Origin of the sequence: Microbacterium sp. 11MF, from assembly GCF_000383475.1 — a bacterium.
GTDB lineage: Bacteria > Actinomycetota > Actinomycetes > Actinomycetales > Microbacteriaceae > Microbacterium > Microbacterium aquilitoris.
Genome location: NZ_KB911459.1, coordinates 1105805 through 1161731 on the forward strand (window position 1 = coordinate 1105805; position 55927 = coordinate 1161731).

The 55927-nt window shown below is 68.7% G+C and carries 56 protein-coding genes, 5 tRNA genes and 1 other RNA gene (2 of these 62 cut by a window edge); 18 read left to right on the forward strand and 44 right to left on the reverse strand.

Features of this window, described 5'->3' with window-relative positions:
* The 14 genes from H286_RS14685 to H286_RS0105535 form a co-directional block, all read right to left on the reverse strand.
* On the reverse strand, window positions 1-174 hold the 5' end (the start) of the coding sequence (locus tag H286_RS14685) for a DUF4145 domain-containing protein (RefSeq protein ID WP_081630835.1). 489 nt of this gene lie to the left of the window's left edge; 174 of the gene's 663 nt are visible here — the first part of the coding sequence; it begins with the start codon at window positions 172-174; its stop codon lies beyond the left edge, outside the window.
* A gap of 20 nt (window positions 175-194) precedes the next feature.
* A tRNA-OTHER gene (locus H286_RS0105460) sits at window positions 195-253 on the reverse strand.
* Window positions 254-464: 211 nt separating this feature from the next.
* Window positions 465-1250, reverse strand: a complete 786-nt coding sequence (locus H286_RS0105465) for a hypothetical protein (RefSeq protein WP_020097400.1) — start codon at window positions 1248-1250, stop codon at window positions 465-467.
* Complete coding sequence (locus H286_RS14785; RefSeq protein ID WP_081630836.1) at window positions 1247-2338, reverse strand: tyrosine-type recombinase/integrase; 1092 nt, start codon at window positions 2336-2338, stop codon at window positions 1247-1249. The genes H286_RS0105465 and H286_RS14785 overlap by 4 nt, the downstream gene beginning before the upstream one ends.
* Window positions 2339-2378: 40 nt before the next feature.
* Entirely contained in the window at window positions 2379-2675 is a 297-nt protein-coding gene (locus H286_RS0105470; protein ID WP_020097401.1) for a hypothetical protein, read from the reverse strand.
* 27 nt (window positions 2676-2702) lie between these two features.
* Window positions 2703-3941, reverse strand: coding sequence for a replicative DNA helicase (locus H286_RS14690; protein ID WP_020097402.1), 1239 nt, complete (start codon window positions 3939-3941; stop codon window positions 2703-2705).
* Window positions 3938-4651, reverse strand: coding sequence for a hypothetical protein (locus H286_RS14915; RefSeq protein WP_155900301.1), 714 nt, complete (start codon window positions 4649-4651; stop codon window positions 3938-3940). The genes H286_RS14690 and H286_RS14915 overlap by 4 nt, the downstream gene beginning before the upstream one ends.
* Window positions 4652-4948: 297 nt before the next feature.
* Window positions 4949-5024, reverse strand: a tRNA-Arg gene (locus tag H286_RS0105500).
* Between the two features lie 113 nt (window positions 5025-5137).
* Window positions 5138-5428: a hypothetical protein gene (locus H286_RS0105505; RefSeq protein ID WP_020097406.1), complete on the reverse strand. Its 291-nt coding sequence runs from the start codon at window positions 5426-5428 to the stop codon at window positions 5138-5140.
* A 59-nt stretch (window positions 5429-5487) separates the two neighbouring features.
* Entirely contained in the window at window positions 5488-5985 is a 498-nt protein-coding gene (locus H286_RS0105510; RefSeq protein WP_020097407.1) for a hypothetical protein, read from the reverse strand.
* A complete protein-coding gene (locus H286_RS0105515) occupies window positions 5982-6584 on the reverse strand; it encodes a hypothetical protein (RefSeq protein WP_020097408.1) in 603 nt (200 codons plus the stop codon). The genes H286_RS0105510 and H286_RS0105515 overlap by 4 nt, the downstream gene beginning before the upstream one ends.
* A gap of 229 nt (window positions 6585-6813) precedes the next feature.
* Complete coding sequence (locus H286_RS14920; protein ID WP_155900303.1) at window positions 6814-7113, reverse strand: DUF3039 domain-containing protein; 300 nt, start codon at window positions 7111-7113, stop codon at window positions 6814-6816.
* Entirely contained in the window at window positions 7110-7454 is a 345-nt protein-coding gene (locus H286_RS0105530; protein WP_155900305.1) for a hypothetical protein, read from the reverse strand. Before H286_RS0105530 ends, H286_RS14920 begins: the two co-directional genes overlap by 4 nt.
* A 149-nt stretch (window positions 7455-7603) precedes the next feature.
* Entirely contained in the window at window positions 7604-7801 is a 198-nt protein-coding gene (locus H286_RS0105535; RefSeq protein ID WP_081630838.1) for a helix-turn-helix domain-containing protein, read from the reverse strand.
* Between the two features lie 98 nt (window positions 7802-7899).
* Between H286_RS0105535 and H286_RS0105540 the strand changes: the two genes are divergently transcribed.
* Window positions 7900-8460, forward strand: coding sequence for a helix-turn-helix domain-containing protein (locus H286_RS0105540; protein ID WP_020097413.1), 561 nt, complete (start codon window positions 7900-7902; stop codon window positions 8458-8460).
* A 39-nt stretch (window positions 8461-8499) separates the two neighbouring features.
* Window positions 8500-9690 carry a tyrosine-type recombinase/integrase gene (locus tag H286_RS14470; protein WP_231370895.1) on the forward strand — a complete coding sequence of 397 codons (1191 nt, stop codon included), beginning with the start codon at window positions 8500-8502 and terminating at the stop codon, window positions 9688-9690.
* Between the two features lie 27 nt (window positions 9691-9717).
* On the opposite strand, the gene rnpB is transcribed toward H286_RS14470, so the two are convergent.
* The 3 genes from rnpB to H286_RS0105555 form a co-directional block, all read right to left on the reverse strand.
* Window positions 9718-10078: RNase P RNA component class A (rnpB, locus tag H286_RS14700), an RNA gene on the reverse strand.
* 31 nt (window positions 10079-10109) lie between these two features.
* Entirely contained in the window at window positions 10110-11873 is a 1764-nt protein-coding gene (locus H286_RS0105550; RefSeq protein WP_020097415.1) for a bifunctional 3'-5' exonuclease/DNA polymerase, read from the reverse strand.
* Window positions 11831-12562, reverse strand: a complete 732-nt coding sequence (locus tag H286_RS0105555) for a zinc ribbon domain-containing protein (protein WP_020097416.1) — start codon at window positions 12560-12562, stop codon at window positions 11831-11833. Before H286_RS0105555 ends, H286_RS0105550 begins: the two co-directional genes overlap by 43 nt.
* 107 nt (window positions 12563-12669) lie before the next feature.
* On the opposite strand from H286_RS0105555, the gene H286_RS0105560 reads away from it, so the two are divergent.
* Window positions 12670-14169 (forward strand): amino acid permease, encoded by a 1500-nt coding sequence (locus H286_RS0105560; protein ID WP_018186655.1) that lies wholly within the window; start codon window positions 12670-12672, stop codon window positions 14167-14169.
* A gap of 20 nt (window positions 14170-14189) precedes the next feature.
* On the opposite strand, the gene H286_RS0105565 is transcribed toward H286_RS0105560, so the two are convergent.
* Window positions 14190-14265: transfer RNA gene (locus H286_RS0105565), tRNA-Val, on the reverse strand.
* 149 nt (window positions 14266-14414) lie between these two features.
* On the opposite strand from H286_RS0105565, the gene aceE reads away from it, so the two are divergent.
* From aceE to H286_RS0105595, 6 genes are all read left to right on the forward strand, one after another.
* Window positions 14415-17141 (forward strand): pyruvate dehydrogenase (acetyl-transferring), homodimeric type, encoded by a 2727-nt coding sequence (gene aceE / locus H286_RS0105570; RefSeq protein WP_018186654.1) that lies wholly within the window; start codon window positions 14415-14417, stop codon window positions 17139-17141.
* An 8-nt stretch (window positions 17142-17149) separates the two neighbouring features.
* Window positions 17150-18352 (forward strand): PucR family transcriptional regulator, encoded by a 1203-nt coding sequence (locus H286_RS0105575; RefSeq protein ID WP_018186653.1) that lies wholly within the window; start codon window positions 17150-17152, stop codon window positions 18350-18352.
* A gap of 86 nt (window positions 18353-18438) precedes the next feature.
* Window positions 18439-19356, forward strand: a complete 918-nt coding sequence (locus H286_RS0105580) for an ACP S-malonyltransferase (RefSeq protein WP_020097417.1) — start codon at window positions 18439-18441, stop codon at window positions 19354-19356.
* Window positions 19353-20354: a beta-ketoacyl-ACP synthase III gene (locus H286_RS0105585; protein ID WP_018186651.1), complete on the forward strand. Its 1002-nt coding sequence runs from the start codon at window positions 19353-19355 to the stop codon at window positions 20352-20354. The genes H286_RS0105580 and H286_RS0105585 overlap by 4 nt, the downstream gene beginning before the upstream one ends.
* 69 nt (window positions 20355-20423) lie before the next feature.
* Window positions 20424-20672, forward strand: a complete 249-nt coding sequence (locus H286_RS0105590) for an acyl carrier protein (RefSeq protein ID WP_018186650.1) — start codon at window positions 20424-20426, stop codon at window positions 20670-20672.
* A 50-nt stretch (window positions 20673-20722) separates the two neighbouring features.
* Window positions 20723-21961 (forward strand): beta-ketoacyl-[acyl-carrier-protein] synthase family protein, encoded by a 1239-nt coding sequence (locus tag H286_RS0105595; protein ID WP_020097418.1) that lies wholly within the window; start codon window positions 20723-20725, stop codon window positions 21959-21961.
* A 170-nt stretch (window positions 21962-22131) separates the two neighbouring features.
* On the opposite strand, the gene H286_RS0105600 is transcribed toward H286_RS0105595, so the two are convergent.
* Window positions 22132-22635, reverse strand: a complete 504-nt coding sequence (locus H286_RS0105600; RefSeq protein WP_026302847.1) for a DUF3145 domain-containing protein — start codon at window positions 22633-22635, stop codon at window positions 22132-22134.
* Between the two features lie 200 nt (window positions 22636-22835).
* Here H286_RS0105600 and H286_RS15030 point away from each other — a divergent pair, with 200 nt between their 5' ends.
* On the forward strand, window positions 22836-22982 hold the full coding sequence (locus H286_RS15030) for a hypothetical protein (protein WP_020097419.1): 147 nt from the start codon (window positions 22836-22838) through the stop codon (window positions 22980-22982).
* A 328-nt stretch (window positions 22983-23310) separates the two neighbouring features.
* Here the strand turns inward: H286_RS15030 and H286_RS0105615 are convergent.
* Window positions 23311-23384 (reverse strand) — tRNA-Ile (locus H286_RS0105615).
* Window positions 23385-23398: 14 nt separating this feature from the next.
* On the reverse strand, window positions 23399-24478 hold the full coding sequence (locus H286_RS0105620) for a DMT family transporter (protein WP_020097421.1): 1080 nt from the start codon (window positions 24476-24478) through the stop codon (window positions 23399-23401).
* Between the two features lie 41 nt (window positions 24479-24519).
* Here H286_RS0105620 and def point away from each other — a divergent pair, with 41 nt between their 5' ends.
* Both def and H286_RS0105630 read left to right on the forward strand, forming a co-directional pair.
* Window positions 24520-25086: a peptide deformylase gene (gene def / locus H286_RS0105625; RefSeq protein ID WP_020097422.1), complete on the forward strand. Its 567-nt coding sequence runs from the start codon at window positions 24520-24522 to the stop codon at window positions 25084-25086.
* A 10-nt stretch (window positions 25087-25096) separates the two neighbouring features.
* Window positions 25097-25486: an ester cyclase gene (locus H286_RS0105630; RefSeq protein WP_018186643.1), complete on the forward strand. Its 390-nt coding sequence runs from the start codon at window positions 25097-25099 to the stop codon at window positions 25484-25486.
* Window positions 25487-25489: 3 nt separating this feature from the next.
* On the opposite strand, the gene H286_RS0105635 is transcribed toward H286_RS0105630, so the two are convergent.
* The 7 genes from H286_RS0105635 to dusB all read right to left on the reverse strand — a co-directional run bounded on the left by H286_RS0105635 (window position 25490) and on the right by dusB (window position 32072).
* Window positions 25490-26275, reverse strand: coding sequence for a DUF4328 domain-containing protein (locus H286_RS0105635; RefSeq protein WP_020097423.1), 786 nt, complete (start codon window positions 26273-26275; stop codon window positions 25490-25492).
* A gap of 83 nt (window positions 26276-26358) precedes the next feature.
* On the reverse strand, window positions 26359-26613 hold the full coding sequence (locus H286_RS0105640; protein ID WP_020097424.1) for a hypothetical protein: 255 nt from the start codon (window positions 26611-26613) through the stop codon (window positions 26359-26361).
* A gap of 103 nt (window positions 26614-26716) precedes the next feature.
* Window positions 26717-26792 (reverse strand) — tRNA-Asn (locus tag H286_RS0105645).
* 61 nt (window positions 26793-26853) lie between these two features.
* Entirely contained in the window at window positions 26854-27621 is a 768-nt protein-coding gene (locus H286_RS0105650; protein WP_028497404.1) for an ATP-binding cassette domain-containing protein, read from the reverse strand.
* A gap of 71 nt (window positions 27622-27692) precedes the next feature.
* Entirely contained in the window at window positions 27693-29543 is a 1851-nt protein-coding gene (dnaG, locus tag H286_RS0105655) for a DNA primase (RefSeq protein WP_020097426.1), read from the reverse strand.
* Window positions 29543-30940 carry a deoxyguanosinetriphosphate triphosphohydrolase gene (locus tag H286_RS0105660; RefSeq protein WP_231370896.1) on the reverse strand — a complete coding sequence of 466 codons (1398 nt, stop codon included), beginning with the start codon at window positions 30938-30940 and terminating at the stop codon, window positions 29543-29545. The genes dnaG and H286_RS0105660 overlap by 1 nt, the downstream gene beginning before the upstream one ends.
* Window positions 30912-32072 carry a tRNA dihydrouridine synthase DusB gene (gene dusB / locus H286_RS0105665; protein ID WP_028497405.1) on the reverse strand — a complete coding sequence of 387 codons (1161 nt, stop codon included), beginning with the start codon at window positions 32070-32072 and terminating at the stop codon, window positions 30912-30914. Before dusB ends, H286_RS0105660 begins: the two co-directional genes overlap by 29 nt.
* 63 nt (window positions 32073-32135) lie before the next feature.
* On the opposite strand from dusB, the gene H286_RS0105670 reads away from it, so the two are divergent.
* Window positions 32136-32630, forward strand: coding sequence for a glutathione peroxidase (locus H286_RS0105670; protein WP_018186636.1), 495 nt, complete (start codon window positions 32136-32138; stop codon window positions 32628-32630).
* Between the two features lie 67 nt (window positions 32631-32697).
* Here H286_RS0105670 and H286_RS0105675 read toward each other — a convergent pair whose 3' ends face one another.
* Window positions 32698-33375: a DsbA family oxidoreductase gene (locus H286_RS0105675; protein ID WP_020097428.1), complete on the reverse strand. Its 678-nt coding sequence runs from the start codon at window positions 33373-33375 to the stop codon at window positions 32698-32700.
* 60 nt (window positions 33376-33435) lie between these two features.
* On the opposite strand from H286_RS0105675, the gene H286_RS0105680 reads away from it, so the two are divergent.
* Window positions 33436-33999: a hypothetical protein gene (locus H286_RS0105680; RefSeq protein ID WP_020097429.1), complete on the forward strand. Its 564-nt coding sequence runs from the start codon at window positions 33436-33438 to the stop codon at window positions 33997-33999.
* Window positions 34000-34002: 3 nt separating this feature from the next.
* Here H286_RS0105680 and H286_RS0105685 read toward each other — a convergent pair whose 3' ends face one another.
* Window positions 34003-34809, reverse strand: a complete 807-nt coding sequence (locus H286_RS0105685; protein WP_018186633.1) for an isoprenyl transferase — start codon at window positions 34807-34809, stop codon at window positions 34003-34005.
* Window positions 34806-35534: a DNA repair protein RecO gene (recO, locus tag H286_RS0105690; RefSeq protein WP_018186632.1), complete on the reverse strand. Its 729-nt coding sequence runs from the start codon at window positions 35532-35534 to the stop codon at window positions 34806-34808. Before recO ends, H286_RS0105685 begins: the two co-directional genes overlap by 4 nt.
* Window positions 35535-35569: 35 nt before the next feature.
* On the opposite strand from recO, the gene H286_RS0105695 reads away from it, so the two are divergent.
* On the forward strand, window positions 35570-36256 hold the full coding sequence (locus H286_RS0105695) for a trimeric intracellular cation channel family protein (protein WP_018186631.1): 687 nt from the start codon (window positions 35570-35572) through the stop codon (window positions 36254-36256).
* Between the two features lie 34 nt (window positions 36257-36290).
* On the opposite strand, the gene leuA is transcribed toward H286_RS0105695, so the two are convergent.
* The gene (leuA, locus tag H286_RS0105700) at window positions 36291-38051 is read right to left on the reverse strand and encodes a 2-isopropylmalate synthase (RefSeq protein ID WP_020097430.1); all 1761 of its coding nucleotides are present in this window, start codon (window positions 38049-38051) and stop codon (window positions 36291-36293) included.
* Window positions 38052-38236: 185 nt separating this feature from the next.
* Between leuA and H286_RS0105705 the strand changes: the two genes are divergently transcribed.
* Window positions 38237-38863, forward strand: coding sequence for a hypothetical protein (locus H286_RS0105705; RefSeq protein ID WP_018186629.1), 627 nt, complete (start codon window positions 38237-38239; stop codon window positions 38861-38863).
* Between the two features lie 12 nt (window positions 38864-38875).
* Here H286_RS0105705 and H286_RS0105710 read toward each other — a convergent pair whose 3' ends face one another.
* The 12 genes from H286_RS0105710 to lepA form a co-directional block, all read right to left on the reverse strand.
* Complete coding sequence (locus H286_RS0105710; RefSeq protein ID WP_020097431.1) at window positions 38876-39805, reverse strand: quinone oxidoreductase family protein; 930 nt, start codon at window positions 39803-39805, stop codon at window positions 38876-38878.
* A 35-nt stretch (window positions 39806-39840) separates the two neighbouring features.
* A complete protein-coding gene (gene era / locus H286_RS0105715; RefSeq protein ID WP_018186627.1) occupies window positions 39841-40737 on the reverse strand; it encodes a GTPase Era in 897 nt (298 codons plus the stop codon).
* Window positions 40734-42050 (reverse strand): hemolysin family protein, encoded by a 1317-nt coding sequence (locus tag H286_RS0105720; RefSeq protein ID WP_018186626.1) that lies wholly within the window; start codon window positions 42048-42050, stop codon window positions 40734-40736. Before H286_RS0105720 ends, era begins: the two co-directional genes overlap by 4 nt.
* Window positions 42047-42514, reverse strand: coding sequence for an rRNA maturation RNase YbeY (ybeY, locus tag H286_RS0105725; protein WP_018186625.1), 468 nt, complete (start codon window positions 42512-42514; stop codon window positions 42047-42049). Before ybeY ends, H286_RS0105720 begins: the two co-directional genes overlap by 4 nt.
* Window positions 42511-43635: a PhoH family protein gene (locus tag H286_RS0105730; RefSeq protein ID WP_442852493.1), complete on the reverse strand. Its 1125-nt coding sequence runs from the start codon at window positions 43633-43635 to the stop codon at window positions 42511-42513. The genes ybeY and H286_RS0105730 overlap by 4 nt, the downstream gene beginning before the upstream one ends.
* Window positions 43586-43933: a histidine triad nucleotide-binding protein gene (locus H286_RS0105735; protein ID WP_028497406.1), complete on the reverse strand. Its 348-nt coding sequence runs from the start codon at window positions 43931-43933 to the stop codon at window positions 43586-43588. Before H286_RS0105735 ends, H286_RS0105730 begins: the two co-directional genes overlap by 50 nt.
* A 44-nt stretch (window positions 43934-43977) precedes the next feature.
* On the reverse strand, window positions 43978-44715 hold the full coding sequence (locus H286_RS0105740) for a 16S rRNA (uracil(1498)-N(3))-methyltransferase (protein ID WP_018186622.1): 738 nt from the start codon (window positions 44713-44715) through the stop codon (window positions 43978-43980).
* 2 nt (window positions 44716-44717) lie between these two features.
* Complete coding sequence (gene dnaJ, locus H286_RS0105745; protein WP_020097433.1) at window positions 44718-45836, reverse strand: molecular chaperone DnaJ; 1119 nt, start codon at window positions 45834-45836, stop codon at window positions 44718-44720.
* Between the two features lie 31 nt (window positions 45837-45867).
* The gene (hrcA, locus tag H286_RS0105750; RefSeq protein ID WP_018186620.1) at window positions 45868-46902 is read right to left on the reverse strand and encodes a heat-inducible transcriptional repressor HrcA; all 1035 of its coding nucleotides are present in this window, start codon (window positions 46900-46902) and stop codon (window positions 45868-45870) included.
* 70 nt (window positions 46903-46972) lie between these two features.
* Entirely contained in the window at window positions 46973-48190 is a 1218-nt protein-coding gene (gene hemW, locus H286_RS0105755) for a radical SAM family heme chaperone HemW (RefSeq protein WP_020097434.1), read from the reverse strand.
* Window positions 48190-48840 (reverse strand): DUF1990 family protein, encoded by a 651-nt coding sequence (locus H286_RS0105760; protein ID WP_018186618.1) that lies wholly within the window; start codon window positions 48838-48840, stop codon window positions 48190-48192. Before H286_RS0105760 ends, hemW begins: the two co-directional genes overlap by 1 nt.
* Before the next feature lie 9 nt (window positions 48841-48849).
* Window positions 48850-50700 (reverse strand): translation elongation factor 4, encoded by a 1851-nt coding sequence (gene lepA / locus H286_RS0105765; RefSeq protein ID WP_018186617.1) that lies wholly within the window; start codon window positions 50698-50700, stop codon window positions 48850-48852.
* Between the two features lie 235 nt (window positions 50701-50935).
* Here lepA and H286_RS0105770 point away from each other — a divergent pair, with 235 nt between their 5' ends.
* Window positions 50936-55639, forward strand: a complete 4704-nt coding sequence (locus tag H286_RS0105770) for an ExeM/NucH family extracellular endonuclease (protein ID WP_020097435.1) — start codon at window positions 50936-50938, stop codon at window positions 55637-55639.
* An 84-nt stretch (window positions 55640-55723) separates the two neighbouring features.
* Window positions 55724-55927 carry the 5' end (the start) of an alpha/beta fold hydrolase gene (locus tag H286_RS0105775; RefSeq protein WP_018186615.1) on the forward strand. The gene runs 531 nt beyond the window's last position, so the window shows 204 of its 735 coding nt (coding positions 1-204); the start codon lies at window positions 55724-55726; the stop codon falls past the right edge of the window.

The window sequence follows — 55927 nt, forward strand, 5'->3', positions numbered from 1 at the left end:
CCGGCGTGTCAAGCCGAGCGCGGAATTGAACCTCTGGCATGCATCGCACGTCGCCGAGACCTCGATCTCGTACTGATACTGGGGGTAGGAGTCAGGAACGACCTTGATCACGAAAGCCGTTCGGGCTGTGAAATGGGTTTGATTTCCACAGAAGGCGCAGATGCCAGCAAGCATGCTCGCAGGTTACGCGATTGCGCTGCCGGCGGGGTTCGAACCCGCGCACCGATGGCTCTACCGGCTGAGCTACGGCAGCTACCTGTGTGACCCCCAACCCGATGTCGGGGGCCTCTCGACCCGGCTCACCGGGCTGGAGGACACCGGCTTTCGGGGAGAACACCAAAGGCCGCATCCCCGTTGGGGTGCGACCTACACCACGAGTATAACCACACCGGGCCGCCGCCGTCACGCCATTTGGGGTCGTGTCTCCTACTCCCGACTGGGATTGGAGGTGCTTGACAAGCGCGTCAGCGGGCTCCGATTCCGTACTTCTCGGCTAGCCGTTGAGCGATGCGCTCAGTCTTCGCTTGCTCCTGTCGTTTCTCCTTCTGCTCCTTCGCGTAGCTCATAACAAGGGCTTCGTAGTCGTCCTCGGCGTAGAAGTGGCCGGCGGCGCAGACAACGCGGCGCGAGTCGCCGGGGAACGCGGGGGGCCAGACAGCGAGGCGCGCGCCGCAGTCGTCGTGCCCGCAGGGGACCTGCGAGTAGGCGGCCTGGGTGGCGCGGGGCCAGCGGGCGTTCATCCGCCAGATGTCACGGAGCTGCTCCCCCATCGCGTCGATGTCGCCGGTGTGGGTGGTGACGAGGATCGCGTCGAGTCGAATCTTGAGCCAGTGCGCGGCTACTCCGACGGCTTCTGCCGCTCGAGCGGCCGTGACGCCGACCGGCAGGCCCACGATGGTCCCGTTGTTGTCCCGCCACGAGCCCGCGAGGACTCGCGCCGGCTTCTGGTTGAGGATGCTCGCCCAGTGTCCGGACCAGTACACGAGAGTCGCGTAGAGATGGTTGACGTCGTCGAAAGCGGCCTGGTTAAACGGAAGCGGTGCCGAATCGTTCGCCGTGTCTACTTTGTCGGTGCCTGCGCTGCCACTGGTGATCATGTTGCCGACGAGGTGGCCAGCGATCTCTCCCGCCTGGGTGAGCGGCATGTCCAGGCGGGCCCAGCAGCTGGTGCAGTAGCGGCCATGCGTTGCGGTGTTCTCGTGGGTGGGGTCGGTGTCGTGCCGCTGGCAGTATCTGACCTCGTTCGTCATCGGGTCTCCTTGGTGGTGATAGCTCGCATGGGTCGGGTGCCTGCGAGAGTCGCGCCGATCATCTCGGCCATTTGCACGTGCGCGTCGGGCTGGTCATGCGGCGTCGGCTTGCGGCGTAGCGGCATTAGGCCAGCCGCGCCGCAAGCGGTCGGATTGGTGGCTTTCGCAACCGCCGGATCCCAGGCGCTAGCGCGGAATCGGCCCATCCACAGGTGCCCCCCGTTGCTGTTCGCGAAGATCAGGGCGTCAGATGGCCCGCGCGTCCCGAGCGCTACGACGGCATCGTGAGGGAGGGAGATTGTTCGCCTCGACCGTGATGACTTTGGGTGTTTCAGGACGGGCCCGCCGCCATCGGACTTTTTCCACGCCTTCGACACTCGGATGGTAGGTGGGTTGGACCGGTTGTCGAGATCGCCCCAGGTAAGTGCGGTCGCTTCTCCCCACCGGCATCCGGTGTTGGCGAGGAGTATGACGAACGCGGCGTACTGCTCTGGGATGAAGTGCAGCAGGGTGGTGTACTCGTCGACGGACAGGAACACGCCTTCGTGTTGTTCACCGCGGCTGAGGCGGGTCTTCCTGGCTGGGTTGTCGGGGCGGAGGCCGTTGTCGACCGCGCTCGTCATGACAGCTGACAGCACGGCGTGATAGTTCCGGACGGTTTTGGCGGAGATCCTCTGATTCGGGTTCCGGGCTGTCGTCTGTGACTCCTGCCATGTCACCCACCGACCGACGTCCGCTTTGGTGATGCTGTCCACTGGCATGTCGCCGAGTACTTGTAGGAAGGATCGGTTGGCGTCACGCAGATAGTCGCGCCGGGTCGCCGCCTCCACCCCGGTCAGGAGACCCGATTGGGGGTCGAGATACTTCGTGACCCAGTCCGTGAGTGTGAGCGTTCCTGTGCTTTCGCGCCGACGCGCGGCTACGACGCTGCGAGCTGCTTCCCAGCCGACCTTTTCGACAAGTGACCTGAAGCTTTCGGCCTCGCGGATGTCGAGGAAAGTCGCCTGGAGTTGCTGTCCGCGGTGTCGGCTTTGAACCCGGTAGCGCACTCCCCCACTCGCTGTGGTTCGAACTCCGATGCTTGCCATCTGTTCTCGCTCTCTCGATTTGCGTTCTTCGACACGCGGTCTAGTCGACACTCGTGTATTCGTCCTCGGTCACCGGTTCCCACGGGGCCGGTGCGGGCATGAATCGCTTGATGATCGCCGGCGCGATTAGGTCCTCCGGCGCGGAAATGCTGTTGTGCGCGGCGATGCGGGTGGCGTTGTCGACGAGCCAGGCCTTCGCCTCCTCGAGCGTGTCGAACGTGAGGCTGTCGTGATTGCCGGTAGTCGATGGGTAGCGCTCGACGTACTTGTACTGCCAGGGACCGTCGAGATCGTTCAACTCGGCAGTGTTGCTCGTCGAGGTCGTCTCGTTGCGCATAGTTATCTCCTTGTGAAGTGCGGTCGGTCAGTAGTTGAAGTCGACGGCCCGCGAGTGCTGGCCGTCCCACACGAGGCGGATCTCGCCCGTGCGTCCGTGTCGGTTCTTGGCGACGTCGATGACCAGGTCGACGTCCGCTCTGGGGTCCTCGATGAGCCCTTCCTTGCGGAGCAGCATCACCACGTCGGCATCCTGCTCGATTGCCCCCGACTCGCGGAGGTCGGACAGCTTCGGGACGGACAGGGTCGTCGCCTCGCTGTTGCGGTTCAGCTGCGACAGAGCGATCACGGGGACCTTCATGTCCTTCGCGAGGATCTTGAGTTGCCGGGAGAACTCGGCGACCTGCAGGTGGCGGTCCCCCTTGCTCTTCGCGACCATGAGCTGCATATAGTCGACGACGATCCCGGACAGGCCACCGGGTTGCTTCGCGACAGTCCGGGCGAAGGTTCGGATGTCGGAAGGGGCCAGCCCGGAGCGGTCGTCGATCGCGATGTTCAGCTGCTCGAGTGTGGGGCGTGCGCGCCGGTAGAGCTCGAAGTCGTGCTCTGTGAGGCGGGCGTCCTTGATGTGCCCGACGCTGATGAGTGCGCGCTCGGACACGAACCGGGCAACGAGCTCTTCGATCGTCATCTCGAGCGACGCGAATGCGACGTTGCCATCGGACGCGAGCTGTGTTGCGATCTGCGCGGCGATGACCGTCTTGCCAACGCCTGGGCGGGCGGCGACTACATAGACGGCGCCCGGACGGAACCCGCCGATGGCTCCGTTGAGCTTCTCCCACGGCGAGGGCACGAACACGGACCGGTCCGACTTGCGGTCCATCACGTCGTCGAGCACGTCGCGGACGAATCGCAGTTTGGCGGTTCCGGTGCCGATCGCTTCTTCGATCATGGTCCGCGCGCGGTCTGCGACGTCGGCGGCATCCAACCCCGACTCGATATTGGTGAGCGCCGCCGCCACGGACGACAGCCGTCGTCTTAGAGCTCGCTTCGCCACGATGTCCGCGTAGAACGGCACCGAGCCGGCCGCTGCCGGGACTGAGGTCAGGCCGAACAGGAGCGCTGCATCATTCGGCATCGCTTCGGAGAGAGTGAACGCGTCTACGGGACGCCCCTGATCCCACTCCCTCCGCATTGCATCGAAGATGTCGCCGTGGCGCGGCTCGTAGAAGTCGTGGCCAGTGAGGGCGATGTCGTCGAGTGCGGCCCCATTCGTGATCAGCACAGCCGTGAGCAGGGCCACCTCGGCTTCCTGCGCGGCGGTCACTCGTCGCTCCCGTCGAACTGCCACCGGTAGGGCTGCGCTGGAGGTGCGTTGCGTGCAACGTCACGCTCGGCGAACTCCTGCTGCTTGCGCATGCCGTTCTTCCACGTCGCGAGCCAGTCGAGTTTGACGCCCCGCGTGCCGGGAACGCTCTTCCAATAGTCGATGAACTCCGGGAGCTTCTTGTCGAGGTCGACGAGGGGCACCTCGGAGGCCGCCCATTCCCGCATCTCCTTGGTGATCAAAAGGCCTTCGGGGACACGAGTTCCGCGCTCAGGCGCGGCTCTCTTCTTCGTAGAAGAAGATGTCTTTGTCTCTGACTCTGTTATTAGCTTGGAGTTTGGTTCAGCAGGTGCTGCACCACGTGCTTCAGCACTTGCTCGACCTCCTGCTGCGCCCGCTTCCCGCTTAGCGTCGATGTCCGCGCGGGTTTGCTGATGTTCTGCGAAGTCATGGATCATGTAGCCCCGATCGACGATGGAAAGTGACGGATTGGTAACGTCGTTCGCTAAAAGTTCGTCGATCGCTCTCCTCCGCCACTTCCGCGACGCGATCCGACCGTCCACGAAGCCGTCGTCGAGCATCCGTCTGGAATGGAGCGTCATCTCGACGAGGGTCCGGAAGGCGGCATCGGATAGGGGGGCGATCTTCGGCGAATCGGCAAAGTCGATCGTGAACCTGCCGTAGAGCCTGCGATCCTTCTTGGCTGTCATCGCTGTCCGTCTCTGGCTGCGGTGACGAGGAGCAGGAGCCCGCGGAACTCGCGACGACTGATGCCAAGGCGACGCCTGATCTGCTTGTCCGTCCACCCGTACGCGCGCGCCAGAGAGACGAGGTGCGCGGCACTCTGGGCGGCACGGTCGACATCTGCTTGAGCGGTGGCGAGTATTGCGGCCGCGTCTGCAGTGAGCTTCCTGGCTCGGTCGAGGTACTCCCCAGCGATGCGGTGTCTGTCCGGGCTGATAGCCATTTCGGGTCCTCTCGGCGTTCGGGTGTGGGTGCGTGATGGGTGGTCCCGCCGGCAGGATTCGAACCTGCGACCATCCGCTTAGAAGGCGGCTGCTCTATCCACTGAGCTACGGCAGGGGGTGTCCCGGTGGGACAGGTGGCGGGGCGACGAGAGAGACCTGCCCGGTCCGCGCCCAACCACCTCGGCGCGCTCGCTCTCGTTCTTCTGTAGGTGTCAGCGCCCCTCGATGTCAGGAAGGGAGGGACGCGTGCCAGGCGCGGACGGCCGCTTCCATCTGGTCGACGATCGTGCGGAGGTCTGCGAACTCACGGTCGATGGCGTCGCCGAGTTCACCGACGGTGTGCGCGGTGATGCTCCACTCGCTGAGGTCGAGCGTCGCCGTCCAGTCATCGGTGTCGAAACCGTCGATGGGAACAAGGTGCGACCCGTAGACGCGGACCTCGCTGTCATCCGACTTGGCTTCGATGATCGGGCCGAAGTGCCCGTCTCGCTCGAACTCTTCCTGCGTCGTGTGCTGCACCTGGCACCACCCATACCTTGGGCAAGGCGCTGGAGCCGTGGTTCCGTTGCATTCGGCCATCAGTGCCCTCCTTCTGCGACGCGTCGCGCACGAAGGCCGCGACTGTCGACGATGTACTCGTCCTCGTTGCGATCAGTGATGTGGGCGAGGAGACGATCCGGCGCCACGGTGATCGTGTAGACGTTCCGCGGCTTGGCGCCGTACCTGGCCTCGTTGATTTCGAGGAACCGTTCGGCGACGTTGAGAGAAGCCGTCCACGCCAGCCTGTGAACGTAACGGGGCTCGGCCGCCCTGTAGAGCGTGATCGGCTCGGAGGGTCGCTTGGCCGACAAGCCGTCTTCCGTATAACCCGCCATTTCGAAGAACTCCACCCACTTGCGGTAGCCCAGTGCTGCGAACGGGAGGTGCGCCGACGACCAGGCGTACGGTACGGCCTCGGCGAGATGCTGCTTCTCCCGCAGGCGTCCGCTGAATACCCAGTCGAAAAGCATGGTGGGCAATTCGTGGGAGCCGATGCGCAACGAGGCCTCGATGAATGGGTTGCGAACATCGCTCATTCGGGCACGGCTCCCTCGATGTCGATGTTGAGGATGAAGGCGTGCGCGGACGTGACGGTGCCCTCGTGGACGGTGTTACCCATCGGGTCCATGAGTGTGACGTGTAGATCGCGGGCTCTGACGTGCAGGTCGTCGTGCTTCGCAAGGGTCCGCAGGCGGGCGACGGCCTTCCGGTGCGCTCGCTCCTCCCAGCCGGTTTCTACGCGAGCGATGAGCAGCTGGTCGTTGTCCACGAGCAGCACCTCCCACGTTCCGAGGGCGTCGTAGAGGACGCTTCCGCCGAAGAGGCTCCGCCCGGTGAACGGGCCGGGGTCTCGTCGGGCGTCCGTGCGGTTGAAACTCGTCCGGGCCGTGGTCGTCCCGCGGAACGTGTCGTAGGTGATCGTGAGGGAACCGTGCTCCCCCGCGATGAACGGCTCACGTCCACGAGCAGTGACGATCCGGGCTTCAACGCCGGCAGCGCTGAGCTCTGCGCAGGCTGTCAGCATGAGGTTCTGGCGGCGGGCCACGATCTCTGCGATCGATGCGCGCATCTGAGAGAGGGCGGTCGAAGCGTCGTGGACGAGCGTGCTGACGTCCGTTGTGTTCGTGGTGGTCATCGTTTCTGCTTTCGGGTCGTCAACCATGTGCGGATGGCCGCGACGTCGCGGTCCTCCGCTGTCTTCGTGTGGCTGGTCTGGAGGTATCGGATGATGGCGGCGCTGTCCGGGTCGGCAGGTAGGACGACGCGTGACCGGGCGGGCGCTCGAGTCGGCTGCGGGGGCTTTCCCTCCTCGAGTGACGTGACTCGCCGAACGAGGTCGTGGAGCATCCCGATCGCATCGGCCATCAGATGAGGGCCGGCTTCTCGAGGCGCTTCCCGCGACGCGCGTCCGCCAGAAGGCGCTCGGCATCCGAGATGCGTCGGTTGAGGATGTCGCGTTCGTCGCGGAGATCCTTAAGGTCGCCCATCAGGTCGTGGAGGCCCTCGCATTCGGCGCAGATTACGGCGCCCGGCGCGTCGGCTTTACCGCCACTACCGACGCGGAGAGAGGGCACGAACCGCTCCCCGCACAGCGCTCGGATGGTCTCACCAGAGATCAGGGCGGTGTCGATAGCTCTCCGGGGCGCGTAGTGGTTCACGGTCACGACTGCACCGCCTCAGCCTGGAATCCCTTCAACAGTGCGATGAGGGCAGGGATGTCTTCGACGAGGATGGTGAAGCCCTCGTTGTTCGCTCTGGTCTGCGGCTCCGATGGCCAGATGTTCGCCCAACCGACGTACACGTGGTCGTCCATGGTTCGGTAGGTGCCGTCGTTCTGACGCAGGTGAAGAAGCGTGCGCGTCGCGGTGAACGAGTCGACGATGACAGTTGTCTCGTCGGCGATGCAGTAGTCGTCGTCTTCGAGACCCCGCGTATCGGCCCAGACCGACATCGGGATCTCGGGGTGAGGGTCTCCGCCGGGTTTTGCTACGATGGTGTTCAACATTGATCTACCTCCGGGTGGATGGAGCCGGTTCTGCCATAGCGGTGGGAGAACCGGCGTTTTTTTCGTCGCCAGATGGAGCCGACCATCAGGCGTTGCTGTCTTTCCGACTTGGTTCGACGACGCGTCGCCGTCCGCGAAAGCCGCGCCGGCTAGTTGGTCTCCGTGAATGCGTCATTGATGATGCGCTCTAGCTCCTCAGCGGCGACGACAGTGCGTCCGCCAATCTTTCCGGCCTTGATCTGCTTCGTGTGGATCAGCCACCGGACGGATGCTGTCGTTCGGCGGAGCTCGGTCGCCACTTCATCGACGAAGTAGAACCGTGGGCGCGGTGCTGCGGATATGGTCATCGGTTCTCCCAACCTTCTTTTCCAGTTTCTACGACTGGGAATGACTGTAACCCGCGATTCCGGTGGTGGCAACTAGGAATCGTGGTTATCTTTGCTTCATGTCCAGAGACGTCCAGATCGGCCAGAACCTTGCGAGGCTTCGAGGCTCCATCTCGCAGAGCGAACTCGCCGCCCAGATGAAAGCGCTCGGGTGGAAGTGGTCCCAGTCGACGGTTTGGAGCATCGAGAAGGGAGATCGTCCGCTTCGCCTGGCCGAGGCGGAAGACCTTCTGCCGATCCTGAACTTGAGCGACCTGCACCAGATCATCGGAAGCGCCTTCGAACGCGACATGGCCGACATGGTCGACAGAGTGCGGAAGCTTAGAGACTCAGCGATGAGAGCGATCCACTCGTACAATCACGCGCGCCTCGACCTAGCAATCGCGGCGGACGATCATGACTTGGGAGTCACAGAGCATCATGAAGTAGTTGAAGAGGTCCGAGTGGGGCCGATCGAGCTCGCCGAGGCATACGAGGTGTGGGCCATCAACGTTGCCGAAGGTGATGCGCCTGTCGACCGATCCAACCCGTATCCTCTGGGGTTGCCGGATCCGGCGGAGCAAGGGTCCATGCTCAGCTTCTACTTCAAGACGACCGGCTACAGAGGTGATCGTGGCTGACACAAGAGCACCAAACGGGCGCGATAGCTCGGGACGACCGTGAGGAAGTATGTGGAGGACCGCTGGCATACACGGGATGTCGACGGCTCCCGTAAGCGCAGCACGCGATACGGCGTAGGGATGCAGTTCCGGGCGCGATACTTCGACGAGGCCGGAAAAGAACACGCGAAGCACTTCAAGCTCAAGAGAGACGCGCAGCGGTGGCTTGATGAGGTGACAACCTCAGTCGTGTCCGGGCAGTACGTCGACCCGAACGCTAGCCGACTCACGTTCCGGGCCTACGCCGACACGTGGCTTGACGCCCAGGTTCACCGTGACGCGACAGCTACCCTCTACCGCGGGCATCTCGAGCGTCACGTGTACCCCACCCTCGGAGATCGGGCGCTTGGGAGCGTCCTCCGCACGACCGTGCAGGGCTGGGTCAAGAGCCTGACCGTCGACGACCCTGAAACGGAGCGAAAGGCGCTCTCCCCCGCCACCGTCCGCGTCGTCTACACCGTCGTCGCATCCGTATTCCGCGCGGCCGTGCGGGACCGCAAGCTGGCATCTACACCGTGCGACGGGATAAGCCTCCCAGAGGTCGCCAAGGCCCGCGTGCATCCGCTCACTACTGCTCAGGTGAACCTCCTCGCCGAGCACGTACCGGTTGAACTGCGGACCCTAGTGATCCTCGCGGCCGGAACGGGGATCCGACAGGGCGAGGCCCTGGGGCTGACCCGTGATCGCATCCGCCTGCTCGGCAAGAATCCCGCGGTTACTGTCGACCGACAGCTCGTGACGAAGGCGAAGGGCGAGACTGCGTTCGCGCCACCAAAGACCGCGGCATCAGTCCGGACCATCCCGCTCCCCCTCGTAGTCGTGGCTGCACTGAATGAGCACCTCGCGCGTTTCGACGTCGGCGACGGCGAGCTGCTGTTCACGCTCGACGGCAAGGGCATCACGCGACAGCGATTCGGGCATCTCTGGCGACCGGCAGCTCAGGCAGCCAGCCTCACTGAAGCGACGGGCACCGGAATGCACGCGCTCCGGCACTACTACGCGAGCCTGCTCATCCGGTACGGCGAGAGCGTCAAGACCGTGCAAGGTCGCCTCGGGCACAAGTCGGCAACCGAGACGCTCGACACCTACGGGCACATGTGGGCGGATTCCGACGACCGCACGCGGGAGGCCGTTGACAGCGTTCTCGGCGTTCCTGCGGACCCCGTGCGGACTGGAGTCAGCCGGGGTTGACGAATTCCCAGGTCAGGAGGGGATAAGCGAATGGGCCGGCCTGTACGCCGGGTTCTGTCCGGGGGTCGAAACCCCGTGGACGGTCATCTCTCTCGGCGACACGTTGCCGTGCCGCTCCAGCGGTCTACCCGGGGACTCGGCGGGCCGCGTCGGCATCCCCTGTCTGACCTTGCTCCGGGCGAGGTTTACCGTGCGGGCCGTGTCACCACGACCCCGGTGGTCTCTTACACCACCCTTTCACCCTTACCCCGGTCGGAACCGGGGCGGTCTGCTCTCTGTGGCACTGTCTCGCGGATCACTCCGGGTGGGTGTTACCCACCGCCCTGCCCTGTGGAGCCCGGACGTTCCTCGGTGCGCTCTCGCGCCACGCGACCGTCCAGCCGACCCATTCGCGGGGTCGAGTCTAGTCGTCGGGGCGGTCAGTCCTTCGCCGCGTCGACCCGCACCTGCAGGTCGAGGCGGAAGTCGAGGGGGATGTCGCCGAAGAGGAGCCGGGTCGCCGCGTCCGCGGCCTGGCGCACCGCCTCCGCCGCCTGCTCCGCATGCGCGGCGGGTGCGTGGACGATGACCTCGTCGTGGAGGAAGAACGCGAGATGCGCCTGCCGCGAGTGGAGCGCGCCCGACCGGGGTGCGGCATCCTCGTCACCGGCGAACGGCAGCAGCGCGAGCCTCGCCCGCAGATCGCCGAGCCACGCGAGGGCCCATTCGGCCGCGGTTCCCTGCACGACGAAGTTCCGCGTGAACCGGCCCCGGTCGCGCGCGATGCGCCGGGCCTGGGTGCGGTCCGTCTCGGTCGCGTCGGGATCGCCCGCTCGACTCTGCACCGCGCGCCATCCGGGCGACGGAGGTGGACTGGACCGCCCGAGCCAGGTCGAGACGACGCCGCCCTCCTCGCCCACACGGGCTGCGTCGTCCACGAGTCCCATCGCCCGCGGATACGCCCGTCGGAGCGCCGGGACGAGGCGGCCGCTGTCCCCCGTCGTCGCGCCGTACATCGCGCCCAGCAGGGCGAATTTCGCCTCGGAGCGGGTACTGACCACGCCCCGCGAGACGATGCCCTCGTAGAGGTCGGTACCGCGCGCGCTGTCGGCCAGGGCGGCATCCCGCGACATCGCCGCCAGCACCCGAGGCTCGAGCTGCGCGACGTCGGCGACCACCAGCGTCCACCCCGGGTCCGCGCGGACGGCGGGGCGAAGCTGCCGCGGCAGCTGCAGCGCCCCGCCGCCCGACGACGCCCACCGGCCGGTCACGACGCCGCCGGGGACGTACACGGGACGGAACCGACCCTCCGGCGCCCACTCGTCGCGCCACGCCCACCCGTTCGCCGTGTACATCCGCATGAGCCGCTTGTACTCCAGGAGCGGTGCGACGACCGGGTGGTGGTACTCCTTCAGCTCCCACTTGCTCGTCGACGTCGCGGCGACGCCGACGCGATGGAGCGCCCGCAGGAGCTTCGGCTGCGAATCGAGACTCGCGCCGGGATCCCCGAGAAGACCGCGGATCTCGCCCGCCAGGGCGACGATGCGCGCAGGTGGCCGGCCGCCGGAGTCCCGCTCGCCGAGCATCGCGGTCAGGATCTCGTCGTGAACCCGCCCGTCCCACGGCACGCCCGCCGCGTGCATCTCGGCCGCGACGAGGGCACCGACGGACTCGGCCGCGACGAGCAGCCGCAAGCTGGGAGCACCGGCGCCGATCACCCGCCGTTGCCGCTCGAACTCGGCGACCGCGGCATCGATGTCGTGCGGCGCCTCGCGGGAGCCGGGGTCGAGATCGAAGAGGGCGCTCGGACCGTCGTCCGAGACGGATGCCGCGGCATCCCACTCCGTCGCCCGTCGGAGCGCGTCGGTGTCGACTGCGAGGGCACTGTCACGCAGGATCGCGTGGGCGAGGCGAAGGTCGTGGCAGCGGGTGACGCGGACTCCCGCGGCGATCAGCGACGGATACCAGTGCGAGGTGTCGCTCCACACCCACCGCGTCGTATCACCCGCCCGACGGACGTGCTCGCGGAGGGACGACGCATCGACGAGCACACGGTCGACCGCCCGCCCGTCGACATCGAGCGAGACGAGGGAGATCCGCCCCTCGGAGGCGCCCACGACGATCCACGGGACGGGACCGTCCGAGGGAGCGCCCGGATCGGTCAGAGCCCGGAGTCCTCGTCGCGAACGAGGATGCAGCCGCACTCCGGGCACGTGACGACGTCCTCCTCCGCCGCGGCACGCACGGCGTTGAGGTCGGTGCCCGACAGGACCATGTGGCAGCCGCCGCACGTGCGACGCTGCAGGTGACCGGCACCGTTCCCGCGAGCGGCGAGGCTGTCGTACATGCCGACGAGGTCGGCGGGAAGCGACGCGGCGATCGCGGCACGGTCGCGGGTCGCAGCCTCGAGACGCGTGGTCGCCTCGGCGACGGTCGCCTTGGCCTCGGCGCTCAGTCGCGCCCCCTCTTCATTGACCGACGCGATGAGGGCCTCCTGCTCCGCCACAGCGGCTTCGGCGGCCTCGAGACGCTCCATGACCTCGAGCTCGGCGTCCTCCAGGTCGCTCTTGCGCCGGGCGAGCGAAGCGATCTCGTGCTCCAGCCCCTGGGCGTCCTTGACGCTCGACGTCGCGGCGAGCAGGTCGTTGTCGCGCGCGGTCCGGGCGTCGACGACAGCGACGTCGGACTGGATGCGGGCGAGTTCGGCCTTCGCATCGTCGCGCTCACCGAGCCGACGCGTCAGCTCGGCCGAGTGGGTCGCGCGCTCCGCCAGCAGCTCCTTCACGCGTGCGGCCTGCGCGGGGTTCTGTCGCGCGTGATCCGCGCGGCGCACGGCGATGTCGGCGTCGGCGAGATCGAGGAGGCGGCGCTGGTCGGTAAAGCTGGCTTTCACGTCCTCCAACCTACCCCGCGGGCGACCGGCCGTCGGGGCGACGGCTTCAGACAGGATGCCGCGACGCACTAACATTGCGTGCCGGAATCGCGCGGGAGGAGAACAGCATGAGCGTGCTGCGCACCAAGACGGTCGAACAGTCGATCGCCGACACCGAAGAGCCCGAGTTCAAACTCAAGAAATCGCTCTCGGCCCTCGACCTCACGGTCTTCGGCGTCGGCGTCGTCATTGGCGCCGGGATCTTCACCCTGACCGGACGCGCCGCCCATGAGGTCGCCGGCCCCGCGATCGTCATCAGCTTCGTCGTGGCCGCCATCGCGTGCGGGCTCGCAGCCATGTGTTACGCCGAGTTCGCGTCCACGGTCCCCGTGTCGGGGTCGGCCTACACCTTCTCCTACGCATCGCTCGGCGAGCTCTTCGCCTGGATCATCGGATGGGATCTGATCCTCGAGATGTTCCTGGGGGCGAGCGTCGTCGCGCAGGGGTGGAGCGCCTACCTCGGATCGCTCATGGAGCAGCTCGGCGCCCCGATCCCCGCCGCGATCGGATACGGCGGGTCGATCGACCTGATGGCCGTCCTCCTGGTGGTGGTCCTCGGCGTGCTGATCACCGTCGGCATCCGGGAGTCCCTTCGGGTGAACCTCGTGCTCGTCGCGGTGAAGCTGTTCATCGTCCTGTTCGTGATCGTCGCGGGACTGATGTTCGTCAACCCCGCGAACTACTCCCCCTTCGTGCCGGACGCAGCTCCCCGCGAGACCGCCTCGGGACTCACCCAGCCGCTCCTGCAGTTCTTCTCGGGCATCGAGCCGACCGCGTTCGGCGTCGGCGGCATCTTCGCGGGCGCCGCCCTCGTCTTCTTCGCGTACATCGGGTTCGACGTCGTCGCGACGACGGCGGAGGAGACCAAGCGCCCGCAGCGCGACCTGCCGATCGGCATCATCGCCTCGCTCATCATCTGCACGGTGCTCTACGGCGCCGTCGCTCTCGTCGTCACCGGCATGGTGCCCTACGACAAGCTCGACCCCGCCGCGGCGCTCGCCAACGCGTTCGCGTTCCACGGCCAGACCTGGATGGCGACCGTCATCTCGGCGGGCGCCGTGGCCGGCCTCACGACGGTCGTGCTGACCCTCATGATCGGTGCGACGCGCATCATCTTCGCGATGTCGCGCGACGCCCTCCTGCCGCGCGGGCTCGCGAAGGTACACCCCCGGTTCCGCACCCCGTGGGTCATCTCGGCGATCGTGACGGTCATCGTCGCCCTCGTCGCCGGCCTCACGCCGGTCGGCGTGCTCGAGGAGATGGTCAACATCGGCACGCTGTCGGCGTTCGTGCTCGTCTCGGTCGGCGTCATCGTCCTCCGCCGTCGGCGTCCGGATCTGGAGCGCGGCTTCCGCGTCCCGCTGAATCCGTGGCTGCCGGCACTGTCGGTGATCGTCTGCGTCTATCTGATGCTCAACCTGACCGTCGAGACGTGGCTGCGCTTCCTCATCTGGCTCGCCATCGGCTTCGTGATCTACTTCGCGTACTCACGTCGTCACTCGCGTCTCGGCAAGGGCGGCGACCTGTACATCGACCCCGCGACACCGAAGGTCGCCGGTCGGGACTGAGGGGAGCGGCGGGATGCCGGTGGTGGGCCCTGCCGGGATCGAACCGACGACATCCACGGTGTAAACGTGGCGCTCTACCAGCTGAGCTAAAGGCCCTGACGTACCGAGTCTAGGGCGCCCGCGCGGCGTCCAGCACCGGGCCGTATGGGTAGGCTGAGGACAAGCGAGTTGTGCGCGGCGAACAAGCGCGCCCTCGCTCGATCCCTCCTTCCTGGCACGATCTGCCAGGCGACGAAAGGCCTCTTGTGACTGTCAACGATCAGGATCCGTACTCGCAGGGCCCGCAGGACAGCGACCCGGAAGAGACGTCGGAGTGGCAGGATTCCCTGCGCCAACTCGTCGACGCCCGCGGAGCGAGCCGCGGCCGCGAGATCATGCTGAGCCTGCTGCAGAGCTCGCGTGAACTGCACCTCAACGTCCCGCAGGTCCCCACGACGGACTACATCAACACGATCCCCGTCGACAGCGAGCCGGAGTTCCCGGGCGACGAAGAGGTGGAGCGCCGCTACCGCAGCTGGATCCGCTGGAACGCCGCCCTCACGGTGCACCGTGCGCAGCGCCCCGGCATCGGTGTCGGCGGCCACATCTCCACGTACGCGTCGTCGGCGGCACTGTACGAGGTCGGCTTCAACCACTTCTTCCGCGGTCCGGACCACGAGAGCGGTGGCGACCAGGTCTTCTTCCAGGGGCACGCCTCCCCCGGCATGTACGCCCGCTCGTTCCTCGAGGGCGGCCTGACGACGCAGCAGCTCGACGGGTTCCGCCAGGAGGCATCCGCTGCCCCTCACGGCCTGCCGTCGTACCCGCACCCGCGCCTCATGCCGGACTACTGGCAGTTCCCGACCGTCTCGATGGGCCTCGGTCCCATCAACGCCATCTACCAGGCGATGACGAACAAGTACCTCACCAACCGCGGCGTCAAGGATCTCTCCGACGCCCACGTGTGGGCCTTCCTCGGCGACGGCGAGATGGACGAGGTCGAGAGCCGCGGCCAGCTGCAGGTCGCCGCCAACGAGGGCCTCGACAACCTGACTTTCGTCGTCAACTGCAACCTGCAGCGCCTCGACGGCCCCGTTCGCGGCAACGGCAAGATCGTCCAGGAGCTCGAGAGCTTCTTCCGCGGTGCCGGCTGGAACGTCATCAAGGTCGTCTGGGGTCGCGAGTGGGACGACCTGCTCTCCCGCGACCAGGACGGCGCGTTGCTCAACCTCATGAACAGCACCCCCGACGGCGACTTCCAGACGTATAAGGCCGAGAACGGCGCGTACGTCCGTGAGCACTTCTTCGGCCGCGACGAGCGCGCCGCAGCCCTTGTCAAGGACTACTCCGACGAGCAGATCTGGAACCTCAAGCGCGGTGGCCACGACTACCGCAAGGTCTTCGCGGCGTACAAGGCGGCCATGGAGCACAAGGGCCAGCCGACCGTCATCCTGGCGAAGACCGTCAAGGGCTACGGGCTCGGCCCGCACTTCGAGGGGCGCAACGCGACGCACCAGATGAAGAAGATGACCCTCGACGACCTCAAGCTGTTCCGCGACCAGATGCACATCCCGCTGACGGACGCCCAGCTCGAAGAGAACCCCTACGAGCCGCCGTACTACCACCCGGGCGCCGAGGACGAGACCATCAAGTACATGGTCGAGCGGCGTCGCGCACTGGGCGGCACGCTCCCGCAGCGTCGCAGCACGCACACCTCGCTGAGCCTCCCCGACGACAGCGTGTACGCGCTGCCGAAGAAGGGGTCGGGCACGCAGGAGGTCGCCACCACGATGGCGTTCGTGCGGCTGCTCAAGGATCTGCTGCGCTCGAAGGACTTCGGCCACCGCATCGTGCCGATCATCCCAGACGAGGCACGCACGTTCGGTATGGACGCGTACTTCCCGACGGCGAAGATCTACAACCCCAACGGGCAGAACTACACGTCCGTCGACCGCGAGCTGCTCCTGGCCTACAAGGAGAGCCCGCAGGGTCAGATCATGCACGTGGGCATCAACGAGGCCGGCGCCCTCGCCGCCTTCACCGGTGTCGGCACGTCCTACGCGACCCACGGCGAGCCGCTCATCCCGGTCTACGTCTTCTACTCGATGTTCGGCTTCCAGCGCACGGGCGACGCTCAGTGGGCCGCCGGCGACCAGATGGCGCGCGGGTTCATCATCGGCGCCACGGCCGGCCGCACCACCCTCACGGGTGAGGGCCTGCAGCACGCCGACGGCCACTCGCACCTGCTCGCCTCGACCAACCCGGCGACCGTCTCGTACGACCCGGCCTACGGCTACGAGATCGCGCACATCGTGCAGTCCGGTCTCGAGCGCATGTACGGCGGGGAGCACGAGGACCCGAACGTCATGTACTACATCACGGTCTACAACGAGCCGATCGTCCAGCCCAAGGAGCCGGAGGATGTCGACGTCGACGGCATCGTCCGCGGCATCCACCGCGTCTCGACCGGTGAGGGCGAGGGGCACCGCGCCCAGATCCTCGCGTCGGGCGTCGGCCTGGCGTGGGCGCACGAGGCGCAGAAACTCCTCAAGGACGACTGGGGCGTCGTGGCCGACGTCTGGTCGGTGACCAGCTGGACCGAGCTCCGCCGCGACGGCCTCGCCGCAGACGAGCACAACTTCCTGCACCCGACCGACGAGCCCAAGACGGCCTACATCACCGAGAAGCTCCGCGACTCGGAGGGGCCCGTCGTCGCCGTCAGCGACTTCATGCACGCCGTCCAGGACCAGATCCGCCAGTGGGTCCCGCGCCGTTACGCGACGCTCGGTGCCGACGGCTTCGGCTTCTCGGACACACGTGCCGCGGCTCGTCGTCAGTTCAAGATCGACGGCCCGTCGATCGTCGTGCGGACCCTGCAGGCCCTGGCCGAGGACGGCGTCGTCGACCGCGGCCTGTCGGCACAGGCGATCGAGAAGTACCGCCTGCACGACGTCAACGCCGGCACCTCCGGCAACGCGGGCGGCGAAGCCTGACCCGCGCGATGACCGAACGGCCGACCGCCCAGGAGAAGGCGGAGACACTCGCGTGGCTCCGCCGGATCTCGGGAGATCTCGCGACCACCACGCTCCGGAGGCTCGAGGAGTACCTGCCCTGGTACGCCGAGATGCCTCCGGGGCGCCGGTCGGCCGTCGGTCTCGTCGCCCAGTCGGGCATCTCGTCCTTCGTCGACTGGTACGACGACCCGAACTCGACGCCGTGGATCGCGGCCGACGTCTTCGCGTCGGCGCCCCGCGAGCTGCTGCGGAGCATTAGCCTCACCCAGACGCTCCAGCTCATCAAGGTGACGGTCGAGACCACCGAGGAACGCGTCGCCGGACGGGGCAACGGACTGCGCGAGAGCATCCTGCTCTACTCGCGCGAGGTCGCCTTCGCCGCGGCGGACGTCTACGCCCGGGCTGCGGAAGCACGCGGCTTATGGGATGCCCGCCTAGAGGCGCTCGTCGTCGACTCGATCCTCACGGGCGAGGCCGATGAGGAGCTCCCGAGCCGCATCGCCGCCCTCGGCTGGCACGGCCACGGCGAGGTCGCGGTCCTCGTGGGCACGACTCCCCCGCAGCTCGACGTCGACCAGGTGCGCCGCACGGCGCGGAAGCTCGGCGTCGACGTGCTCATCGGAGTGCAGGGCTCCCGCCTGGTTCTCGTCATCGGTCGGGCCGACCAGAGCGGCCGCGAGGATGCCGAAGAGCTGCCCTTCGCCGAGATCGCGACGCGCCTCGAGCCGGGGTTCGGAAGCGGTCACCTCGTGCTGGGGCCCACGGCATCCGCCCTGCTCGACGCAGGACTGAGCGCCCGGGCGGCCCTGGCCGGATTCGCGGTCGCCAAGTCGTGGCGGAACGCCCCGCGCCCCGTGGACGCCGACGACCTGCTTCCCGAGCGCGCTCTTGCGGGCGATCCGCTCGCGAAGGCCACGCTCATCGAACGGATCTACCGCCCGCTGCAGGCGCACTCGACGGATCTCGTCACGACGCTCTGGAGCTACCTCGACAACGGTCGCTCGCTCGAGGCGACGGCCCGCGAACTGTTCGTACATCCCAACACGGTCCGCTACCGACTCAAGCGGGTCTCCGACGTCATCGGATGGGATGCCACAGGTCCCCGTGAGGCTCTGATCCTGCAGACGGCGCTCATCCTCGGCTCGATCGGCGGCGACGTGACCCGCCGTCGCCCCGTGCGCCGAACCTGATCTCTGTACGACTCGAACAAACGGATCGCACTTTCTTGTGCGCTCACCGACAGCAACGACGACTCGAACTTGCAAGGATGGAAACCGTGATCATCGCCGTCTTCCCGGGTCAGGGCTCTCAGACCCCCGGGTTCCTCACTCCGTGGCTGGAGACCGAGGGCACCCGTGAGCTCCTCGAGCAGTACTCCGCCTACGCCGAGGTCGACCTGGTCGCGGCGGGCACCGAGTGGGATGCCGACCGCATCCGCGACACCAAGGTCGCCCAGCCGCTCATCGTCGCCGCCAGCCTGCTGTCGTGGCGCGCGCTGGTCGACGCCGGTCATCGCCCCCACGGCGTCGCCGGACACTCCGTCGGTGAAATCGCCGCGCTGGTCGCCGCCGGCGTCCTCACGGAAGAGGACGGCATGCGCCTGGTCAGCATCCGCGGCCGCGCCATGGCCGAGGCCGCCGCTCTCGAGCAGACCGGCATGAGCGCGGTCGTGGGCGGCGACGAGGCCACGGTCCTCGCCCGCCTGGAAGAGCTCGACCTGACGCCGGCCAACTACAACGGCGGCGGACAGATCGTCGCAGCCGGGGCGCTTCCGGCTCTCGCCGAGCTCGGCTCCGACGCGCCGCGCGGCAGCCGGGTCATCCCGCTGCAGGTCGCGGGCGCATTCCACACGCGGTACATGGCACCGGCCGTCGAGACCCTCCGCACGGCTGCGGCCGCGGTGGAGGCATCCGATCCCGCTCTGACGCTCTGGAGCAACCGCGACGGCGGGACCGTCTCGGACGGCCGCGCCGCGGTCGACCTCCTCGTGGCGCAGGTTGCGAACCCCGTCCGATGGGACCTATGCATGGCCTCGTTCGCCGAGAACGAGGTGGCCGGCATCATCGAGCTCGCTCCCGCCGGCACCCTCGTCGGACTCGCCAAGCGCGGGTTGCGCGGCGTACCGTCTGTTGCGGTGAAGACGCCCGAGGACCTCGCCGCCGCGAACGCCCTCCTGACCGGAGAGAACGCATGACCCCCCAGCTGATCCAGCCCACCGGCGCGGCGCACACCCGCATCTACGCGTACGGCGCCGCCCGCGGTGAGAACGCGGTCCCCAACGAGGACCTGATCGAGCCGATCAACTCGAGCGACGAATGGATCCGTCAGCGCACCGGCATCATCACGCGAGTACGAGCGGATGCCGGTACCACGGCGATCGACCTCGCGTCGGACGCCGCGGCCGAAGCCATCGAGCGCTCCGGCGTCCCGGCCGACAAGATCGACGCCGTCATCGTGGCGACGATCTCGAACCCCAAGCAGACCCCGTCCGTGTCGGCGATCGTGGCCGACCGCGTCGGCGCGAATCCGGCCGCCGCCTACGACCTGAACGCCGCGTGCGCCGGATTCGCCTACGGCGTCGCGCAGGCGGACGCCCTCATCCGTGCGGGTGCCGCGCACTACGCGGTCGTCATCGGCACCGAGAAGCTCAGCGACGTCGTCGACCCGACCGACCGATCGATTTCGTTCCTGCTCGGGGACGGTGCCGGCGCGGTCGTCATCGGCCCCAGCGACACGCCCGGCATCGGCCCGACCATTTGGGGATCGGACGGCTCGAAAGCGGATGCCGTGGGCATGAACCACACGCTGACCGAGTTCCGCGACGGTGTCGCCCCCTGGCCGACGCTCCGTCAGGAAGGGCCCACCGTGTTCCGCTGGGCCGTCTGGGAGATGGTCAAGGTCGCCCGGCAGGCGATCGAGGCCGCGGGGATCACGCCCGACGACCTCGCGGCCTTCGTGCCCCACCAGGCCAACATGCGCATCATCGACGAGTTCGCCAAGCAGCTGAAGCTGCCCGACACCGTCGTGATCGGTCGCGATATCGAGACGACGGGCAACACCTCGGCGGCATCCATCCCGCTGGCCACCCACCGTCTTCTCGACGAGCACCCCGAGCTCAGCGGCGGCCTCGCCCTGCAGATCGGTTTCGGCGCCGGGCTCGTGTTCGGCGCACAGGTCGTCGTCCTCCCGTGACGACGGCCGTCCCCCACCTAAACTGACTACCGGCCCGGCTGGGCCGACCCCCACAGAAGGAGAAATCCCATGGCATTCACCAACGACGAGGTCCTCGCCGGCCTGGCTGAGCTCATCACCGACGAGACCGGTATCTCGTCCGACGAGGTCGCCCTCGAGAAGTCGTTCACGGACGACCTCGACATCGACTCGATCTCGATGATGACGATCGTCGTCAACGCCGAGGAGAAGTTCGGCGTCACCATCCCCGACGACGAGGTCAAGAACCTCAAGACCGTCGGCGACGCCGTCACCTACATCACGTCCAACCAGGCCTGATCCGCGCGTCCGGTGGGGGTCCGCCCCCACCGGAGCAGCACGAGGGAATCATGAGCAACACGCGAATCTTCGTCACCGGCATCGGTGCGACCTCCCCCATCGGCGGCACCGCCAGCGAGAGCTGGGAGGCGCTCCTCGCCGGAGCGTCCGGTACCCGCACGCTCGAGCACGACTGGGTGGAGCAGTACCAGCTGCCCGTCACGTTCGCCGCCGAGGCGAAGGTGCGACCCGAGACGGTCCTCGACCGTCCCGTCGCCAAGCGCCTCGACCCGTCCTCGCAGCTCGCGATGGTGGCGGCGAAGGAGGCCTGGGAGGATGCCGGCGCGCCCGAGGTCGACCCCGAGCGCCTCGGCGTCGAGTTCGCCACCGGCATCGGCGGGGTATGGACGCTCCTCGACGCATGGGACACCCTGCGCGAGAAGGGCCCGCGGCGCGTCATGCCCATGACCGTGCCGATGCTCATGCCCAACGCTGCAGCGGGCAACCTCTCGCTGCACTTCGGCGCTCGCGCCTACGCTCGCACGTTCGCGAGCGCGTGCGCATCGAGCACCGAGTCGATCGTCAACGCGATCGAGCACATGCGGGCCGGCCTCGCCGACATCGTCATCGCGGGCGGCACCGAGTCGGCGATCCACCCCATCACGATCGCGTCGTTCGCCTCGATGCAGGCGCTGTCGCGTCGCAACGACTCCCCCGAGACGGCATCCCGTCCGGGCAGCATCGACCGTGACGGATTCGTCATGGGAGAGGGCGCCGCGGTCCTCATCCTCGAGACCGAGGAGCACGCGAAGGCCCGCGGCGCGAAGATCTACGCCGAGCTCGTGGGCGGCGGCGTCACCGCCGACTCGTACCACATCACCGCCAACGACCCCGAGGGCACCGGTGCGGCGCGAGCCGTCCGCCTCGCGCTCGAGATGGCGGATGCCTCGCCCGACGACGTCACCCACGTCAACGCGCACGCGACGTCGACCCCCGTCGGCGACCCGAACGAGTACGTCGCCCTGAAGTCCGTCTTCGGCGACCGGGTCGACGAGATGCCGGTGTCGGCCACGAAGGCGTCCACCGGTCACCTCCTCGGCGGCACGGGAGCGCTGGAGGCGATGTTCACGGTGCTGGCGCTCCGCGACCGCATCGCTCCCCCGACCATCAACATCACCGAGCCCGACCCGGCCGTTCCCTTCCGTCTGTCCGGCGACACCGTCCCGCTCGGCGACGGCGACCAGTTGGCCATCAGCAACTCGTTCGGCTTCGGCGGTCACAACGCCGTCGTGGCGTTCCGCTCGGTTTGACCCCGAACACGACGAACGCCCCCGGGAAGCCACCGGGGGCGTTCGTCGTTCAGTTCAGGCGGGGCGGTAGCCGCCCCGGTCTCCGGGAAGCCGTCCGAAGCCGGTCGAGGCCCACTCACCCCGCCTGAAAACCTGTCCGTCCATGGAGTGTCCGCTCCAGCGGAGTCGTCTCAGCCGACCTTGTGCAGCCACACGACCGGAGCGTCGTCGCTTGCGTGGCGGAAGGGTTCGAGCTCCTCGTCCCACGAGGCGCCGAGCGCCACGTCGAGCTCCCGCTGCAGCTCGCTCATGTCGCCGGCGGCGATCTCCATGGCGTAGCGGATGCGGTCCTCTCCGACGACGACGTTGCCCGAGGCATCCGTCTGCGCGTAGTGGATGCCGAGGCTCGGCGTGTGGAGCCAGCGACCGCCGTCGGTGCGGGGCGTCGGATCCTCCGTCACCTCGTACCGCAGGTGCTCCCAGCCGCGCATGGCGGAGGCAAGAGCGGCCCCGCTTCCGGCGGGTCCCTCCCAGTAGAACTCCGCGCGGCGGCTGCCCGGTTGGACGGGCTGGTCCGCCCAGTCGAAGCTGACGGCATGCCCGAGGGCACGACCAGCAGCCCACTCGAGGTGGGGGCACAGCGCGCGTGGCGCGGAATGGATGAAGATCACTCCGCGCGCGTGAGGTGTGGCCATCGATCTCTCCGTTTCGTTCAGGTACGTCTTCCCCTACGACCTGATGGAGAGTGCTGGCCGGATATCCGGTTGTGCCGCCATTATCGCCCATATCCTCGGCGAATCACAACCGTGTAACACGAGGTTCGTCGGACGTTCGTCAACCCCATGGCCCGCGGGACACGATGGGCGCAAGCTGACCGCTCGACGAAAGGACCATCATGAGCGACAACACTCCCCACACGCGCGACGCCGATGACGCTCACGCCGATGACGCACTCCCGACCGACGCCGTCAGCGACGAGGTGAAGGAGGACGCAGCCCGCGCCGGCGGCCACGTCGCCGCCGAGGACCACGACGATCGCTGACGCATCTGCCTCGCTCTGCCTACCCGGCCACGCGCTCCAACGGAACCGATAGCGAGGATGCTCTGTCAAGCCCCTGCGGGTCGAACGCGGCGAGGGCGTTCGATGTGTGTGTCGAAAGGAGACATGATGAGCGATTCCATCCCCGACAAGCCGAGCCAGGCCGAAGGCGACATCGGCGACGATGACATCACGGCCGCCGAGCAAGACACCGACGAACGGGAGTCCGACGCGCAGGACGACTGAACCTACGCGATACGACGAAGCCCTCGCATTCTGCAAAGGAGCGGGGGCTTCCTCGTGCGACGCCTGACAAGTTCAGAGGCTGAAGTAGGGCGGGTGGGACTTGAACCCACGATCGTCGGGTTATGAGCCCGCTGCCTTGACCAGCTTGGCCACCGCCCCCTGTGGAGTCGAGCTTATCGCCCGGGCCGGTCTTCGTCTTTCACGGGCGGCTCCGGCCACACCTTCGAGACGGCCTCGGTGAGACGGATCGACCCCGTCGAGGGACGTCTGCCTTCGACGGCATCCGCACTCCCCCGCGTGATCGGGATCTCCTGGCTCTCGCTCACCACCTGCGGGTGGTAGCGGGCCAGCTGGAACACCCCGGTGACGGCCAGGACGCCCGCGACCGCGAAGCCGATGTACGCGCCGAGCGGTGCGCCCTGAGCCTCGTTGAGGACCGCGAGACCGATCACGATGGCGACGATCGGGTCGATGACCGTGAGACCGGCGATGACGAGGTCCGGCGGACCCGACGAGTAGGCCGTCTGGACGAAGTAGGCGCCCATCGCGGTGCCCGCGAGCAGGGCGACGACGCACAGGACGGTGAGCCATTCGAAGTCGCCGTTGGCGATGCGGTTGATGACCACCTTGGCGAGGGTCGCGACGAAGCCGTAGACCACGCCGGCCGCCACGATGTAGAACAGGGCACGCATCCGCTTGCGCAGCGTCCCCCAGAGGACGCCGAGGACCACCACGACGCCCAGCAGGATGCCGAGGACGGTCAGGAGCTGCCCGTCGCTGATGGGGCGCTCGGTCGCGTACAGCGCGGCCACCGTGACGAAGATGAAGATGCCGCCGACGCACAGCGCGATGGAGGTGATCGAGCGCCTCGTCGGCTTGTGGCCGCTGATCCGGGCGTTCAGGAGCGTCGTGATGACCAGCGAGATCGCGCCGATCGGCTGGACGAGGATCAGCGGCGCGAACGACAGCGCCGCCAGCTGGCACACGATCGCGAGGCCGAGCATCACCGTCCCGAGAACCCAGGACGGACGCGTCAGCAGACGGAGCAGCTGACTGCCGGTCAGACCGGAGACACCCGCCTGAGCCGTCAGCCGCTCGACCTTCTGCACACCGCGGTGCTGGTACTGCGCGCCGAAGGACATGAAGACCGCGCCGACGACGGCGAGCGGGATGCCGATCAGGATCGCCGGGTTCCCGAACACGCCCACCAGTTCATCGGTGAGGTCGTTGATCGGTGTTCCGGCATGAATCACGCCTCGACGATACCGGGCTCAGGCCTCGTTAGGCTTCTGACGTGGCCGTACTTCCGATTCGCATCATGGGCGATCCCGTCCTTCACTCCGTCGCCGCTCCCGTCGCCGAGGTGACGGATGAGATCCGCACCCTCGTCGCGGACATGTTCGAGACGATGGACACCGCTCCCGGTGTGGGACTCGCAGCCCCCCAGGTGGGCGTCGGCCTGCGCATCTACACCTACTCCTATCAGGATGACGACGGCGCCCCGTGGCGCGGCGTGATCATCAACCCCGAACTCTGGATGTCGCCGCCGGAGCCGGGCTCCCCCGACCCCGATGACGAGTCGGAGGGATGCCTGTCGTTCCCCGGTGAGCGCTTCCCGCTCCGCCGCGGCGACGAGGTGCTCGTCACCGGCACCGACCTCGACGGCGGCCACGTCCGCATCCGTGTCGACGGCTGGCGCGCCCGCATCATGCAGCACGAGTTCGACCACCTCAACGGCATCCTCTACATCGACCGGCTGTCCGATTCCGATTGGAAGACGACGCAGAAGATCGCGCGCAAGCGCGGCTGGGGAAAGTCGGGCCAGAGCTGGATGCCGGGCGTCGACGACCTCGACGCCTGAGGCACTTCGCGTGGAACCGTGGGAGCTGCACGGGTGGTTCGAGGAGTATCTCGACGCGTGCAACCGACATGATCTGACGGAGGTCCGCGGGTTCCTCGACCCCGCGGTCCGCCGCGCACACCTGCCGGCAGGAGCAGACGCCTGGATCGACGATCTCGCCGACCTGTTCCACGGCTTCCCGGACTGGCGCTGGAAGACGATCCAACTCGTCGCCGAGGACGACCGCATCGCTGCTCACCTCCGCGGCAGCGGGACGCATACCGGACCGTGGCGCGGCATCCCTGCCACCCGTCGCCACGTCAACGCGGCGGAGTTCCGGTTCCTCCGGCTCGACAAAGGCCGGATCGTCGCCTCGAGCGGCTCCGACGACACGGACGTGGAGGCTCAGCTCACCGCGTGAGCGTCAGCGCCCTGCCGGGTCCATGGCGTCGGTCGCGCGGGTGAGGATCACGATGGCAAGCGGAACGGCGGCAATGGAGAGGAGCTCCCCCAACAGCGACGTGGACATCACGGCAGGGTAGTCCGCGAGGGTCTCGGCGTTCCACGACAGCCTGCCGGAGAGTGACACGAACGCCGTCGAAGCGATCCAGAGGCCCCACCAGGTGCCCAGGATCGCTCGAGTCAGGCTCGCACGCGAAGCCACCACGAGGTCCTTCACGTTCTGGAACGGGAACCACCACGCGATCACGGGGATGAGCCAGGACACGACGTGCCACACCGGTGTGCGACGAGTGGCGGTCGGGGTGATCGCGCGGACGCGCACCGCGGCGCGGTACTGCCAGACGACCCAGCAGATTCCCGTCGCCAGCATCAGCCCCGCCGACGCCAAAGAGATCGGCGCGGACAGCGTGTCGTAGAGCTCCAGGTCCGACAGCGGCGCGGCTCCTCGGGTGAAGCCGTCGACGGCGACGAGTCCCCAGGCCTCGACGAGGACGGTGAGGAACGAGACGACCGCCCCGACGATGAGGAGGATGCGGGTGGCTCCGGCGATGCCGCGGAGAGGGCGGATGACCGGCGGTGCGGACACCGGGTAGCCGGCCGGTTGCCCCGGGGCGGCCCCCCCGGGCGCCGGCCACGCCGCAACAGCCGGCGGCGGCGCCGTCCACTCCGTGCCGTCCCAGTAGCGCAGCTCGTTGCCCGCATGCGGCGCCGGGTACCATCCGGCAGGCGCGCTCGTACGATCCGTCATCGTGATCCCCCCACGTGTTCTGAAATCCGCTCTGCACACTATCGGGTCCGCGCTCGTGCCGTGCGTCCGAGCACCCCCGATGCTCACCGAGGCGGCGTGGCAGCCGATCCTTCGTCGCGAGCCTGGCGGCGGTAGCGCGCCTCGCGCGCCGCGACGTGGATGCCGAGACCCGAAACTCCGAGCGCGAGGGCGAGTGCGAGCCCGAAAAAGGCGACGTCGTTGCCCGCGCCGTACTGGACCGCCGCCCAGAACAGCAGGACGACCGCGGCGAAGCCGACCAGCGCTCCCACACGCTCACCCCAGGTCCAGGCCGACCAGCCTGCGTTCCCCGTGTCCATGCGATCAGCATGGGGCCGCGAGGGCGCCGCGGCAAGAGAAATCCGTTGCTCGCAAAGTTCGGGAATGACGAAACCCCCGGGTATCCGGGGGTTTCGGTCAGAGTGGCTCCCCGGCTTGGACTCGAACCAAGAACCTATCGGTTAACAGCCGATTGCTCTGCCAATTGAGCTACCGAGGATCAGTCACCCGGAACCGGGCAACCACACAATCGTAGCAAAGCCCGAGGGGTGTTCGTGACATCAGCCGCCGATGCGTGTCGCCTCGTCGGGGGTCCACAGCACGTCGTCGAGGTGCCGGCCGACACCGACCGGGTGACCTGCTCGCAGGACGAGCACCTGCGCTGCGAGGTCGGTCACGAGCTCGCGCTCGTTGGTGACCACGAGCAGCGCCATGCCGTCCTCGATCCTGCGTAGGAGTGCGTCGCGCACCGCGGGACGGACATCCACGTCGAGGTTGGCATAGGGCTCGTCGGCGATGAGGACCTGCGGATCGAGGACGAGGCTCCGCGCGATCGCCACCCGCTGACGCATACCCGAGCTGAGCTCGTACGGGTACTTCTCCGATGCGCCGATGGGCAGCTGCAACTCGTCCAGCAGCGCGGCGACGCGGAGCGCGAGCGCGCGCTCGTTGACCTTCCGATCGCGCCCCGTGATCGGCTCGGCGACGATCTCGGAGATGGTGAGGCGGGAGGGAAGCGACGCGTTGACGCCCTGCACGAGATGGCCGGTGCGGTACCCGCGGATGCGGCGGGCACGACCCCGCGCACGCAGCGAGATCCCGGCGACCTCGCCGGTGCCCCCCACGATGCGCAGATCGCGCTGATCGGCCCCCGCCAGGCAGGACGCCAGACTCGACTTCCCGGAGCCCGTCGCTCCCATGACAGCGAGGGTCTCACCTGGCATCAACCGGATCGACACGCCGTCGACGACGCGTGTGTCGGCTGACGCGCGAGCGATCGACAGGTCCGAACAGAAGATCGCGGCATCCGGATCGTTCACTCGAGGCATGCGATCCATCCTCACCTCTCCGAGCCGGGGATGCCAGTCGTCGAGGTCGATGCGCTGATCATCGGCGCCGATCAGATCGAGTCGGCCAGGGTCCGTCGTCGCTGATCGAGGTCCCGCAGCGCGACGCGGACCGCGCGACCTTCCTCGGACTCGGCCGACACCCGCTGAACCGCCCCGAGGAGTTCGGCCTTCTCGCGATCCATCGCGCGCAGCCGCAACCGCTGGCACATGGCTCGTGCGGACGCCTTCGCCTCGATCTCCGTGAGCGCGGGAAACGACGACGTCAGGAGCTCAGCAGCGAGCCCGCGGTACGGCTCCCGTGTCGCGTCGACCGCCGCCGTCGACCAGCCGACGCGCGACCGATCCGGCTGAGCGGTGACCGCCTGGCGCACCGCTTCGAGAGCGGGGTGCTCCATCGGGATCTGAAGCGCGGCATCCACCTCGGCGGCATCCAGGACGTGCCCGTACTGCAGCACCCCCATGAGCGCGTCTCGCTCGAGAGTCACGCTCGCGGTCCGCGGCAACGTCGCCATCGTCACCCGCACCGGCGCGGAACCCTCCTCCGGTGACTGGGCAGCCGCTGGGCCGCGCTCGCGCGGTGCGTGATTGCCCCGCGCGGCCCGCTCGACCGCCGGCGTCACCTCGCCCAGATCCATCCCCAGCTTGCGGGCGAGGACCCGGGTGTACCCCGGCCTCAGCGACGAGTCGCGGATCTCGGCAACGATCGGTGCCGCCGCACGCAGAGCACCCACACGACCCTCGACACTCCGCAGGTCGAAGCCCGCCAACTTCTGATCGATGACGAATTCGAACATGGGGGCCTTGGCGTCCATGAGCGCACGCACGGCGCCATCGCCGCGATTCAGCCGCAGGTCGCAGGGATCGAGACCATCGGGCGCGACGGCCACGTACGTCTGGGCGGAGAACCTCTTCTCATCGGCGAACGCGCGCAGGGCGGCCTTCTGACCTGCCGCATCGGGGTCGAAGGTGAAGATCACCTCGCCCGCCGCGCTGTCGTCGCCCATCACGCGACGGAGGACGGTGATGTGGTCGGATCCGAACGCCGTTCCGCAGGTGGCGATCGCGGTCGTGATGCCGGCGAGATGGCATGCCATGACGTCCGTGTATCCCTCGACGACGACGACGCGGTGAGACCGCGACACGTCCTTCTTCGCGAGATCGAGGCCGTACAGGACCTGCGCCTTCTTGTAGATCGGCGTCTCGGGGGTGTTCAGGTACTTCGGTCCCTGGTCGTCGTCGTAGAGCTTGCGCGCGCCGAAGCCGATCGTCTGGCCGGTGAGGTCACGGATGGGCCAGACCACGCGTCCGCGGAAGCGGTCGTAGACACCGCGCTGCCCCTGCGAGACGAGGCCCGCCGTGGCGAGCTCTTCATCCGTGAACCCCTGTGCGCGCAGTGCGTCGCGCATGTTGTTCCAGCCCTTCGGCGCGTACCCGACCCCGAAGTGCGCCGCAGCACCGGCGTCGAAGCCGCGCTCGCCGAGGAATCGACGCCCGGCATCCGCTTCGGCCGTCGCCAACTGTCCACGGAAGTACTCCGCGGCGGCGGTGTTCGCTTGGTAGAGCCGCGTGCGACCGCTCGTCTCGGGGGCGGCGCCGCCGTCCTCGTAGTGCAGCTGGTAGCCGATCCGCCCCGCGAGGCGTTCGACCGCCTCGGTGAACGACAGGTGGTCCATCGCCCGCAGGAACGAGTACACATCGCCCGACTCGCCGCATCCGAAGCAGTGGTAGTACCCCGCCTGCGGACGGACGTTGAAGCTCGGGCTCCGCTCGTCGTGGAACGGACAGAGCCCCTTCATCGACCCGACGCCGGCGGACTTCAGGGCGACCCGCTCGCCGACGATGTCGACGATGTTGGTGCGGGCCTTCACCTCGTCGACGTCGGCTTGACGGATGCGGGCCATCAGAGACCCTCGATCGGTTCGGGGAGCGCGAAGCCGGGGTTCGCGACCGCCCGCGATCCCGCCGGCCACAGTCCGAGTTCCCGGAGGTCGACGGGCCCCACGAGGGCGGAATGCCATTCGATCGCGAAGCGGTCCGTCAAGGTCGCGACCTGGTCGACCACGACGCGCTTGCGCTCGGCATCCGTCTGCGCTGCGGCGAAGTCCACGGCGTGCACGCGGTCGAGGTGCTCGGGGCGCTCGAGGAGCGCCGACGCGAGCCGCTTCAGCACGCGACGCTGCTCCTTGTAGAGACCCTTCCGGCCGTCGATCGACACGACGAAGGCGCCGATCGTCCCCTTGAGGACCGCCATCTCGGCCTCGATGACGCGCGGCACGATCATGCGTCCCCGGTATCGCGTCAACGCCGGGGTGTCGTAGTGCTCGCGCGTCGCCGCGGTCGCCGCGCGCGCGAAGCGTCCGATGAAGTCCGACGTCAGGTTCTTCAGCCGCGCCACCGAGGCGCGCGTCCCGTCGAACTCCGTCATCCACTCGGGCAGCCGCACCAGCCGGTACATCGCGTCCGCCAGCTCGTCCCGGCTGAAGCCGAGGCCCACCCACGATTGGATCGCCGTGAGGAGCGACTCGCGCTCGCGACTGTCCGCGAGGCGCCGGGGGTCGAGGTAACCGTTGAGCACCGCGTCCTCGAAATCGTGGACCGAGTAGGCGATGTCGTCGGAGAGGTCCATGACCTCCGCCTCGATGCACCGCACCCGGCCGGGCGCACCCTGCCGCATCCAGTGGAAGATCGCCTCGTCCTCGGCGTACACGCCGAACTTCTGCCGCCCACCCGGGTCGGGGATCGCGTGATCCGCCGTCCACGGGTATTTGCACGTCGCGTCAAGGCTCGCCCGGGTCAGGTTGAGCCCGAAGCTCTCACCGTCGTCGTCGACGACCTTCGGCTCGAGCCGGGCGAGGATGCGCAGCGACTGCGCGTTGCCCTCGAAACCGCCGATGTCCTCGGCCCACTCGTTGAGCGCACGCTCGCCGTTGTGCCCGAAGGGTGGATGCCCGAGGTCGTGGCTCAAGCAGGCCGTGTCGACCACGTCGGGCGAGAGCTCGAGCGCGATCGCCAGCTCTCGACCGACCTGCGCCACCTCCAGGGAGTGCGTCAGCCTGTTGCGGGCGAAGTCGTCGGGACTCGCGGGGCTCAGCACCTGGGTCTTGGCTGCCAGGCGACGGAACCCCGCGGAGTGCAGCACCCGCGCCCGGTCGCGCGCGAACCCGTCGCGGAGGGAACGGTGCTTCTCGGGATGGAACCGCTCGGCGTCGTGGTCGTCGTAGCCCGTGGGACGTCCGGCGGCGATGCCCACGCTCGCGCCGGTCACCGCCTCAGCCGCCACTGGTGTCGAGCTCCGCATCGGCGAGGGCGGTGGATGCCGCGTGGCCGATCTCGCGCGAGTCCAGCCAGCCGTCGGGCAGAGCGGGCCGCTTGGGCGTTCCCGCACGCCCGCGCTGCCCCTCGGCGGCCGCGCCGGGGTACGGCGCCTCGAGGTCGAGGGTCGCGAGCAGTTCGTCGATCTCCTCGAGGCTCGAGACCGTCGCGAGCTTGGCGCGGAGGTCACCGCCCACCGGGTACCCCTTGAAGTACCAGGCGACGTGCTTGCGGATGTCGCGGCAGCCGCGATCCTCGCTCTCGAAGAACTCCACCAGGAGTTCCGCGTGGCGTCGGAACGCGGCCGCGACGAACCCGAGTGTCGCGTCGACCGGATCGGCGGCGTGGCCGGTGCCCAGTTCGCGCGCGAGGTCACCGAAGAGCCAGGGGCGGCCGAGGCATCCACGTCCGACGACGACGCCGTCGCAGCCGGTCTCGGCCATCATGCGGCGGGCGTCCTCCGCCGACCAGATGTCGCCGTTGCCGAGGACGGGGACACTCGTCACCGTCTCCTTCAGCTTCGTGATCGCGGACCAGTCGGCGTGCCCCGAGTAGAACTCGGACGCCGTCCGTGCGTGCAACGCGACGGCGGCGACACCGGCGCCCTCGGCGATCCGGCCGGCCTCGAGGTAGGTGATGTGGTCGGAGTCGATGCCCTTGCGCATCTTCACCGTCAGCGGGACCGAACCCGCGGCCTTGGCGGCGCGCTCGACGATCTCGCGGAACAGCTCCGTCTTCCAGGGCAGGGCCGCGCCCCCGCCCTTGCGAGTGACCTTCGGGACCGGGCACCCGAAGTTCAGGTCGACGTGATCGGCGTGATCCTCTTCGACGATGATCCGGACGGCCGCTTCGACGGTGGCCGGGTCGACGCCGTAGAGCTGGATCGACCGCGGGGTCTCGGACTCGTGGTGGCGGATCAGGCGCATGGTCGTGGCGTTCCGCTCGACGAGCGCGCGAGTGGTGATCATCTCGCTCACGTAGAGGCCGGCACCGTACTCGCGGCACAGACGTCGGAAGGCGGTGTTGGTGATGCCCGCCATGGGCGCCAGCACGACGGGCGCGTCGAGGGTGATGGGCCCGATGCGCAGTGGCGCGGGCGGAGCGAGGGTCGTGGACATATCCTTCACATTCTCCCAGACGGCGAGCGCATCGGGCATCTGCGCGAGTCCTATCGTGGAGACATGACCGAAACCTCCTCGCTGCGAGAGATCCCGTTCACCACCGCAGACGGGAAGGAGGCGACACTCGGCGACTTCGGCGACAAGGCGTTCCTCATCGTGAACGTCGCATCCAAGTGCGGACTGGCTCCCCAGTACGAGCAGCTCGAGGAGCTGCAGAAGCAGTACGGCGACCAGGGCCTGCAGGTCATCGGCTTCCCCTGCAACCAGTTCATGGGCCAGGAGCCCGGGTCGATGGACGAGATCCTCGACTACTGCGCCGTCAACTGGGGCATCACGTTCCCCATCATGGACAAGGTGCGCGTCAACGGATCGCACGCCGCCCCGCTCTACAAGGCGCTGAAGAAGTCCCCGAACGCCGAGCGCGCCAAGGGACCAGTCATGTGGAACTTCGAGAAGTTCCTCGTGACACGCGACGGTGAGCTGCACCGCTTCCGCCCGCAGACCAAGCCCAACGAGCCCGAGGTGATCTCGGCGATCGAGAAGGCCCTCGCCTGAGACCTCGCACGAACCATGAAGGCCGCATCCCCGATCCGGGGTGCGGCCTTCATCGTGGGAGAAGAGCTCAGCTCGCGGCAGGCTCCTCGGCGCGCTCGGCCCACACCTGGCGGGCGATCTGCGCGAAGGCTGCGGCGGGCTGGGCGCCGCTCACGCCGTACTTGCCGTCGATGACGAAGAACGGAACGCCCTGGATTCCGTAGGCCTGGGCCTGAGCCTGGTCGGCGCGCACCGCCTCGAGGTACCGCCCCGACTCCAGCGCTTCGCGCGTCTGGTCGGTGTCGAGGCCCACGTCACCGGCGAGCGCGACGAGGTCGTCGATGTTGCCGACGTGACGGCCCTCGGTGAAGTAGGCCGACATGAGACGCTCGGTCGCCTCCTTCTGGAGGCCCTGCTCCTTCGCGAAGTGCAGCAGCTCGTGGGCCTTCACGGTGTTGGTGTGCTTGAGGATGTCGAACCGATAGCCGAGTCCGGCGTCGGCGGCGACACCGGTCACGCGGTCGAGCATCTGCTGCACCTGATCGGCCGGCATCCCCTTGTACTCCGAGAGGAAGTCGATCTCGGTTCCGTCGAAATCGACGGGGGTGTCCGGGGACAGCTCGTACGAGTGGAAGGTCACCTCTACGCGGGGGGCGTCGGCGTCCGTCGCCGTCTCCGCCAGCCCGGTCTCGAGGTTCCGCTTACCGATGTAGCACCACGGGCAGGCGATATCGCTCCACACGTCGATCTTGATGGGTTCCGTCACATCCCGTGCAACGCCACCTGGCCCTCGCGGTATTCCCTCCGCCGCTCCTAGGCTGGCGGGATGCTGTCGGCCGACACCCCGCTCCCGTTCCGCCCGCAGCGCGTCGTGATCGCCGGCACCACCGGCGTCGGGAAGTCGACTCTGGCACGGCAGCTGGCCGAGCTGTGGGGCCTCGAGTACACCGAGCTGGACGCGCTCTTCCACGGACCGGGGTGGACGACGCGACCCGAGTTCCTGAGCGACGTCCGCCGCGTCGCCGACGGCGACCGGTGGGTGTCGGAGTGGAACTACTTCGGGTCCGGCGGCGGACAGATCCTCGGCGAGCGCGCCGACCTCGCCGTGTGGCTCGACCTGCCGCGTCGGGTCGCCCGTGCGCGGCTGCTCCGCCGCACCCTGCGCCGCCGCATCCGTCGCGAGCGACTCTGGAACGGCAACGTCGAGCCGCCGCTGTGGACGGTCTTCCGCGACCCCGGTCACATCCTCCGGTGGGAGATGCGCACGCACCGCACATGGAAGACGCGGATGCCGGTGGTCGCCGCCGAGTACGACGTGCCCGTCGTGCGTCTCACGCACCCCCGCGACGTGGATCGTTGGCTCGCGGGGCCCGCTGCCGACGTCCGCTGAGCGTCAGGACGCGGTCGGCGCGTCCTTCGCCCCGCCGAACCGGCGGTCGCGGGAGAGGTACAGCTCGATCGCTCCCCACAGGTCCGTGCGGGAGAAGTCCGGCCACAGCGTGTCGAGGAACACCATCTCGGCGTAGGCCGCCTCCCACAGCAGGAAGTTCGACGTCCGCTGCTCCCCACTGGAGCGTACGAACAGGTCGACGTCAGGCATGTCGGGGACGTACAGGTGCCGGCGGAGCGTCTTCTCGGTGATCGCCGACGGCTTCAGCTTCCCCCGGGCGATCTCCTCCCCCATGGCGCGCATCGCATCGACGATCTCGTGACGTCCGCCGTAGTTCACGCACATCGTGAGGGTCAGTCCCGTGTTGCCGGACGTGAGCTGTTCGGCGTACTGGAGCTCCTTGATGACCGACCCCCACAGCCGGGGCTTTCGGCCCGCCCAGCGGATGCGGACGTTCCACTCGTTGAGCTGGTCGCGACGACGGTGCAGCACATCGCGGTTGTACCCCATGAGGAAGCGCACCTCCTCGGGTGAGCGCGCCCAGTTCTCGGTCGAGAAGGCATACACGCTCAGGTGCTTCACCCCGGCCTGGACCGCACCGGCCACGACGTCGAGGAGGACCTCCTCCCCCGCGCGGTGCCCCTCGATCCGCGTGAGACCGCGGCGGTTGGCCCAGCGGCCGTTGCCGTCCATGACGATCGCGACGTGAGCCGGGACCGAGCCCTTCGGGAACTCCGGCGGGTACACGCCGGTCCAGTCGAGCGGGCGGTAGGGCACCGCGTCGCGATGCGTGTACGGCTTGGGACTCACCGAGGCGCCTCCAGGTGGGACAGGGAACGGATGCCTCGTTCAGTGTGCCACTGCGCATACGCCGCGATGAGACCGGAGGATGCCGCGGTGGCGCCGCCCGATGCGGCATCCACCACATCCCACTCCCCCGCCAGGAGCGCACGCAGGAGGTCGGAGGTCTCGGCGCTCACCCGAGGCGACCCCGCCGGCGCGCACGCGGAGCAGACGATGCCGCCCAGCTGCGCGACGAACCAGTCGTGCGGTCCGGGCGCACCGCACCGCGCGCATTCCTGCAGCGACGGCGCCCAGCCGGAGAGGGACATGACGCGGAGGAGGTAGGAATCGAGGACCGATCTCGGTGCGTGATCGCCTCGCGCCAGCGCGCGGAGCCCCCCGACGAGCAGCAGGTACTGCTGCGGCGTCGTCTCGGCCTCGTTCAGCCGGTCGGCCGTCTCGGACATCGCCGACGCCGCCGTGTACCGGTCGTAGTCGGTCGCGATGTCGGCGCCGTACGCGCCCAGGGACTCCGCCTGCTGCACGATGTCGAGCGAGCGGCCCTTGTACATCTGGACGTCGGCCACCATGAACGGCTCGAGCCGCGCGCCGAACTTCGACGACGTGCGGCGGACCCCCTTAGCCACCGCGCGGACCTTGCCATGACGACGGCTGAGCATCGTCAGGATGCGGTCGGCCTCACCCAGCTTGTGGGTGCGCAGGATCACGACCTCGTCACGGTAGGTGGGCACCCATCGATTATCCCGTGACCAGGCACAATGAAGGCGTGACCGAGCCGCAGTTCCTCATCCCCCTCTGGGCAGACCTCACCGCCGTCGGCCTCGGCGGCGTGCAGGGAGCCCTGTTCGCCTCGGGGTTCCAGGGGCAGCGTCGTCTCGATCTGCTCGGGGTCGCCATCATCGGCGTCGTCATGGGTCTGGGCGGCGGCATGATCCGCGACCTGCTGCTCAGCACCACACCCGTCGCCCTCCAGAGCGACGGCTACCTGATCACCGTCACCGCGGCGGCGCTGATCGGGATGCTGCTCGCCAACGTGTTCCAGCGCCTCAACGCGGTCATCGTGGGCCTCGACGCCGTCGCGATCGGGATGTTCGGCGCCCTGGGGACGACGAAGGCGCTCGCCCTCGGCCTCCCGCCGATCCCGTCGATCTTCGTGGGCGCCTGTGCCGCCGTCGGCGGAGGACTCCTCCGCGACGTGTTCATGGGACTCCCCGTCGCCATGATGCACGTCGGGTCGCTCTACGCCGTCGCCGCCGCGGTCGGATGCGCCGTCCTCGCCGTCCTCGACACCCTCGGGGTCTCGGCGGTGCCCGCCGCGATCACGTGCATCGCCGTGACCGCCGTCATCCGCGTGCTCGCCGTGGTCTTCGACATCTCGCTGCCCGAGCAACGGGCCCTCTACCGCAGGAAGGTCGCCGTCGAGACCTCGACGATCCCGATCATCAAGCCGTGACCGGGCGCCCCTCGGCGGCGACCTCCTGCAAGAGTCAGACGCCCGCCAGTTCGCCCTCGTGGATGCGGCTGCGGATCGCCCGGTTCACGGCCGACACGATCGCCTTCAGGCTCGCGGTCGAGATGTCGCCGTCGATGCCGACGCCCCACAGGCGGTGATCCTCCACCTGCAGCTCGACGTACGCGGCCGCGTGGGCGTCGCCGCCGGCACCGAGCGTGTGCTCGACGTAGTCGTACAGGGAGATCTCGAAACCGCGCTCGCCGAGGACCTTCAGGAACGCCGCGATCGGACCGTTCCCCGCGCCGGTCGCCGCGACATGCTCGTCGCCGTCGCGGAGGGTGACGTCGAGCGTGACATCACCGGACATGTCGCTCTGGGTGCGCGTGGACAGGAGCTCGAAGCGACCCCACTTGTCGTCGGCCGCGCGGGCGGGCAGGTACTCGTCCGAGAAGATCGACCAGATCTGACCGCTGGAGACCTCGCCGCCCTCGGCATCCGTCTTCGCCTGGACGACGCCGGAGAACTCGATCTGGAGCTTGCGCGGCAGGTCGAGGGAGTGGTCCGTCTTCAGCAGGTAGGCGACGCCGCCCTTGCCGGACTGCGAGTTGACGCGGATGACGGCCTCGTAGGACCGCCCCAGGTCCTTCGGGTCAATGGGCAGGTACGGGACAGCCCACTCGATCTCGTCGACCGAGACGCCCGCGGCCTTCGCGCGGGCCTCCATCGCCTCGAAGCCCTTCTTGATGGCGTCCTGGTGCGACCCGCTGAAGGCGGTGAAGACCAGATCGCCGGCCCAGGGGCTGCGCTCGGGGACGGGCAGCTGGTTGCAGTACTCCGCGGTCCGCTTGACGTGGTCGATGTCGCTGAAATCGATCTGAGGGTCGATCCCCTGCGTCAGCAGGTTGATCCCCAGGGCGACCAGGTCGACGTTGCCGGTGCGCTCGCCGTTGCCGAACAGGCATCCCTCGATGCGGTCCGCGCCGGCCATGTAGCCGAGCTCCGCCGCAGCGATCGCGGTGCCGCGGTCGTTGTGCGGGTGCAGCGACAGGATGATGTTCTCGCGGTGGGCCAGGTGACGGCTCATCCACTCGATCGAGTCGGCGTACACGTTCGGCGTCGCCATCTCGACCGTCGCCGGCAGGTTGATGATGACCTTGCGGTCGGGGGTGGGCTCGAACACCTCGATCACCTGGTTGCAGACGTCGACGGCGAACTCGAGCTCGGTGCCCGTGTAGCTCTCGGGCGAGTACTCGTAGTAGACGGCCGTCTCGGGGATCGTCTTCTCGTACTGGCGGCACAGGCGCGCACCCTCGAGAGCGATGTCGATGATGCCCTGCTGGTCGGTGCGGAACACGACCTCGCGCTGCAGAACGCTCGTGGAGTTGTAGAGGTGCACGATGGCCTGCTTCGCGCCGGCGATCGACTCGTACGTGCGCTTGATGAGGTGCTCGCGGGCCTGCGTCAGCACCTGGATCGTGACGTCCTCGGGGATGACGTCGTCCTCGATGAGCTGGCGGACGAAGTCGAAGTCCGTCTGGCTCGCGGAGGGGAAGCCGACCTCGATCTCCTTGTAGCCCATCTTCACGAGCAGTTCGAACATGACGCGCTTGCGCTCGGGGCTCATCGGGTCGATGAGGGCCTGGTTGCCGTCGCGCAGGTCGACGGCGCACCAGCGGGGCGCGACCTCGATGCGGTTGCCCGGCCACGTCCGATTTGGCAGGTCTACACGGATCTGCTCGTGGTACGGGCGGTACTTGTGGATCGGGGCGCCCGAGGGCTTCTGGTGGTTTCGCATGATGGGGCTTCTTCTCTCGTCACTGGTGCGGACCCACGACAACCTCCGCGACGAGTTGGTCCTAGATCGAGGACTCGTCGCGGCGACGAAGAAGGAGGCCGCAGAAGCGCATACCGACACGTTACACCCCGCTCGCGCCGCTCGACATTCTGAGACGGATGCCGCGGACCCGACACTCTCCGGGCATGATGCACCGTCGCTCCTTCGCCGCCCTCGTCGCCGGCGCCGCCCTCCTGCTCACCTCCTGCGCCGCCGCGGCCGATGCGGGTGGCTCGGCAGCACCCCCGGGATCGGCGCTCGCCGCGCTCACACCGGAGAACCCCACCGGCGAGGTGTGGGGTCAAGGAACGATCCTCGACGACGGCTCGGCGGTCGAGCTGTGTCTCGGGGCGGTTGCGGAATCCGCACCGCCGCAGTGCAGCGGCATACCCGTCGCCGGATGGTCCTGGGACGGCAAGCTGGATGCGACATCGACGGGCGGGTCGACGTGGGGGGCTTACGCAGTCTGGGGCTCGTACGACGGCACGACGTTCACCCTGACACGAACGCCGGTGCCGCTCGCCCTGTTCGATGCGATGCCGGCGCCCGATCCCACCGAGGGGAAGACCGGATCAGCCACCGCGGAGGACATCGCAACGATCGAAGAGATCGTCCCCGATGCGATCGGCAACGACATGCTGGGGATGCACGACCAGGACGGCTGGGTGTACGTCGACGTGATCTGGGACGACGGCACGTGGCAGAAGGCGGCCGACCAGGACTTCGGGACCGGCAAGGTGATCATCCGCTCCGCGCTCAGATCCGTCGGCTGAGCGACGCTCCCGCTACGGCAGCAGTGCGAGCTTGCCGCCGGGGTGCCCCTCCATGAGGAAGCGCGCCGCCTGGACCGCGTCGGCGAACGGGAAGGTGCGGGCGACGGGCACCTCGAGCAGTCCGCGCCGCGCGAGATCGACGAGCTCGCCGCGGACGGCGTCGCGGAACGCAGCGCTCGCGGGCAGCATCCCGCCGATCGCCACGATGCCCTCCGACTCGAGGTCACGACGGACGATCGTGATGATGCGCGTCCTGTCCTCGACGAGCGCGAGCGAGGCCTCGATCGCCTCGTCGGTCCCCACGCCGTCGAGCGATGCGACGAAGGACGCGCCCGCCGCGGCATCCTTCGCCCTGTGGACGAGGCCAGGTCCGTAGGTGATCGGGATGCCGCCGTAGCGCCGGACGACATCGGCGTTCCGCTCTCCGGCGGTCCCGACGACGCGGACGCCCCGGACGGCTGCCTGCTGCAGGAAGCTCACTCCGACCGCGCCGGAGGCGGCGTGGAACAGAACCGTGTCGCCGCTCCGCGCACCGCTTAGCTCGAGCAGCTCGGCGGCGGTCGCACCGGCCAGGAACAGGTTCGCTGCTTCGGGATGGGCGAGGGTCGACGGCTTGGCGAAGACCTTCTCGGCGGGAACGGTCAGCTCGGTGGCATACCCGCCGCTCAGGCGGAACGCGAGCACCTCGTCGCCGACCGTCGCCGCGCCCGAGCCGATCTGCGTTCCGGCACCGAGCGCGGTGATCTCACCGGACACCTCGTACCCGATCGGGAAGGGGAACGTCGCATCGGGACGCGTGGGGTACTTCACATCAGCCGGGTTCATCCCGATCGCACGCACCCGGATCGTCACCTCTCCGGGGCCGGGCGCCGGGACGTCGACCTCTCGCAGCTCCCAGTCCGAGAGTCCTTCCGGACCGGTCGCGAACCATGCCTGTGCCATGCGTGTGCCCTTCCGTGATGACCCGGCGTCGCGGGTCAGAATCCGAGGCGCCCGAGCTGCTTCGGGTCGCGCTGCCATTCCTTCGCCACGCGTACCCGGAGCGACAGGAACACGCGTCCGCCGACCAGCGGCTCGATGCCGGCGCGTGAGCGCGCACCGACGTCCTTCAGCCGCGAGCCGCCGCGACCGATGATGATCGCCTTCTGGCTGTCGCGCTCGACCACGATGTTCGCGTAGACGTCGGTGAGGTCGCTGTCCTCGCGCGCGGCGATGTCCTCGACGGTCACGGCGATCGAGTGGGGCAGTTCGTCGCGCACACCGTCGAGTGCCGCCTCGCGGATGATCTCGGCGATCCGGTCCTCGAGGCTCTCGTCGGTGACCATCCCCTCCGGATAGAGCGGCGGTCCCTTCGGCATGAGCTTCAAGAGTTCGTCGGCGAGGACGTCGAGCTGGTCGTCCGTCACCGCGGACAGCGGGATGACGGCGTCCCAGTCCTCGCGGAGCGCGTCGACCTCCATGAGCCGCTCGGTGATCTCCTCGCGCGACGCGATGTCGACCTTCGTGACGATCGCGACCTTCTTCGCCCGGCCGTAGCCGTCGAGGGATGCCGCGATACGCCGGTCGCCCGGGCCGACCTTCTCGGTGGCCGGCACGAGGAACCCGATCGCGTCGACGTCACCGAGCACCTGCTCGACGAGGTCGTTGAGTCGCTGCCCGAGAAGAGTCCGCGGCTTGTGGATGCCGGGGGTGTCGACGATCACGAGCTGACCGCCGGGGCGGTTCAGGATGCCGCGGATCGCCTTGCGCGTGGTCTGCGGCTTGTCGCTGGTGATCGCGACCTTCTCGCCGACGAGGGCGTTGGTCAGGGTCGACTTGCCGACATTGGGACGTCCGACGAACGTCACGAAACCGGAACGGCTGCTCACGGTCACTCCGATCCCCGCGCGACGCGGATCTCTGCGGTGGAAGGGGATACGGGTTCGGCGGCCGGTGGGTCGGCGCGCTCGACGAAGACGGTCGCGAGGCCGCGGCCCCGGCCGAGGGAGGTGCCGCCGGTGAGGACGAGCCCGCTGTGCTCGACGCGGACGCCGGGGACGGGGACGCTGCCGAGCGCCTTGCCGAAGAGGCCGCCGATCGAGTCGACGTCGTCGTCCTCGAGTTCGATCCCGAACAGGTCGCCGACCTCGTCGAGGGCCAGGCGGGTGCTCACGCGGAATCGACCGCCGCCGAGGTCCGAGACCTCGCTCGTGCGCAGGTCGTACTCGTCGGCGATCTCGCCCACCAGCTCCTCGATGAGGTCCTCGAGCGTCACGAGTCCCGACACGCCGCCGTACTCGTCGACGACGAGGCAGACGTGCACGGCTTCGCGCTTCATCTGCTGCAACAGACTCTCGGCACGCATCGACTCCGGCACGAAGACGGCGGGCCGGGCGATCTGCGCGACCGGGACGCCCCGCCACGCGGTCTCGTCGCGGTAGGCGAACTGGACGAGGTCCTTGAGGTACACGACGCCCGTGATGTCGTCGGCCTCGCCGTCGGCGATCGGGATGCGGGAGACGCCCTTGTCGAGGAAGAGCGTCATCGCCTCCTGTGTCGTGGCCGCGGCATCCATGGTCACCATGTCGGTGCGGGGCACCATGACGGCGCGCACGAAACGGTCGGTGAAGTCGAAGACGGAGTGGATGAGGTCGCGGTCGTCGGCCTCGATGAGGTCCTGCGACGCGGCCTCATCGACCATGCTCAGCAGCTGCTCCTCCGACGCGAAGGACGCCCCACGGTGGATGCCGGGGGTCAGGCGGTCGCCGAGGAGGACCAGCAGGTGCGCCAACGGGCCGAGGACGATGCGCGCCCCGCGGATGAGCCCGGCGCACGCCTTCAAGAACCCCTTCGAATGCTGACGTCCCACGGCCCGCGGCGATGCGCCCACGAGGACGAACGAGGCGATGGTCATCACGACGACTGCGGCGAGCATCGCCCACCAGATGTTGTCGAAGACGAGCGTGAACGCCACTGTGACGATGACGGCGGCAGCGGTCTCGATGAGGATGCGGATGAAGACGACGGCCGTCCGGTGCGCGTCCGGGTCGGCGGCGATCCGGCGAAGACCCGCGCCGGAGCGCGCCTCATCGGCGAGGTCGGCGAGGTCCGCGCGGGACGTCACATCGAGCGCCGCTTCGAGAGAGGCCATCAGCCCGCCGAGCGCGACGAGCAGCACAGCTCCGAGGAGCAGGAGGATCTCGGTCATGCGCGCCGGTGGCGCTCGCTCGAGTGGAACGCGCCGATGAGCTCCTTCTGAAGTCCGAACATCTCGCGCTCCTCCTCGGGCTCGGCGTGGTCGAACCCCAGCAGGTGGAGCAGGCCGTGCGTCGTGAGGAGGATGAGCTCGTCCATCGTGGTGTGCTTGGCCGCCTGGGCCTGGGTCTCGGCGACCTGGGGGCACAGCACGATGTCGCCGAGGAGTCCGGGAGGCGTCGGGGACTCCTCGGTTCCCGGGCGCAGCTCGTCCATCGGGAAGCTCAGGACATCGGTGGGGCCGGGCTCGTCCATCCACTGGACGTGCAGCGCCTCCATCGCCCCCTCGTCGACGAGGAGGATCGCCAGGTCGGCGTCGGGGCTGACGTGCAGCTCGGCGAAGTTGTTCTCGGTGAGGCGCAGCAGCACGGTCTCATCGACCTCGACGCCGGACTCGTTGGTGATCTCGATGGTCATGAACGTCCTCGCTTGGGCTGTCGGTCTCGGGGGCCGGCAGGGCGGAGCCCCGTCCGGCGCTCGGCGCGGTTCGCGAGTTCGCTCGCCTCGTCGCGCTCGCGTCGCGCCACGAGCTTCTCCTCGTCGTACGCGGTGTAGGCGTCGACGATCCGACCGACGAGCGTGTGGCGCACGACGTCGTCGCTCGTCAGACGCGAGAAGTGGATGTCATCGATGTCCTTGAGGACGCGGGTGACGAGTCGCAGCCCCGAGGCGCCCTGCGGCAGGTCGACCTGGGTGATGTCGCCGGTGACGACCATGCGCGTGCCGAACCCGAGGCGCGTGAGGAACATCTTCATCTGCTCGGGCGTCGTGTTCTGGGCCTCGTCGAGGACGACGAACGAGTCGTTGAGCGTGCGCCCGCGCATGTACGCGAGAGGCGCGACCTCGATCGTGCCCGACGCCATGAGCTTGGGAACGAGCTCGGGGTCCATCATCTCGTTCAGGGCGTCGTACAACGGGCGGAGGTAGGGGTCGATCTTGTCGGTCAGCGTGCCGGGGAGGAACCCGAGCCGCTCCCCCGCCTCGACGGCAGGACGGGTCAGGATGATGCGGCTGACCTCCTTGCGCTGCAGCGCCTGGACGGCCTTCGCCATCGCGAGGTAGGTCTTTCCGGTGCCGGCGGGACCGATGCCGAAGACGATCGTGTTCTCCTCGATCGCGTCGACGTACTCCTTCTGGCCGCGCGTCTTGGGTCGGATGACCTTGCCGCGAGACGAGAGGATCGCTTCGCCGAGCACCTCGGACGGACGCATCCCGCTGTTCTCGCGGAGGATGCGGTTCGACTGCGTCACGTCGCTCGGGTCGAGGCCCTGGCCCGATCTCGCCATGCCGATCAGCTCGTCCACGAGCTCGTGGGCGCGCGCGACGGCGCCCTCGTCACCGGTCAGGGTGATCTCGTTGCCGCGGACATGTACCTGCACGTCCGGGTGTTCGCGTTCCACGGTGCGCAGCAGACGGTCCTGCGGACCGAGCAGCTGCACCATGGCGACACCGTCCGCGTAGATGTGCGCGACGGTGGGTTCGGCGCTGTCAGCCACCGAGGCTCCCTTCCGTGAGCCCGCCGCCCAGAACGTGTGCATGGACGTGGAACACGGTCTGTCCGGCGTCGGGGCCGGTGTTGAACACGAGTCTGAAGTCGCCGCCGGCGTGTTCGGCGGCGACACTGTTCGCGAGGCCGACCACCTCGGCCAGGAGGGCGGGGTCGCCCGCCGCGAGCTCGACCACGTCACGGTAGTCCTCGGTCTTGGGGATCACGAGGAGATGGACGGGCGCCTGCGGGGCGATGTCGCGGATCGCGAACGCGTTGTCGGTCTCAGCGACGATCTCGGAGGGGATCTCACCCCGGAGGATGCGGGTGAACACCGATGGCTCGCTCATCCTCCCAGTCTACTCAGCGCCTTCCCGCGTCGGTCGGGTCCGGTTCACCAGCGGCCGAGGGCCGCATTGACCACGGCGAGGGCCGCCGGCCCCGCCGTCGAGGTGCGCAGCACGGTGTCGCCGAGCCGCACGAGCGTCGCACCCGCCGACTGCAGTAGGTCGAGTTCCTCGGGCGAGATGCCCCCTTCGGGTCCCACGACGAGGATCACGTCGCTCGCGTCGGCCGCGTCGATCTCGATGCGCGACAGCGCGACGGATGCCGTCGGCTCGAGCACCAGCATCCGTGCGTTCTGGGCGAGTGCCGCCAGTTGCCGCGTGGAGACCGGCTGGTGGAGTTCCGCCAGCCACGGCCGATGCGCCTGCTTCGCCGCCTCACGGGCGATCGTCTCCCAGCGTGCGACGCCCTTGGCGACCTTCGGACCCTCCCACCGCGAGACAGAGCGGGCCGCCTGCCACGGCATGATCGCGTCGACCCCGAGCTCCGTCGCCGCCTGGACGGCGAGCTCGTCGCGATCGCCCTTCGCGAGGGCCTGGACGAGGACGGTGCGCGGCGACGCCGCGGGAACCTCGGCGCGGGTGGAGACCTCGACCGAGACCTCTTTGGGCGCGGCGGCCGAGACCGTGCCGGTCAGCCACACGCCGCGGCCGTCACCCACCGTGACGTCCTCCCCCACCCGGATGCGACGGACGGCCGCGGCGTGGTGCGCCTCGGCCCCCGTCAGCCGGACGACATCGCCCGGGCCGGCGGCCCCGGCATCCTCGATCAGGAAGTGGAGGGCCACGATCAGCGCTTGAACTTGCCGCGGAGCTTGGAGAACAGACCCGGGTGGAACTCCGCCAGATGAGGCGGGGCCGGACGCATCCGCTTCGCGAGCTCCTGCACGAGCGCCCGCGACTTCGGGTCGAGGTGCGAAGGCGTGACGACCTGCACGCCGACCCGGAGGTCGCCGCGCTGGTCGCCTCGGAGAGGCGTGATCCCCCGACCGCGGATGGTGAGCTCGTCGCCCGCCTGGACCCCGGAGCGGATGTCGAGGTCGACGGATCCGTCGAGGGACTCGATGGTCACTCTCGTTCCCAGGATGGCATCGACCATCGAGACCTCGAGGGTCGCGAGTAGGTCGTCGCCGTCGCGGCTGAAGACGTCGTGCGGGGCGACGGTGACCTCGAGGTACAGGTCGCCGTTCGGGCCGCCGGCGGGACCGACCTCGCCGGACCCGGGGAGCTGGAGTCTAAGACCGGTCTCGACGCCGGCCGGGATGTCGATCGACACGGTGCGACGTGCACGCACACGGCCCTGGCCCTGACAGGTGGAGCAGGGGTACGGGATGGTCGTGCCGTAGCCCTGGCACGTGGTGCAGGGCTGCGAGGTGACGACGTTGCCGAGGAGGCTCCGCACCGTCCGCTGGATCTGGCCCGATCCGTGGCAGATGTCGCAGGTGACCGGCTGGGTGCCCGGCTGGCAGCACGAGCCCTGGCAGGTCTCGCAGAGGACCGCGGTGTCGACCTCGATGTCGCGGTGGACGCCGAAGACGACGTCGCCGAGGTCGAGGTCGACGCGTACGAGCGCATCCTGGCCCCGCTCGCGGCGTGACCGCGGACGGCCGGCGCGGGTTCCGCCGCCACCGCCGAAGAAGCTCTCGAAGATGTCGCTGAAACCGCCGAAGCCGGCACCTGCACCGGCTCCGCCGAAGCCGCCTCCGTCGCCGCCCATGTCGTAACGCTGGCGCTGGTCGGGGTCGCTCAACACGTCGTAGGCGTGCGTCACGAGCTTGAACTGCTCGGAGGCATCCTCCCCCGGGTTCACGTCCGGGTGCAGCTGGCGCGCCAGACGCCGGTAAGCCTTCTTGATCTCCTCAGGGCTCGCGTCGCGCGCGACACCCAGGACCTCGTAGTGGTCAGCCACAATCACCTCTCCGGCCCGCGGGCCGATTCGTTCAGCGCGACGTCTCGTCTTCTTCGAGCAACCGCGTCAGATAGTGCGCGACGGCGCGGACCGCCGCGAGATTCGTGGGGTAGTCCATGCGTGTGGGACCCAGCACGCCGACGCGGGCGTGGGACCCGCCGGCGTCGTAGTCGCCCGCGACGATGGATGCCTCGGACAGCCCGAACGGCTCGTTCTCGCGCCCGATGCTGGTCGCCAGCCCGCGGTCGTCGGCGACCATCTCCCCCATGAGCCGCAGCAGCGTCACCTGCTCCTCGATCGCCTCGAGGAGCGGGTAGATGCTGCCGCGGAAGTCGGATTCCCGGCGGGCGAGGGTCGCGGACCCCGCCATGACCATGCGGTCCTGGCGGAACTCGTCGAGCTCCTCGCCGATCGCGCGCAGTACGACGCGGCGGTTCTCCTCGCGCGGGACCGGGGTCTCGTCCTCGAGGATGCGCGCGATCGCCGCCGCGCCGTCTCGGACGCTCTTGCCCGTGAGCAGCGACGCCATCGCGAGCTTGAGCTGCGCGGCCTCGTCGGCTGACGGCTCGGACGACAGGAGCACGACGCGCTGCGACACTCGGCCGGTGTCGGTCACGACGATGATGACGATCCGCGGCCCGCCGAGGTGCACGACCTCGACGTGCGAGACGTTCGCCCGCGCGAAGGACGGATACTGCACGATCGCGACCTGACCGGTCAGACGCGTCAGGGAGCGGACCGTCCGGACGAGCAGGTCGTCGAGGTCACCGGTGTCCTCGAGGAAGGCGCCGATCGCGGAGCGCTGCGCAGAGGTGAGGGGGCGGACGTCGGCGAGGTGGTCGACGAAGACGCGGTACCCCTTGTCGGTGGGTACACGGCCCGACGACGTGTGGGGCGCGGTGATCAGCTCTTCGTCTTCGAGGAGCGCCATGTCGTTGCGGATGGTTGCCGCGGAGACGCCGAACTGGTGACGGTCGACGATCGCTTTACTGCCGACCGGCTCGCGCGTGTCGACGTAGTCCTGGACGATCGCACGCAACACCTGAAGACCGCGTTCCGAGACCATCACCCCTCCTCCGCTGGCACTCTCGTTCTGGGAGTGCCAATTCTACCGCGCGAGAAGCGATCTGCTCGGATCACTCGGTGAGTGCGCGGACGACGGCGTCGGCCAGCAGCCGTCCGCGACGCGTCAGCACGATGCGTCCCCGCACGGCCGAGGCGCCGTCGACGAGTCCGTCGGCGATGAGGGATGCCACGTTCCGCCGCCCCGCGACGGTCGCCTCGTCGACCGCGACGCCGTCCACGATGCGCGAGCGCAGCAGGATGACCTCGAGGCGGCGGGCCTCGGCATCCGGTCGCTCCCGTCCCGCCGCCGGGGACTCCCCCAGCGCCAGGCGCTGCGCGTACGCGGCGGGGTGCTTGACGTTCCACCAGCGCAGCCCGCCGACGTGGCTGTGGGCACCGGGGCCGTAGCCCCACCAGTCCTGACCCCGCCAGTACGACAGGTTGTGGCGGGAGCGCTGGGCGGGAGTCGTCGACCAGTTCGAGACCTCGTACCAGCCGTATCCGGCTGCCGCGAGCAGCTCGTCGGCGAGCTCGTACATGTCGGCCTGCAGATCGTCGTCGGGGGCGGGTACCTCGCCGCGGCGGATCTGACGCTCGAGCTTCGTTCCGTCCTCCACGATGAGCGCGTACGCCGAGATGTGATCAGGTGCGAGCGCGATCGCCGTCTCGAGCGAGGTGCGCCAGTCCTCGAGCGACTCCCCCGGCGCGCCGTAGATGAGATCGAGGCTGACCGCGAGCCCGGCCTTCCGCGCCGCCGCGACGGCCGTCGCGATGTTCGCGGGGTCGTGCGTGCGGTCGAGTGCCGCGAGGACGTGCGGCACGGACGACTGCATCCCGATCGAGAACCGTGTGACGCCGGCAGCGGCAAGGGTCTGCGCGACCTCATCGGTCAGCGTGTCGGGGTTCGCCTCGACCGTGACCTCGGCGCCGTCCGCGAGACCGAAGGTTCCCCGGATGCCGTCGAGCATGCGCGCGAGGTCGCCCGGCGGAAGGAGCGTGGGGGTGCCACCCCCGAAGAACACGGTGCGAGCCGGACGCAGGGGTCCCTGTGCCGCGAGGACCTCACGGGACAGCGCGATCTCGAGGAGCACCTCGTCGGCGTAGGCGTCCTGGCGTGCACCGCGCAGCTCGGTCGCGGTGTACGTGTTGAAGTCGCAGTATCCGCAGCGGACCCGGCAGAACGGCACGTGCAGGTACACGCCGAAGTCGACGTCGGGATCCACCGGCACGTCGTGCGGCAGCGCGCCGTCGGCGGGTGCGGGATCGCCGAGGGGAAGAGCAGAGCCCATCAGGAACCGGTGGCGTACATGGGCGACATCGCCTGCAGGTACCCCTGGAACAGCGCACGACGACGACGCTTCACGAGGGGACGCCACAGGCGGTAGAGCACGCCGGTCGGCTTGTCGAAGGCGCGGACCGTGAACCACACCTCGTCGTCGTCCCGCCACTCGAGCAGGAACGACTCCTCGCCGCTGACGACCGAGCCGCCGACGGTGCCGAGCGAGAACCCGACCCGCCGCGGCTCGTCGATCAGCGAGATGACGCGGAGCTCGGCATCCGCCCTCATCCCACCGACCCGGCCGTGGACGTGCGCGGTCGTGCCGGCGCCGACGAACGGCGTGCCGTCCGCATCGAAGCGCTGCTCATCGTCCAGCCTGCTCGGCTGGACGGCGTTGCCGTCGGCGTCGAACCCGACGCCCGAGTACATGGGTCCGGATGCCGGGCGCACATCTTCGACGCGCAATCCCGCACCTCGCTGGGCACCCCACCCGAGGAGCTGCTCGGTCGAGGTGACGAAGCGGCTCTCGCCGCTGCCGAGACGCCACGACGCCTCCGCCGGGGTCGTACCCTTCGGCGGATAGCCCATGAGGTCGGGGGCCTGCGTGGCCCCGACGGCGGCGTAGTCGACGGTTCCTGCCTGGAAACTCCCGCGGCGCATCGTGTCAGCCTACTTCTTGTCCTTGCCCTCGACATCGCCCGAGAGGGCGGCGATGAACGCCTCCTGGGGGACCTCGACGCGGCCGACCATCTTCATGCGCTTCTTGCCCTCTTTCTGCTTCTCGAGCAGCTTGCGCTTACGACTGATATCACCGCCGTAGCACTTGGCGAGGACGTCCTTGCGGATCGCGCTGATGTTCTCGCGGGCGATGATCCGGGCACCGATGGCAGCCTGGATCGGCACCTCGAACTGCTGGCGCGGGATGAGCTTGCGCAGACGCTCGGTCATCAGCGTGCCGTAGGCGTAGGCCTTCTCGCGGTGCACGATCGAGCTGAACGCGTCGACCTTCTCACCCTGCAGGAGGATGTCGACCTTCACGAGGTCGGCGGTCTGCGAGCCCGCCGGCTCGTAGTCGAGGCTCGCATATCCCTGCGTCTTCGACTTCAGGTGGTCGAAGAAGTCGAACACGATCTCGCCGAGCGGCATGTTGTAGCGGAGCTCGACGCGGTCCTCGCTGAGGTAGTCCATGCCGAGGAGCGTGCCGCGACGCGACTGGCAGAGCTCCATGACCGTGCCGACGTAGTCCTTCGGCAACAGGATGCCGACCTTGACCACCGGCTCGGACACCTCGGCGACGCGGCCGTCCGGGTACTCGGACGGGTTCGTCACCGTGACCGTCTCGTTGGTGTCGGTCGTGACCGTGTAGGTCACCGAGGGCGCCGTGGTGATGAGATCGAGGTCGAACTCCCGCGAGAGGCGCTCGGTGATGATCTCGAGGTGCAGCAGTCCGAGGAACCCGCAGCGGAAGCCGAAGCCGAGGGCCACGGAGGTCTCGGGCTCGTACTGCAGCGAGGCGTCAGAGAGCTTCAGCTTGTCGAGTGCCTCGCGGAGCACGGCGTAATCGCTGCCGTCGATCGGGTAGATCCCCGAGAACACCATCGGCTTCGGGTCGGTGTAGCCGGCAAGCGCGTCGGTCGCGGGCTTGCGGTGGTTCGTGATCGTGTCGCCGACCTTGGACTGGCGGACATCCTTCACGCCCGTGATCAGGTAACCGACCTCGCCGACGCCCAATCCCTTGGTGGGGACCGGCTCCGGGCTCGACACACCGATCTCGAGGAGGTCGTGAGCGGCGCGCGTCGACATCATCTGGATCCGCTCCCGCGGCTCGAGCTTGCCGTCGATCATCCGGACGTAGGTGACGACGCCGCGGTAGGCGTCGTAGACCGAGTCGAAGATCATGGCCCGGGCCGGCGCGTCGGCGTCGCCCTTCGGTGCCGGGATGCGCTCGACGATGCGGTCGAGCAGCTCCTCGACACCGATGCCCGTTTTTCCGCTGACCTTGAGCACGTCCGCGGGGTCGCCGCCGATGAGGTTCGCGAGCTCAGCCGCGTACTTCTCCGGGTCGGCAGCGGGCAGGTCGATCTTGTTGAGGACCGGGATGATCTCGAGGTCGTTCTCGAGCGCCAGGTACAGGTTCGCGAGCGTCTGCGCTTCGATGCCCTGCGCCGCGTCGACGAGGAGGATCGCTCCCTCGCACGCGGCGAGCGACCGGCTGACCTCGTACGTGAAGTCGACGTGACCGGGGGTGTCGATCATGTTGAGCGCGAACGTGCCCGCATCGGTGGCCCACGGCATCCGGACCGCCTGGCTCTTGATCGTGATGCCGCGCTCGCGCTCGATGTCCATGCGATCGAGGTATTGGGCGCGCATGTCGCGGTCCGAGACCACGCCGGTGATCTGCAGCATGCGGTCGGCCAGCGTGGACTTGCCGTGGTCGATGTGGGCGATGATGCAGAAGTTGCGAAGCTGCGCGGGCGGCGTGGCCGCGGGCTGCAGGGGCGTGAGTGCGCGGGGTGACATGACCAGGCGAGTCTACCGGCGACCTGCTGAGCAGCGTCCCGGCCGACCGGGCACAATAACCGCTCGTCTCGTCGACACGCCAGCGCACCGACGCATGAGAAAGAGTTAACCGATCTGACCCTTGCGAGGGGCGCACCACCGCCCGAATGCTCAGTGTGGCGGTCGGTTCCTGCGCGATAAGCCCCGCGCCCGCGCCGCCTCGGGAGAACCCACCGTGTCGCACCCACCTGCCCCCGTGCCCGCCGCGCATCCGGTTCTCCGCCGGACCTGCGCCCTGCTGACGGCCGCGACCGTGACGGTCGGAGGGCTCGCCCTCGCTCCGTCGGTCGCCACCGCCGCCGTGTCGGCCGATTCGCCCATCGTGATCTCCGAGGTCTACGGCGGCGGCGGCAACAGCGGCGCCGCGTTCAACCGCGACTTCATCGAACTCGCCAACACCGGTGACGAGACCGTCGATCTGAGCGGCTACAGCGTCCAGTACGCCTCCGCCACCGGCGGCTCGTGGCAGGTGACGAAGCTCGGCGACGTCGACCTGCCCGCCGGCGAGAACCTGCTGATCGGCGAGGCGCCGGGCAGCAACACCTCCCTCCCCGGCTTCGACGCCGATGTCGAGGGCACCATCGCGATGAGCGGCAGCGGAGCCAAGGTCGCCCTCGTCGCGAACGACACCGCGCTCACGGGCAGCACCGGCATCGCCACCCTCGACCAGGTCGTCGACCTCGTCGGGTGGGGAACGACGGCCACGGCCTTCGCCGGTTCGGCGCCCGCACCCGGGACCGCCAACGCCACGAGCGTCTCGCGCGACGACGAGAACTCGAACACCGCCGACAACGCCGCGGACTTCACGGCCGGCGCCCCCACCCCCACCGGTCTCGGCGCCGATGTCGACCCCGAGCCCGAGCCCGAGCCGCAGGCGGCGACGATCGCACAGATCCAGGGCACGACGGATGCCTCGCCCCTGGCCGGCCGCACCGTCACCACGACCGGGGTCGTCACGGCCCAATACCCCACCGGCGGATACAACGGCTACGTCATCCAGACGGCCGGCACCGGCGGCGCGCTGGACCTCGCCGCGCACACGGCCTCCGACGCCGTCTTCGTCTACGCGCCCGGAGCGACCGGCGAGGTCGCCCTCGGCGACACCGTGACGGTCACCGGCGTCGTCTCGGAGTTCAACGGCCTCACCGAACTCACCGTCAAGGCGGGAGCCGCGAAGGTCGTCGCCGATGCCGAGGCGCCGACGCCCGCCACCGTCGAATGGCCGAAGACGGTCGCACAGCGCGAGTCGCTCGAGTCGATGCTGGTCGCGCCCCAGGGCGACTTCACCGTCAGCGACACCTACAGCACCAACCGTTTCGGCGAGGTGGGCCTCGCAGCCGGGTCGGAGCCGCTGCGCCAGCCGACGGACGCGGCGCGTCCCGGTTCGGACGCGGCCGCCGCGGTCGCCGCGGACAACGCGGCTCGCGGCGTGCGTCTCGACGACGGAGCCGGGCTCGACTACACGTCGGCCGCGAACCAGGCGCTGACGCCCGCGTACGTCTCGCTCACCGAGCCGATCACGGTCGGCGCGGGGGTCACCTTCACGGAACCGCTCATCGTCGACTACCGCAATGACTCGTGGAAGCTGAACCCGACTCAGCCGCTCGTCGGCGACGGCACGGGCACGGATGAGGTCGTCTTCGAGAACGTCCGAACCGACGCACCCGCAGAGGTGGGCGGAGACCTCTCGATCGCCTCGTTCAACGTCCTCAACTACTTCACGACGCTCGGGACCGACACCGCGAGCTGCGAGGCCTACACCGACCGTTTCGGCGACGGTGTGACCGTCCGAGACGGCTGCGCCCAGCGCGGAGCGTGGGATGCCGCCGACCTCGCACGCCAGCAGGCGAAGCTCGTCGAGGCCATCACCTCGGTGGACGCCGGCGTCGTCGGCCTCATGGAGATCGAGAACTCGGCCGCGCTCGGCGAGAAGACCGATGAGGCCACGGCGACCCTCGTCGCCGCGCTCAACGCGAAGGCAGGCGCCGGCACGTGGGCGTTCGTGCCCTCCTCGACGGACCTGCCCCCGGCATCCGAGCAGGACGTCATCACGAACGCGATCATCTACCAGCCCGCGCGCGTCTCCCCCGTCGGCGCGTCCCGCGCCCTCGGCGACCAGAGCGCGGACGGCGAGGCCTTCGGCAACGCGCGCGAGCCCATCGCCCAGGTGTTCGAGCCCGCCGCTGGCGGCGACCCGTTCCTGTTCGTCGTGAACCACTTCAAGTCGAAGGGCTCCGCCGGCCCGTGGCCGGGCGACGCCGACACCGGCGACGGGCAGGGTTCATCGAACGAGTCGCGGGTCCGTCAGGCGACCGCCCTCCGCGACTGGGTCGCGAAGATCCAGGGCGATGTCGACGCCGTCGCCCTCGCAGGCGACTTCAACTCCTACAGCCAGGAGGACCCGCTCGAGGTTCTGTACGACGCCGGCTACGCGGATGCCGAGCAGGCGTTCGACGTCGACTCGTCGTCCTACAGCTTCTCGGGGCTGTCCGGTTCGCTCGACCACATCCTCCTGAACGAGCCGGCTCTCGCCCGCTCCACGGATGCGGACATCTGGAACATCAACTCGGGCGAGTCCATCGCGCTGGAGTACAGCCGGTTCCGCACGCACGGCACGGAGTTCTACTCCGCGGACCCGTACCGCTCGAGCGACCACGACCCCGTGATCGTCGGGATGAAGTCGAAGGCCGCTCCCGTCCAGCTGACCCTCCTCGGCATCAACGACTTCCACGGCCGCATCGACGGCAACACCGTCGCATTCGCGGGAACCGTCGAGGAGCTGCGCAAGGCGGCATCCGGTCCGACCCTGTTCCTGTCCGCAGGTGACAACATCGGTGCGTCGCTGTTCGCCTCATCGGTGGCGAAGGACCAGCCGACCATCGACGTCCTGAACGCCATGGGTCTGCAGGCGAGCGCCGTCGGCAACCACGAGTTCGACCGCGGGTTCGACGACCTGTCGGGCCGCGTGTCCGACGCGTTCGACGCACCGCAGCTCGGGGCCAACGTCTACAAGAAGGGCACGACGACCCCCGCGCTCGACGAGTACACGCTGCTCGAGGCGGACGGCCTCACGGTCGGTGTCGTCGGCGCCGTCACCGAGGAGACCCCGACGCTCGTGACGCCGACCGGCATCGAGTCCGTCGACTTCGGCGATCCGGTCGAGGCGGTCAACCGCGTCGCCGCTCAGCTGAGCGACGGCGACGAGTCCAACGGTGAGGCCGACGTCATCGTCGCGATGTACCACGAGGGGGCCGGCGCGGGCACGCCCGACGGCGCGACCCTCGACGAGGAGGTCGCCGCCGGCGGCGCCTTCGGTGCGATCATCACCGACACGTCCGCCGACGTCGATGCGATCTTCACCGGCCACACGCACAAGGAATACGCCTGGTCGGCGCCGATCCCCGGCACGGACCGCACCCGTCCGGTCGTCCAGACCGGCTCGTACGGCGCCAAGATCGGCGAGATCACGCTGACAGTGGATGCCGCCACGGGTGAGGTCTCGGCGCACACCGAGCGCAACGTCGCCCGCACGACGACGCCCGCTGCGGACCTCGTCGCCGCGTACCCCCGAGTGGCGGAGGTCGCCCGCATCACGAAGGCGGCCACGGACAACGCCGCTGCCGTCGGCAACACCGAGGTCGGCCAGGTCGCCGGCGACATCACGACGGCCTTCAGCGGCGGATCCTACGTCGACGGCGTCTACACCGGGGGTTCGCGCGACAACCGCGCCGCCGAGTCGACGCTCGGCAACACCGTCGCGAACATGCTGCGCGACAGCCTGGCCGACCTGCCGAACGGCGCTGTGATCGGCGTGACGAACCCGGGCGGCCTCCGCGCGGACCTGTTCGACACGCAGGCCGAGTTCGGTGCCGGCGCCGTGGCGGGTCTCGCGGACGGGTCGATCTCGTTCAGCCAGGCCAACGCGGTGCTGCCGTTCAACAACACGCTGGCCCTCGTCACCCTCACGGGTGAGGAGTTCACCCAGATGCTCGAGCAGCAGTGGCAGCGGGATGCGGCGGGCAACGTCCCGCAGCGGCCGTACCTGCAGCTGGGCCTCTCGGACAACGTGTCGTACACCTACGACCCGGCGCTCCCCGAGGGGCAGCGCATCACCTCGGTGACGGTCGACGGCAAGGCGATCGACCCGGCCGGGACGTACCGCATCGGCACGTTCTCGTTCCTGGCGGCCGGCGGCGACAACTTCCGCGCCTTCACGGAGGGTGACGACTACGTCGACACGGGCCTCCTCGACTACGAGGCATGGGTGGACTACATCGCCGACGGCTCCCCCGTCGCCCCGTCGTTCGCCAAGCACGGCGTGCAGGTGTCGGGCGTTCCCGAGACCGTCGCCGCGGGTGACACGGTGACCTTCCAGGTGGCGGGCATGGACCTGACCAGCAAGGGCGCGCCGGCCAACACCGAGGTGACGGTGCGCCTGGGCGAGCAGGTGCTCGGCACTGCGCCGGTGACCGGTGGCGCGGCATCCGTCAGTGTCACGCTGCCGGCGGGAACCCCCGCGGGCACGGCGCAGCTCACCGTCACGGCGGCGCCCAGCGGCACGGTCGTCCAGGTGCCCGTCACGGTCGAGGAGGCGGCTGAGCCCGCGGCGAAGACGCGTACGTCGCTCCTCGCGCTCCCGCCGGTGCACATCAACCGGATCCTGCCGTCGACCCTCGTCGCCATCGTCCTGCAGGACGGTGGGCGCGCGGAGGGCTTCGTGGAGTTCCGGGAAGGCGACCGCGTCATCGCGACCTCGGAGGTCCGCCGAGGTGTCGCGACGACCACCCTCGGACGGCTCTCCAAGGGCGCGCACACGTACACCGCGACGTTCGTGCCCGACGACCCGAAGGTCGCTGCGGGATCGGTGAGCAACCGGGCGACGGTCCGCGTTCTGTTCTGACGCCGCCATCGGCGGAACGGGGGCGGGTCTTCGGATCCGCCCCCGTTCCCCGTTTGCGCGGTCGCTGCTTCGTAGGCTGGAGGCATGACGCCTCAGGTGGTGTTCGTCCACGGCATCCGGACCTCGGCGACGATGTGGCGCGCGCAGGTCGAGCACTTGACCGCGGCGGGCATCGGCGCGCACGCCCTTGACCTGCCCGGGCACGGCACCCGCATGAGCGAGACCTTCACGCTGGACGGGGCATTCGAGACGATCGACGCCGCGGTGACGGATGCCGCGGCTCGCGGC

What these genes read in the sequence shown, in the direction of transcription:
- H286_RS0105465 (WP_020097400.1), bottom strand. Translation starts at nt 1,250, where the DNA reads ATGACGAACGAGGTCAGATACTGCCAGCGGCACGACACCGACCCCACC.
- H286_RS14785 (WP_081630836.1), bottom strand. Translation starts at nt 2,338, where the DNA reads ATGGCAAGCATCGGAGTTCGAACCACAGCGAGTGGGGGAGTGCGCTAC.
- H286_RS0105470 (WP_020097401.1), bottom strand. Translation starts at nt 2,675, where the DNA reads ATGCGCAACGAGACGACCTCGACGAGCAACACTGCCGAGTTGAACGAT.
- H286_RS14915 (WP_155900301.1), bottom strand. Translation starts at nt 4,651, where the DNA reads ATGACAGCCAAGAAGGATCGCAGGCTCTACGGCAGGTTCACGATCGAC.
- H286_RS0105510 (WP_020097407.1), bottom strand. Translation starts at nt 5,985, where the DNA reads ATGAGCGATGTTCGCAACCCATTCATCGAGGCCTCGTTGCGCATCGGC.
- H286_RS0105515 (WP_020097408.1), bottom strand. Translation starts at nt 6,584, where the DNA reads ATGACCACCACGAACACAACGGACGTCAGCACGCTCGTCCACGACGCT.
- H286_RS0105530 (WP_155900305.1), bottom strand. Translation starts at nt 7,454, where the DNA reads ATGTTGAACACCATCGTAGCAAAACCCGGCGGAGACCCTCACCCCGAG.
- H286_RS0105535 (WP_081630838.1), bottom strand. Translation starts at nt 7,801, where the DNA reads ATGACCATATCCGCAGCACCGCGCCCACGGTTCTACTTCGTCGATGAA.
- H286_RS0105540 (WP_020097413.1), top strand. Translation starts at nt 7,900, where the DNA reads ATGTCCAGAGACGTCCAGATCGGCCAGAACCTTGCGAGGCTTCGAGGC.
- H286_RS0105560 (WP_018186655.1), top strand. Translation starts at nt 12,670, where the DNA reads ATGAGCGTGCTGCGCACCAAGACGGTCGAACAGTCGATCGCCGACACC.
- H286_RS0105575 (WP_018186653.1), top strand. Translation starts at nt 17,150, where the DNA reads ATGACCGAACGGCCGACCGCCCAGGAGAAGGCGGAGACACTCGCGTGG.
- H286_RS0105585 (WP_018186651.1), top strand. Translation starts at nt 19,353, where the DNA reads ATGACCCCCCAGCTGATCCAGCCCACCGGCGCGGCGCACACCCGCATC.
- H286_RS0105590 (WP_018186650.1), top strand. Translation starts at nt 20,424, where the DNA reads ATGGCATTCACCAACGACGAGGTCCTCGCCGGCCTGGCTGAGCTCATC.
- H286_RS0105595 (WP_020097418.1), top strand. Translation starts at nt 20,723, where the DNA reads ATGAGCAACACGCGAATCTTCGTCACCGGCATCGGTGCGACCTCCCCC.
- H286_RS0105600 (WP_026302847.1), bottom strand. Translation starts at nt 22,635, where the DNA reads ATGGCCACACCTCACGCGCGCGGAGTGATCTTCATCCATTCCGCGCCA.
- H286_RS15030 (WP_020097419.1), top strand. Translation starts at nt 22,836, where the DNA reads ATGAGCGACAACACTCCCCACACGCGCGACGCCGATGACGCTCACGCC.
- H286_RS0105635 (WP_020097423.1), bottom strand. Translation starts at nt 26,275, where the DNA reads ATGACGGATCGTACGAGCGCGCCTGCCGGATGGTACCCGGCGCCGCAT.
- H286_RS0105640 (WP_020097424.1), bottom strand. Translation starts at nt 26,613, where the DNA reads ATGGACACGGGGAACGCAGGCTGGTCGGCCTGGACCTGGGGTGAGCGT.
- H286_RS0105650 (WP_028497404.1), bottom strand. Translation starts at nt 27,621, where the DNA reads ATGCCTCGAGTGAACGATCCGGATGCCGCGATCTTCTGTTCGGACCTG.
- dnaG (WP_020097426.1), bottom strand. Translation starts at nt 29,543, where the DNA reads ATGGCCCGCATCCGTCAAGCCGACGTCGACGAGGTGAAGGCCCGCACC.
- H286_RS0105660 (WP_231370896.1), bottom strand. Translation starts at nt 30,940, where the DNA reads ATGCGGAGCTCGACACCAGTGGCGGCTGAGGCGGTGACCGGCGCGAGC.
- dusB (WP_028497405.1), bottom strand. Translation starts at nt 32,072, where the DNA reads ATGTCCACGACCCTCGCTCCGCCCGCGCCACTGCGCATCGGGCCCATC.
- H286_RS0105670 (WP_018186636.1), top strand. Translation starts at nt 32,136, where the DNA reads ATGACCGAAACCTCCTCGCTGCGAGAGATCCCGTTCACCACCGCAGAC.
- H286_RS0105680 (WP_020097429.1), top strand. Translation starts at nt 33,436, where the DNA reads ATGCTGTCGGCCGACACCCCGCTCCCGTTCCGCCCGCAGCGCGTCGTG.
- leuA (WP_020097430.1), bottom strand. Translation starts at nt 38,051, where the DNA reads ATGCGAAACCACCAGAAGCCCTCGGGCGCCCCGATCCACAAGTACCGC.
- H286_RS0105705 (WP_018186629.1), top strand. Translation starts at nt 38,237, where the DNA reads ATGATGCACCGTCGCTCCTTCGCCGCCCTCGTCGCCGGCGCCGCCCTC.
- H286_RS0105710 (WP_020097431.1), bottom strand. Translation starts at nt 39,805, where the DNA reads ATGGCACAGGCATGGTTCGCGACCGGTCCGGAAGGACTCTCGGACTGG.
- H286_RS0105720 (WP_018186626.1), bottom strand. Translation starts at nt 42,050, where the DNA reads ATGACCGAGATCCTCCTGCTCCTCGGAGCTGTGCTGCTCGTCGCGCTC.
- ybeY (WP_018186625.1), bottom strand. Translation starts at nt 42,514, where the DNA reads ATGACCATCGAGATCACCAACGAGTCCGGCGTCGAGGTCGATGAGACC.
- H286_RS0105730 (WP_442852493.1), bottom strand. Translation starts at nt 43,635, where the DNA reads ATGCACACGTTCTGGGCGGCGGGCTCACGGAAGGGAGCCTCGGTGGCT.
- H286_RS0105735 (WP_028497406.1), bottom strand. Translation starts at nt 43,933, where the DNA reads ATGAGCGAGCCATCGGTGTTCACCCGCATCCTCCGGGGTGAGATCCCC.
- hrcA (WP_018186620.1), bottom strand. Translation starts at nt 46,902, where the DNA reads ATGGTCTCGGAACGCGGTCTTCAGGTGTTGCGTGCGATCGTCCAGGAC.
- hemW (WP_020097434.1), bottom strand. Translation starts at nt 48,190, where the DNA reads ATGGGCTCTGCTCTTCCCCTCGGCGATCCCGCACCCGCCGACGGCGCG.
- H286_RS0105760 (WP_018186618.1), bottom strand. Translation starts at nt 48,840, where the DNA reads ATGCGCCGCGGGAGTTTCCAGGCAGGAACCGTCGACTACGCCGCCGTC.
- lepA (WP_018186617.1), bottom strand. Translation starts at nt 50,700, where the DNA reads ATGTCACCCCGCGCACTCACGCCCCTGCAGCCCGCGGCCACGCCGCCC.